The 57,671-nt window shown below is 36.5% G+C and carries 58 protein-coding genes (2 of these 58 running past the window's edge); 37 read left to right on the plus strand and 21 right to left on the minus strand.

Annotation, left to right across the window (positions count from 1 at the left end; translation table 11 throughout):
- From NDQ75_RS09785 to NDQ75_RS09810, 6 genes are all read left to right on the plus strand, one after another.
- Positions 1-642 carry the 3' portion of a methyltransferase domain-containing protein gene (locus NDQ75_RS09785; RefSeq protein ID WP_202027296.1) on the plus strand. 78 nt of this gene lie to the left of the window's left edge, so 642 of the gene's 720 nt are visible here — the last part of the coding sequence; its start codon lies off the left edge, out of view; it ends in the stop codon at positions 640-642.
- 4 nt (positions 643-646) lie between these two features.
- Positions 647-1,702, plus strand: coding sequence for a type III polyketide synthase (locus NDQ75_RS09790; protein ID WP_202027297.1), 1,056 nt, complete (start codon positions 647-649; stop codon positions 1,700-1,702).
- Between the two features lie 2 nt (positions 1,703-1,704).
- Positions 1,705-2,499, plus strand: coding sequence for an SDR family oxidoreductase (locus NDQ75_RS09795; RefSeq protein WP_202027298.1), 795 nt, complete (start codon positions 1,705-1,707; stop codon positions 2,497-2,499).
- An 11-nt stretch (positions 2,500-2,510) separates the two neighbouring features.
- Positions 2,511-2,972 carry a 3-hydroxyacyl-ACP dehydratase FabZ family protein gene (locus NDQ75_RS09800; RefSeq protein WP_202027299.1) on the plus strand — a complete coding sequence of 154 codons (462 nt, stop codon included), beginning with the start codon at positions 2,511-2,513 and terminating at the stop codon, positions 2,970-2,972.
- Positions 2,962-4,236: a beta-ketoacyl-[acyl-carrier-protein] synthase family protein gene (locus NDQ75_RS09805; RefSeq protein ID WP_202027726.1), complete on the plus strand. Its 1,275-nt coding sequence runs from the start codon at positions 2,962-2,964 to the stop codon at positions 4,234-4,236. Before NDQ75_RS09800 ends, NDQ75_RS09805 begins: the two co-directional genes overlap by 11 nt.
- Before the next feature lie 93 nt (positions 4,237-4,329).
- Positions 4,330-4,587: a phosphopantetheine-binding protein gene (locus NDQ75_RS09810; RefSeq protein WP_202027300.1), complete on the plus strand. Its 258-nt coding sequence runs from the start codon at positions 4,330-4,332 to the stop codon at positions 4,585-4,587.
- A gap of 384 nt (positions 4,588-4,971) precedes the next feature.
- On the opposite strand, the gene NDQ75_RS09815 is transcribed toward NDQ75_RS09810, so the two are convergent.
- Together NDQ75_RS09815 and NDQ75_RS09820 are read right to left on the minus strand one after the other, a co-directional pair.
- Positions 4,972-5,733, minus strand: coding sequence for a glycosyltransferase family 2 protein (locus NDQ75_RS09815; RefSeq protein ID WP_202027301.1), 762 nt, complete (start codon positions 5,731-5,733; stop codon positions 4,972-4,974).
- A 198-nt stretch (positions 5,734-5,931) separates the two neighbouring features.
- Positions 5,932-6,747 (minus strand): 2,3,4,5-tetrahydropyridine-2,6-dicarboxylate N-succinyltransferase, encoded by an 816-nt coding sequence (locus NDQ75_RS09820; protein WP_202027302.1) that lies wholly within the window; start codon positions 6,745-6,747, stop codon positions 5,932-5,934.
- Positions 6,748-6,907: 160 nt separating this feature from the next.
- On the opposite strand from NDQ75_RS09820, the gene ruvX reads away from it, so the two are divergent.
- The 9 genes from ruvX to NDQ75_RS09865 all read left to right on the plus strand — a co-directional run bounded on the left by ruvX (position 6,908) and on the right by NDQ75_RS09865 (position 13,175).
- Entirely contained in the window at positions 6,908-7,321 is a 414-nt protein-coding gene (gene ruvX / locus NDQ75_RS09825; RefSeq protein WP_202027303.1) for a Holliday junction resolvase RuvX, read from the plus strand.
- Between the two features lie 166 nt (positions 7,322-7,487).
- Positions 7,488-7,904, plus strand: coding sequence for a T9SS type A sorting domain-containing protein (locus tag NDQ75_RS09830; protein WP_202027304.1), 417 nt, complete (start codon positions 7,488-7,490; stop codon positions 7,902-7,904).
- A gap of 98 nt (positions 7,905-8,002) precedes the next feature.
- A complete protein-coding gene (gene def / locus NDQ75_RS09835; RefSeq protein WP_202027305.1) occupies positions 8,003-8,593 on the plus strand; it encodes a peptide deformylase in 591 nt (196 codons plus the stop codon).
- Between the two features lie 58 nt (positions 8,594-8,651).
- Positions 8,652-9,086: a DUF5606 family protein gene (locus tag NDQ75_RS09840; protein WP_202027306.1), complete on the plus strand. Its 435-nt coding sequence runs from the start codon at positions 8,652-8,654 to the stop codon at positions 9,084-9,086.
- 173 nt (positions 9,087-9,259) lie between these two features.
- The gene (locus NDQ75_RS09845; RefSeq protein WP_202027307.1) at positions 9,260-9,769 is read left to right on the plus strand and encodes a DinB family protein; all 510 of its coding nucleotides are present in this window, start codon (positions 9,260-9,262) and stop codon (positions 9,767-9,769) included.
- On the plus strand, positions 9,757-10,446 hold the full coding sequence (locus tag NDQ75_RS09850; protein ID WP_202027308.1) for an NRDE family protein: 690 nt from the start codon (positions 9,757-9,759) through the stop codon (positions 10,444-10,446). The genes NDQ75_RS09845 and NDQ75_RS09850 overlap by 13 nt, the downstream gene beginning before the upstream one ends.
- Before the next feature lie 100 nt (positions 10,447-10,546).
- Positions 10,547-11,581, plus strand: coding sequence for an ATP-grasp domain-containing protein (locus NDQ75_RS09855; RefSeq protein ID WP_202027309.1), 1,035 nt, complete (start codon positions 10,547-10,549; stop codon positions 11,579-11,581).
- A 40-nt stretch (positions 11,582-11,621) separates the two neighbouring features.
- On the plus strand, positions 11,622-12,398 hold the full coding sequence (mazG, locus tag NDQ75_RS09860; protein ID WP_202027310.1) for a nucleoside triphosphate pyrophosphohydrolase: 777 nt from the start codon (positions 11,622-11,624) through the stop codon (positions 12,396-12,398).
- Positions 12,399-12,593: 195 nt separating this feature from the next.
- Entirely contained in the window at positions 12,594-13,175 is a 582-nt protein-coding gene (locus NDQ75_RS09865) for an RNA polymerase sigma factor (protein ID WP_202027311.1), read from the plus strand.
- Positions 13,176-13,401: 226 nt separating this feature from the next.
- On the opposite strand, the gene NDQ75_RS09870 is transcribed toward NDQ75_RS09865, so the two are convergent.
- On the minus strand, positions 13,402-14,070 hold the full coding sequence (locus tag NDQ75_RS09870; RefSeq protein ID WP_202027312.1) for an endonuclease III domain-containing protein: 669 nt from the start codon (positions 14,068-14,070) through the stop codon (positions 13,402-13,404).
- A gap of 56 nt (positions 14,071-14,126) precedes the next feature.
- Between NDQ75_RS09870 and bcp the strand changes: the two genes are divergently transcribed.
- Both bcp and NDQ75_RS09880 read left to right on the plus strand, forming a co-directional pair.
- Positions 14,127-14,582, plus strand: a complete 456-nt coding sequence (gene bcp, locus NDQ75_RS09875; protein WP_202027313.1) for a thioredoxin-dependent thiol peroxidase — start codon at positions 14,127-14,129, stop codon at positions 14,580-14,582.
- A gap of 144 nt (positions 14,583-14,726) precedes the next feature.
- Positions 14,727-15,257: a hypothetical protein gene (locus tag NDQ75_RS09880; protein ID WP_202027314.1), complete on the plus strand. Its 531-nt coding sequence runs from the start codon at positions 14,727-14,729 to the stop codon at positions 15,255-15,257.
- 167 nt (positions 15,258-15,424) lie between these two features.
- Here the strand turns inward: NDQ75_RS09880 and rbsK are convergent, their stop codons facing one another.
- Genes rbsK through NDQ75_RS09900 form a run of 4 tightly spaced genes read right to left on the minus strand, consistent with a single transcriptional unit; the run spans position 15,425 to position 19,946 of the window.
- Complete coding sequence (gene rbsK, locus NDQ75_RS09885) at positions 15,425-16,345, minus strand: ribokinase (protein WP_202027315.1); 921 nt, start codon at positions 16,343-16,345, stop codon at positions 15,425-15,427.
- Between the two features lie 2 nt (positions 16,346-16,347).
- Positions 16,348-17,352 carry a GRP family sugar transporter gene (locus NDQ75_RS09890; RefSeq protein WP_242513613.1) on the minus strand — a complete coding sequence of 335 codons (1,005 nt, stop codon included), beginning with the start codon at positions 17,350-17,352 and terminating at the stop codon, positions 16,348-16,350.
- Between the two features lie 27 nt (positions 17,353-17,379).
- Positions 17,380-18,087 carry a deoxyribose-phosphate aldolase gene (gene deoC, locus NDQ75_RS09895; RefSeq protein ID WP_202027316.1) on the minus strand — a complete coding sequence of 236 codons (708 nt, stop codon included), beginning with the start codon at positions 18,085-18,087 and terminating at the stop codon, positions 17,380-17,382.
- A 17-nt stretch (positions 18,088-18,104) separates the two neighbouring features.
- Positions 18,105-19,946 carry a hypothetical protein gene (locus NDQ75_RS09900; RefSeq protein ID WP_202027317.1) on the minus strand — a complete coding sequence of 614 codons (1,842 nt, stop codon included), beginning with the start codon at positions 19,944-19,946 and terminating at the stop codon, positions 18,105-18,107.
- Positions 19,947-20,062: 116 nt separating this feature from the next.
- Here NDQ75_RS09900 and NDQ75_RS09905 point away from each other — a divergent pair, with 116 nt between their 5' ends.
- On the plus strand, positions 20,063-22,216 hold the full coding sequence (locus tag NDQ75_RS09905) for a glycoside hydrolase family 36 protein (protein ID WP_202027318.1): 2,154 nt from the start codon (positions 20,063-20,065) through the stop codon (positions 22,214-22,216).
- A 74-nt stretch (positions 22,217-22,290) separates the two neighbouring features.
- Here the strand turns inward: NDQ75_RS09905 and NDQ75_RS09910 are convergent, their stop codons facing one another.
- On the minus strand, positions 22,291-24,216 hold the full coding sequence (locus NDQ75_RS09910; RefSeq protein ID WP_202027319.1) for a glycoside hydrolase family 97 protein: 1,926 nt from the start codon (positions 24,214-24,216) through the stop codon (positions 22,291-22,293).
- A gap of 401 nt (positions 24,217-24,617) precedes the next feature.
- On the opposite strand from NDQ75_RS09910, the gene NDQ75_RS09915 reads away from it, so the two are divergent.
- The gene (locus NDQ75_RS09915) at positions 24,618-25,400 is read left to right on the plus strand and encodes a GntR family transcriptional regulator (RefSeq protein WP_202027320.1); all 783 of its coding nucleotides are present in this window, start codon (positions 24,618-24,620) and stop codon (positions 25,398-25,400) included.
- A 16-nt stretch (positions 25,401-25,416) separates the two neighbouring features.
- Here NDQ75_RS09915 and NDQ75_RS09920 read toward each other — a convergent pair whose 3' ends face one another.
- Positions 25,417-26,883, minus strand: a complete 1,467-nt coding sequence (locus NDQ75_RS09920) for a TonB-dependent receptor (RefSeq protein WP_202027321.1) — start codon at positions 26,881-26,883, stop codon at positions 25,417-25,419.
- 86 nt (positions 26,884-26,969) lie between these two features.
- Here NDQ75_RS09920 and NDQ75_RS09925 point away from each other — a divergent pair, with 86 nt between their 5' ends.
- The 5 genes from NDQ75_RS09925 (at position 26,970) to NDQ75_RS09945 (ending at position 32,765) form a co-directional block, all read left to right on the plus strand.
- A complete protein-coding gene (locus tag NDQ75_RS09925) occupies positions 26,970-27,734 on the plus strand; it encodes an MBL fold metallo-hydrolase (protein ID WP_202027322.1) in 765 nt (254 codons plus the stop codon).
- Positions 27,735-27,746: 12 nt separating this feature from the next.
- A complete protein-coding gene (locus NDQ75_RS09930) occupies positions 27,747-28,241 on the plus strand; it encodes a hydrolase (protein ID WP_202027323.1) in 495 nt (164 codons plus the stop codon).
- 4 nt (positions 28,242-28,245) lie between these two features.
- Positions 28,246-29,202 carry a TerC family protein gene (locus tag NDQ75_RS09935; RefSeq protein ID WP_202027324.1) on the plus strand — a complete coding sequence of 319 codons (957 nt, stop codon included), beginning with the start codon at positions 28,246-28,248 and terminating at the stop codon, positions 29,200-29,202.
- A 268-nt stretch (positions 29,203-29,470) separates the two neighbouring features.
- Positions 29,471-30,793 carry a tRNA lysidine(34) synthetase TilS gene (gene tilS, locus NDQ75_RS09940; RefSeq protein ID WP_202027325.1) on the plus strand — a complete coding sequence of 441 codons (1,323 nt, stop codon included), beginning with the start codon at positions 29,471-29,473 and terminating at the stop codon, positions 30,791-30,793.
- On the plus strand, positions 30,786-32,765 hold the full coding sequence (locus NDQ75_RS09945) for a protein-disulfide reductase DsbD family protein (protein ID WP_202027326.1): 1,980 nt from the start codon (positions 30,786-30,788) through the stop codon (positions 32,763-32,765). The genes tilS and NDQ75_RS09945 overlap by 8 nt, the downstream gene beginning before the upstream one ends.
- 253 nt (positions 32,766-33,018) lie before the next feature.
- Here NDQ75_RS09945 and NDQ75_RS09950 read toward each other — a convergent pair whose 3' ends face one another.
- Genes NDQ75_RS09950 through NDQ75_RS09960 form a run of 3 tightly spaced genes read right to left on the minus strand, consistent with a single transcriptional unit; the run spans position 33,019 to position 36,422 of the window.
- Entirely contained in the window at positions 33,019-33,537 is a 519-nt protein-coding gene (locus NDQ75_RS09950) for a DUF7935 family protein (protein ID WP_202027327.1), read from the minus strand.
- 10 nt (positions 33,538-33,547) lie between these two features.
- Positions 33,548-35,143: an FMN-binding glutamate synthase family protein gene (locus NDQ75_RS09955; RefSeq protein WP_202027328.1), complete on the minus strand. Its 1,596-nt coding sequence runs from the start codon at positions 35,141-35,143 to the stop codon at positions 33,548-33,550.
- A gap of 7 nt (positions 35,144-35,150) precedes the next feature.
- Complete coding sequence (locus NDQ75_RS09960; RefSeq protein ID WP_202027329.1) at positions 35,151-36,422, minus strand: amidohydrolase; 1,272 nt, start codon at positions 36,420-36,422, stop codon at positions 35,151-35,153.
- A gap of 397 nt (positions 36,423-36,819) precedes the next feature.
- Between NDQ75_RS09960 and NDQ75_RS09965 the strand changes: the two genes are divergently transcribed.
- The 4 genes from NDQ75_RS09965 (at position 36,820) to NDQ75_RS09980 (ending at position 42,527) form a co-directional block, all read left to right on the plus strand.
- On the plus strand, positions 36,820-37,920 hold the full coding sequence (locus NDQ75_RS09965; protein WP_202027330.1) for an alginate lyase family protein: 1,101 nt from the start codon (positions 36,820-36,822) through the stop codon (positions 37,918-37,920).
- Between the two features lie 176 nt (positions 37,921-38,096).
- On the plus strand, positions 38,097-40,427 hold the full coding sequence (locus NDQ75_RS09970; protein WP_202027331.1) for an ATP-dependent helicase: 2,331 nt from the start codon (positions 38,097-38,099) through the stop codon (positions 40,425-40,427).
- 235 nt (positions 40,428-40,662) lie between these two features.
- Positions 40,663-41,286 carry an L-threonylcarbamoyladenylate synthase gene (locus NDQ75_RS09975; protein WP_202027332.1) on the plus strand — a complete coding sequence of 208 codons (624 nt, stop codon included), beginning with the start codon at positions 40,663-40,665 and terminating at the stop codon, positions 41,284-41,286.
- An 8-nt stretch (positions 41,287-41,294) separates the two neighbouring features.
- The gene (locus NDQ75_RS09980; protein ID WP_202027333.1) at positions 41,295-42,527 is read left to right on the plus strand and encodes a glycosyltransferase family 4 protein; all 1,233 of its coding nucleotides are present in this window, start codon (positions 41,295-41,297) and stop codon (positions 42,525-42,527) included.
- Between the two features lie 141 nt (positions 42,528-42,668).
- Here NDQ75_RS09980 and NDQ75_RS09985 read toward each other — a convergent pair whose 3' ends face one another.
- On the minus strand, positions 42,669-43,559 hold the full coding sequence (locus NDQ75_RS09985; protein WP_202027334.1) for an alpha/beta hydrolase family protein: 891 nt from the start codon (positions 43,557-43,559) through the stop codon (positions 42,669-42,671).
- 363 nt (positions 43,560-43,922) lie between these two features.
- Between NDQ75_RS09985 and NDQ75_RS09990 the strand changes: the two genes are divergently transcribed.
- Positions 43,923-44,711 (plus strand): sensor histidine kinase, encoded by a 789-nt coding sequence (locus tag NDQ75_RS09990; RefSeq protein ID WP_202027335.1) that lies wholly within the window; start codon positions 43,923-43,925, stop codon positions 44,709-44,711.
- A complete protein-coding gene (locus tag NDQ75_RS09995) occupies positions 44,708-45,352 on the plus strand; it encodes a response regulator (protein WP_202027336.1) in 645 nt (214 codons plus the stop codon). Before NDQ75_RS09990 ends, NDQ75_RS09995 begins: the two co-directional genes overlap by 4 nt.
- Positions 45,353-45,553: 201 nt before the next feature.
- On the opposite strand, the gene NDQ75_RS10000 is transcribed toward NDQ75_RS09995, so the two are convergent.
- From NDQ75_RS10000 to NDQ75_RS10020, 5 genes are all read right to left on the minus strand, one after another.
- The gene (locus NDQ75_RS10000; RefSeq protein WP_202027337.1) at positions 45,554-45,955 is read right to left on the minus strand and encodes an arsenate reductase family protein; all 402 of its coding nucleotides are present in this window, start codon (positions 45,953-45,955) and stop codon (positions 45,554-45,556) included.
- 83 nt (positions 45,956-46,038) lie between these two features.
- Positions 46,039-46,344, minus strand: a complete 306-nt coding sequence (hpf, locus tag NDQ75_RS10005) for a ribosome hibernation-promoting factor, HPF/YfiA family (RefSeq protein WP_202027338.1) — start codon at positions 46,342-46,344, stop codon at positions 46,039-46,041.
- A 177-nt stretch (positions 46,345-46,521) separates the two neighbouring features.
- On the minus strand, positions 46,522-46,821 hold the full coding sequence (gene trxA, locus NDQ75_RS10010) for a thioredoxin (RefSeq protein WP_202027339.1): 300 nt from the start codon (positions 46,819-46,821) through the stop codon (positions 46,522-46,524).
- A gap of 51 nt (positions 46,822-46,872) precedes the next feature.
- A complete protein-coding gene (locus NDQ75_RS10015) occupies positions 46,873-47,157 on the minus strand; it encodes a DUF3817 domain-containing protein (RefSeq protein WP_202027340.1) in 285 nt (94 codons plus the stop codon).
- 121 nt (positions 47,158-47,278) lie between these two features.
- Complete coding sequence (locus NDQ75_RS10020; protein ID WP_202027341.1) at positions 47,279-48,616, minus strand: dipeptidase; 1,338 nt, start codon at positions 48,614-48,616, stop codon at positions 47,279-47,281.
- A gap of 151 nt (positions 48,617-48,767) precedes the next feature.
- Between NDQ75_RS10020 and NDQ75_RS10025 the strand changes: the two genes are divergently transcribed.
- Genes NDQ75_RS10025 through NDQ75_RS10035 form a run of 3 tightly spaced genes read left to right on the plus strand, consistent with a single transcriptional unit; the run spans position 48,768 to position 50,222 of the window.
- Positions 48,768-48,911 (plus strand): YqaE/Pmp3 family membrane protein, encoded by a 144-nt coding sequence (locus tag NDQ75_RS10025; RefSeq protein ID WP_202027342.1) that lies wholly within the window; start codon positions 48,768-48,770, stop codon positions 48,909-48,911.
- 2 nt (positions 48,912-48,913) lie between these two features.
- Positions 48,914-49,714, plus strand: coding sequence for a DUF1206 domain-containing protein (locus tag NDQ75_RS10030; RefSeq protein ID WP_202027343.1), 801 nt, complete (start codon positions 48,914-48,916; stop codon positions 49,712-49,714).
- 1 nt (position 49,715) lies between these two features.
- The gene (locus tag NDQ75_RS10035; protein ID WP_202027344.1) at positions 49,716-50,222 is read left to right on the plus strand and encodes a peroxiredoxin-like family protein; all 507 of its coding nucleotides are present in this window, start codon (positions 49,716-49,718) and stop codon (positions 50,220-50,222) included.
- A gap of 4 nt (positions 50,223-50,226) precedes the next feature.
- Here the strand turns inward: NDQ75_RS10035 and NDQ75_RS10040 are convergent, their stop codons facing one another.
- Positions 50,227-52,053, minus strand: a complete 1,827-nt coding sequence (locus tag NDQ75_RS10040; RefSeq protein WP_202027345.1) for an SLC13 family permease — start codon at positions 52,051-52,053, stop codon at positions 50,227-50,229.
- A gap of 127 nt (positions 52,054-52,180) precedes the next feature.
- On the opposite strand from NDQ75_RS10040, the gene NDQ75_RS10045 reads away from it, so the two are divergent.
- The 4 genes from NDQ75_RS10045 to NDQ75_RS10060 all read left to right on the plus strand — a co-directional run bounded on the left by NDQ75_RS10045 (position 52,181) and on the right by NDQ75_RS10060 (position 55,287).
- The gene (locus tag NDQ75_RS10045; protein WP_202027346.1) at positions 52,181-53,023 is read left to right on the plus strand and encodes a formate/nitrite transporter family protein; all 843 of its coding nucleotides are present in this window, start codon (positions 52,181-52,183) and stop codon (positions 53,021-53,023) included.
- A gap of 302 nt (positions 53,024-53,325) precedes the next feature.
- Positions 53,326-53,583: a hypothetical protein gene (locus tag NDQ75_RS10050; protein WP_202027347.1), complete on the plus strand. Its 258-nt coding sequence runs from the start codon at positions 53,326-53,328 to the stop codon at positions 53,581-53,583.
- The gene (locus tag NDQ75_RS10055; protein WP_202027348.1) at positions 53,583-54,395 is read left to right on the plus strand and encodes a hypothetical protein; all 813 of its coding nucleotides are present in this window, start codon (positions 53,583-53,585) and stop codon (positions 54,393-54,395) included. The genes NDQ75_RS10050 and NDQ75_RS10055 overlap by 1 nt, the downstream gene beginning before the upstream one ends.
- A gap of 409 nt (positions 54,396-54,804) precedes the next feature.
- Entirely contained in the window at positions 54,805-55,287 is a 483-nt protein-coding gene (locus NDQ75_RS10060) for a hypothetical protein (protein ID WP_202027349.1), read from the plus strand.
- 577 nt (positions 55,288-55,864) lie between these two features.
- Here NDQ75_RS10060 and NDQ75_RS10065 read toward each other — a convergent pair.
- On the minus strand, positions 55,865-56,485 hold the full coding sequence (locus NDQ75_RS10065; RefSeq protein WP_202027350.1) for a fasciclin domain-containing protein: 621 nt from the start codon (positions 56,483-56,485) through the stop codon (positions 55,865-55,867).
- A gap of 215 nt (positions 56,486-56,700) precedes the next feature.
- Positions 56,701-57,671 carry the 3' portion of an MFS transporter gene (locus tag NDQ75_RS10070; protein ID WP_202027351.1) on the minus strand. The gene runs 295 nt beyond the window's last position, so only the last 971 of its 1,266 coding nucleotides appear in the window; its start codon lies beyond the right edge, outside the window; the stop codon is at positions 56,701-56,703.

Raw genomic sequence — 57,671 nt, forward strand, 5'->3', positions numbered from 1 at the left:
GAAGTCCTTAAAGATCTCGCAACAGTTAACAAGCTTTTAAATGGAAATAAAATTACCATAAAAGCCATTGAAAAAATTATCAGAGATAATCCAAATGAGCATTTTACGATTTTAGACATGGGCTGTGGAGACGGACAGTTACTTCGAGACATTTCTGTGTATTTCAGAAAAAAGCGAAGAAATTTTGCTTTAGTTGGCATTGATATAAGCGAAAAAGGCATTGAGATAGCTAAAGAGCGCTCTAAAGAATATCCTGAAATCAGTTTTCATTGTCAAGATATTTTAAATCTAACAACGAATGCTTTAGAATGCGATATTTTAGTGTGTTCGCTAACCATGCATCATTTTAAAGACCATGAAATACCTCTTTTCCTTGAGAAATTTGTTCATCTAGCTAAAATTGCGGTAATCATTAACGATTTAGAAAGAAGTAAGCTCGCATATTATCTTTTTAAATTCTTTAGTGCTATTTTTATAAAAACGAAAATTGCTAAAGAAGATGGTTTGGTATCCATAAAAAGTGGATTCACAAAAGACGATTTACACCATTTTTCTAATAATTTACCTCAAATATCACATTCCATTCAATGGAAATGGGCTTTTCGCTATTTGTGGGTACTGCAAAAAGCCAAATCAAAATAAGTTTATGAGTGAAGTAAGAATTACTGCCGTTGCCAAAGAATTACCGCCTTTTGAACGCAAAACGGAAGATATTATTCCTTTTGTGGAGCTTTGGTTAGGTAATCAAGATGAACGGTTTAGACGAAAAGTCATTAAAATTTTTGAAGGGGCCGCTGTGGATAAACGTTACGGAATTATGGATGTTGAAGAAGTGTTTACGGCTACTTCCTTTGAAGAAAAAAACAACATTTATATCCGTGAGGTGAAAAAATTGGGCACCAATGTGTTACAAAAAGCACTTGATAATGCTAACTGGGCTCCAGATTCGGTCGATTTTATAATTACTGTGAGTTGTACCGGAATTATGATTCCTTCGCTTGATGCGTATCTCATAAACGCCTTAGAAATGCGTCAGGACATCGTAAGACTTCCCGTTACCGAAATGGGCTGTGCTGCAGGTGTAAGCGGACTTATTTACGCGGCTAACTTTTTAAAATCTAATCCAGGAAAACGTGCCGCCGTGGTTGCAGTGGAGAGTCCAACAGCTACTTTTCAGCTCGATGATTTTTCCATGGCGAATATGGTTAGTGCGGCTATTTTTGGAGATGGAGCTTCCTGTGTGTTACTTTCTTCGGAAGAAAATACTGAAGGTCCAAAAATAATAGGAGAGGAGATGTACCATTTCAAAGATGCTACTCGCATGATGGGTTTTGATCTCACCAATGGCGGACTTAAAATGATATTAGACCCAGCGGTTCCCGCCACCATTGCCGAGCATTTTCCTAAAATTATTCACCCATTCTTGGAGAAACATAATTCTTCCATAGAAAAGGTTAATCACCTAATTTTTCATCCTGGAGGGAAAAAGATTGTTCAAACCGTAGAGGAACTGTTTGGAGAATTGGGCAAAAACATTGATGATACAAGAGAAGTTTTACGTCTTTACGGAAATATGAGCAGCGCAACCGTTTTGTATGTTTTGGAGCGCTTTATGGGCAAAGAAATTGGCAAAGGGGAGCAAGGACTTATTCTCAGTTTTGGCCCGGGGTTCTCTGCACAACGTGTTTTACTAGAATGGTAATTATGGATTCACAACAAAAAAACACGAAATATTGGGCGCTTATTTTAGGAGGAAGTAGTGGTTTGGGTTTGGCTTCTGCTAAAAAACTGGCGCTAGACGGTTATAATTTGCTAATAATTCATCGCGATAGGAGAACTGATATTTCCACGATTGAAGCGGAATTCGAAGCGATAAGAAACCTAAATGTTCAGCTAAAAACGTTCAATCTGGATGCAACGAATGCAGAAAAAAGAAATGAATTACTGAAAGATTTGAAGGATTTTGTTCAGAGAAAATCGATAAAGGTAGTTTTGAATAGCATCGCCAAAGGAAATTTAAAACCGATGCTTTCTGATAAAGAGAAATCACTGGGAAATCAAGATTTTCATCTAACCATTGATGCCATGGCGATTTGTATTTACGATTGGACTAAAGGTTTACTAGAAGCAGATTTACTTGCTGAAGATACCCGTGTGCTTTCTTTTACCAGTGAAGGCAATACCAAAGCTTGGAAAAATTACGGAGCTGTTTCTGCAGCTAAGGCAGCTTTAGAGGCTATTCATAGAAATATGGCTTTGGAATTCGCTGAAAAAGGAATTAAGTCCAATTGTATTCAAGCAGGCGTTACCGAAACCAATAGCTTCAAAATGATTCCTGGTAGCGATATTTTAAAGAAGAATGCTATTTCCAGAAATCCGAATGGCCGGTTAACGACTCCAGAAGATATTGCCAATGTAGTTTCGTTGCTGTGTAGAGATGAGGCAAAATGGATTACAGGAACTATTATAAAAGCCGATGGCGGTGAAAGTCTTCAATAAAAATTGGCGTTATGAATACTACTGAAAAAATCTTACAAAACCTGCCCTACGAAGAGCCATTTCTCTTTGTGGATGGTTTGCAGGAAGTTTCAGAAGAAAGAGTAGAAGGATTTTATACCTTTAAATCTGACTCCTATTTTTATAAAGGACATTTTAAAGGGAATCCAGTTACCCCCGGTGTAATATTAACAGAGTGTTGCGCTCAAATAGGATTGGTTTGTATGGGTTTATACACTTTTACTTTAAGTGACACTTTAATTAACAAAAATCAGATTGGTATAGGTTTGAGCAGCTCAGAAATGGAATTTTATACACCTGTTTATCCTGATGAAAAAGTTCGTGTGGTTTCTGAAAAAATATATTACCGGTTTCATAAATTAAAATGTAATGTAAAAATGTACAACAGTAAAAATGAGTTGGTTTGCAAAGGTACGATTGCTGGAATGATAAAGTCGTTGGATGATGGAAGATAGAGTTGTTATTACAGGTTTGGGAGTTTGCGCACCAAATGGTACCGGATTGAAGGAATTCACGGAATCTTTGGAAAAAGGTATCAGTGGTATTTCTTTTCAGCCAGATTTAGCCGATTTAAATTTTGGTTGTCAAATTGCGGGAAAACCCACCGTAGATAATGACTTACTAAAAAACTATTTTTCAGATTTACAGTTAAAAGACCTAAAAGCTAGTGGTTTGGTTTATGGTGTTATCGCAGGAATGGATGCTTGGAATGATGCCGGCCTAACCCGTGCTGAAAGGGAACAACCTGAATGGGACAATGGCGTTATGTTTGGTACTGGTGTATCGGGTGTGGATAAATTTAGGGATTCTGTTTATTTAATTGATGATAAAAACGTTCGCAGACTGGGTAGCACAACGGTTATTCAAACCATGGCGAGCGGAATTAGTGCTTATTTAGGTGGAATTTTAGGCGCTGGAAATCAGGTTACCACAAATTCTTCGGCATGTACAACCGGAACGGAAAGTATTTTGATGGCTTTTGAGCGTATTAAATATGGGAAAGCTAAACGTATATTGGCTGGAAGCACCTCCGATAGCGGTCCGTACGTTTGGGGCGGATTTGACGCTATGCGCATTTTGCCAAGAAAATATAACGACAATCCAACACAAGCTAGCAGACCAATGAGTGCTACTGCCGCAGGATTTGTACCAGGAAGTGGAGCAGGGGCGCTGGTGCTGGAATCCCTCGACAGTGCCCTGAAGCGTAATGCGCACATCTATGCAGAAGTTTTGGGCGGACATATAAATAGTGGCGGACAAACAGGCGAAGGAAGTATGACGGCGCCCAACAGTGAAGCCGTACAACGCTGCATAAAGCAGGCAATGAAAGATGCCAATGTGCAACCAACAGCAATCGATTCCATAAACGGCCACTTAACAGCCACCACAAAAGATTCCTTGGAAATTGAAAATTGGAGTAAAGCTTTGGAGCGGAAAGGTGTTGATTTTCCTTACGTAAACTCATTTAAAAGTTTGTTTGGGCATTGTTTATCGGCCGCTGGGAGTATTGAATGTATTGGCGCTGTATTACAATTTCAGGAAAACAAAATCTTTGGAAATATAAATTGTGAAGATATACATCCGTCCATTGCAAGCCTCATCGCTCAAAACAAAATACCTCAAAAGACGATTGATTTTGCCCCAGAAATCACAGCAAAAGCCAGTTTTGGATTTGGTGATGTTAATGCTTGTGTTATCTTTAAAAGATATAAAAAGTAAGCTATGAAATGCTATTAGCACATTTCAATTCACCCCTTGATTTAGTCAGTAGGGTATTCCATCTGACCAATAAGAACAATTAAACATGAACAGATGAATAAAGAACATTACGACAAACTAAAAGAAATAGTTAAAGTGTATTTGCCAGAAGACGTTTCGGTGGAAGCGATTACTGAAGAAAGTAATTTCACCCAAGAACTAAATATCAATTCTGCTAATTTGGTCGATATTATTTTAGATGTGGAAGATGAATTTGATATTATGCTTGAAAATGACGACATGAACGAAATGCAAACGGTAAAAGATGCCTTGAAAATCATCGAACAGAAACTTCAAGAAAAGGAAAATTGATTGTTTTTAGAAGACGGATGCTAGAGGTTTGCAATTTCTGGTTTTGTGTAATTAAGCGAATAACTAACAATGAAAACGTTGCCCTAAGCTCTATGCTCTATGCTGCATAGTGCATATGGCCTATAGCTTATAGCTGGTTTTTCTTCGACCAACATTGATAGATTAAAAAATTTAAGAATACAGGAACACGGAAGTGCTAAATTTCTAGTTCAATATTTCCTATAGCGTATAGTTTATTGCAGTTGAAAAATAAAGATTTACGATAGTTGCCCTAAGCCTTAAGCTCCACGCTTAGAAAGTTTCCGAACCCCGCTTAATGCATATGGCCTATAGCTTATGGCTGGTTTTTCATCGACCAACTTTGAACCTTTGAACCTCTGCCACTTAAAGCTTTTCCAGTCTTTTTTGCTCTCGAAAACGTTCAAAAACCCCAAGTGCATTTAGGTAGCAGATGATGATACCCTTTTTCCCATCGAGAATACCGAAACGGATGATGTAATGATTGAAAAACTTCCATGCCGGTCGGAAGTACTGTTTAAAAACATTCCATTTCTTTCCCTTCAGATAGGCCTCTTTTGCTTTTAACCGACCGTATCGAAGCATTTTACCTTTGTAGTCCTCATAATTTTTATAGCAGAAATGCAGTAGCTTTTCTTTTAATTTCCCTTCAGAACCATTTACTTGTAAAGTTTCATGTACTATCCGTTCATCTATAAACGCGCATTTACTTTTTCTGAATAAGCGGTAGACCTTGTCCGTTTGCCAACCGCTAAAATGCAGTCGTTCATTTTCAAACATAAAGGTTCGGTAATTCCAATAGGCGTCAAAAGCGTTCGGATTGTTAATGGTTTGTATAATTTCTTTCTGAAGGGCAGGCGTAACGCGTTCATCAGCATCGAAAAAATAGACCCAATCGTTCTTGGCAAGACTAAGCGCGTACGATTTCTGTTGGGTGAAGTTTTCAAACGGATGCTGAACAGCGCTTACATCAGGATGATTATTGAGAAACTCCCAAGTTCCATCGGTACTAAAAGAGTCCACTACAATAATTTCATCAGCAAAAAGGACACTTTTAATGCAATCTTCAATATAGTCAATTTCGTTATATGCAATAACAACGACCGATAATTTTTGGGATGTACTCAATGCTGAAAATTTAATGAATGCTTTCCAGTAAACACCTGTTTTCTTTTGAAACAGTTAAAAAGCATCAATTGAAACCGTAAAGATATTGCCTATCTTCAGAATAAAAAAGGAAAATTAAGGGAAGGAAAAAAGAATGTCATGCTAAATCTTCATAAAAGAATATTCAGCATGACATTAAAATATTAATAATTATTACAATTAAACGGCTACATCGTATTCACGAAGCGCATCGTTTAAAGACGTTTTTTTGTTGGTACTTTCTTTTCTTTTACCAATAATAAGCGCACAAGGCACATTATATTCACCCGCTGCAAATTTCTTGGTGTAGCTACCTGGAATCACAACCGATCTTGCAGGAACATATCCCTTCATTTCCACAGGTTCGTCTCCCGTAACATCGATAATTTTGGTAGAAGCCGTAAGCACAACATTAGCACCCAATACAGCCTCTTTTTCAACTCGCACACCTTCTACTACAATACATCTAGAACCGATAAATGCATTGTCCTCAATGATGACTGGAGCAGCTTGTAACGGCTCTAAAACACCACCAATACCAACGCCACCACTTAAATGCACGTTTTTACCAATTTGAGCACAACTTCCTACGGTTGCCCAAGTATCTACCATGGTCCCTTCGTCTACATAAGCACCAATATTTACATAACTAGGCATTAAAATAGTTCCTGAAGAAATATAAGCACCATGACGCGCAACAGCGTGAGGAACTACGCGTATACCTTTTGCAGCATAATCTCTTTTAAGCGGAATTTTATCATGAAACTCCAACGGACCAGCTTCAATGGTTTCCATTTTTTGAATCGGGAAATAGAGTACAACGGCCTTTTTAACCCATTCGTTTACTTGCCAACCGTTTTCAGTAGGTTCTGCAACACGTAATGTTCCTTCATCCAACATGGAAACAACTTCCCGAATGGTTTTAACAGTGTTTTCCTCTTTTAACAATTCCCTGTTTTCCCAGGCATTTTCTATGATTGTACGTACCTCGTTCATTTAAATAAAATTTTGTTACAAATATAAAACGGTTCCCCAAACTAACCTACCTTATTTACATCTATAACATTTTATAACATTTTGTTGGAATTATTTTCATGAATACGCGATTGGAACCGTGGAAACCATTCTAAAAAGCTATTTTTGTAAAAAAATTGGTATGGGAAGAATATTGGCTATAGATTTTGGCGGAAAGAGAACGGGAATTGCGGTAACCGATGAACTTCAAATAATCGCTTCGGGATTAACAACGGTCCCCACGGAAGAACTGATTTCTTTTCTGAAGGATTACACTACTAAAGAAAATGTAGAATTGATACTTGTAGGACAGCCAAAAAGATTGAACAATGAATTTTCTGATGTTGAGCAGGAAATACTCAAGTTTATAGGGGTTTTAGAAAAAGAAATTCCAAATATTCCCATTAAAAGGGTAGATGAGCGATTTACTTCTAAAATTGCTTTCCAAAGCATGATAGACAGCGGTGTTAAAAAGAAAAGGCGTAGAAGCAAGGAATTGTTGGACGAGGTGAGCGCCACTGTGATTTTGCAATCCTATTTATATAATCAGCAGTAATATTTCCCAATTAAAACACAATAGTTTAAGAAAATCTATAAACTGTTATTAAAATAGCAAAGAAAAATGAAAGCGTATCGATTTTTTTTTAACTTTGTGTTTGACAGTTAGTTTATTAGACCTAACAATCTTCTTATTTATTAACGTAAAATTTAAAGTGAATGAAATGAGAATTACCCTTATCTTATGCTTATTAATGCAATTTGTTTTCGCAAGAGCAGGAAACGAACAAAAGTTTATTGTGCCCCACACAGAATCTTTACACGCGAACCATTTCAATTCTAATTTAACTTCCTGGAGTCTGGAAAGCATGCTTATGCTTTATCCACAAAGCGGTCTTGAAGACGATTCTATTAAAGTTTATCCAAATCCGGTGAACCGAAAGGATATGCTTAATATTTCAATGACCGATCCTGGAAAAAAACGTTTAGCTTTTTACGACATTACCGGTAAAATGGTAAAAGTTATAGAAACAGAACGAACTTCTTTTTCGTTTAGTGTACAGGATTTAGGAACGGGTGTTTACATTTTAAATGTAAGTGCTGCAAAATTTCAAACAACTAAAAAGGTGATTGTTAAGTAAAACAGTCACCTTGGTTTTTCTGAATTATCAATATTTTCTTTTCGCTTTCTACTTTATTGGAATTACTTTGTACTTTTGCAACCTCAATTTTAATAATTATGATATTACCTATAGTTGCATACGGTGATCCCGTTTTAAGAAAGGTAGCCAAAGATATTCCAAAAGATTACCCTAAGCTGGACGAGCTTTTAGAAAACATGTTTGAGACCATGTACAATGCCTATGGGGTAGGTTTAGCTGCACCCCAAGTTGGTTTGCCCATTCGCTTATTTGTAATCGATGCTTCTGCCTTTGCAGATGATGAAGATTTATCTGAGGAAGAAAGAGAGATGCTAAAAAACTTTAAAAAGGTTTTTATCAATCCTACAATCATTGAGGAGACTGGTAAAGAATGGACCTTTAATGAAGGCTGTTTAAGCATACCCGATATCCGTGAAGATATTTCCAGGAATGAAACCATTAAAATTGAATACTTAGATGCCGATCTAAAACTACATACTGAAGAGTTCAGTGGATTGGCAGCAAGGGTTATTCAGCATGAATATGACCACATTGAAGGTGTTTTGTTTACAGACAAGCTTTCTAGTCTAAAGAAAAGATTGCTGAAAGGTAAACTGAGTAACATTTCAAAAGGAAAAATAAAAGTAGATTATAAAATGCGTTTTCCAGATGCTAAAAAAGCACGTTAAACGTTTTGAATATACAATCAAAGCAAAGATATTTGCGTTCTCAAAAAAATAATTGTTTATGGGCTTAGATAAAATATTGGCCATTTCGGGAAAACCGGGACTTTATGAATTAAAAGCACAAACCCGATCTGGTTTTGTGGCACAATCTTTAATCGATGGTAAAAAAATAAGCGTTGGTTTACGTAATAATGTAAGCTTGCTTTCAGAAATTGCTATTTATACCTTGTCGGAAGAAGTTCCGCTTCGTGAGGTTTTCAATAAAATAAAAGAGAAGGAAAACGGTGGAAAAACTTCAGTAGGTCATAAAGAACCTAAAATAAAACTGGAGGAGTATTTCTTTGAAGTACTACCAGATTATGATGAAGACAGAGTATATGCCAGCGACATTAAAAAAGTGATTCAATGGTACAACCTTTTGGTAGATAAAGGGATTACGGATTTCGACTCTGCAGAAAATAAAGAAGAGGGAGAGGCTGAAGAAGCTTCAGAATAGTCTTATTCACACTCCATGTTAATAAAAAAGGAAGCCTGTTTGTAAAAACAGGCTTCCTTTTTTAGTAAATTTAAATACTAAGAAGAGTAGGGCAAAACACCTAATTATATCCATAGGTTTGGAGACTTACGCTTTTTACCCTCTCAAAAGTCGATTTAAAAAACCGCATCCAAATGATTCGTTATACTGCCAAAAGTAATTTACTTGCGCTCAAAGAAATTATTTCTAAATTATCCCTTGAACAGTTTAAGGAACCCATTTTGGTGCTAAACCATTCCTCGATTGGGATGCATGTAAGGCATGTTTTGGAATTTTACCAATGCCTATTTAATGCGGTTTCAAAAGAAGTATTGAATTATGATGATAGATTACGCAACAAGCAAATAGAAACCGATTTGTCGTATTGTTTGACTATTTTGGACGAAATTCTTTTAAAGATTGATGGAGCGGACGAAAATTCGGTTTTTACACTTTTTGCAAATTATGCCATAGATGGGGAGAGAGCTCCAGAAGAAGTGCAAACAACCATGAAAAGGGAGCTTATTTATAACATTGAACACACCGTACACCATTTGGCAATTATAAAAATTGGGGTCAAGGCATTGGATCCTTCAATAGAATTTAATGAAAATATTGGGGTAGCAGCCTCCACCTTACGATTTAAAAAAGCATGTGCACAGTAAGTTTTATACCTAAAAATGATGGATTTTATCTGACTTCCAATAGGGATGAAGATCCGCTTCGCGAAACCTTACCACCTCAAAAGACTACTTTAAAGAATGGCGTTACATTAGAAGCTCCCATTGATAAAGAAAAAAGGGGAAGCTGGATTGCTACCGATAATCAAGGGAAGGTGGCCTGTATTTTAAACGGTGGCTTTGAATTGCACGAAAGGCAACTTCCATACGCAAAAAGTCGTGGAGCTTTTGTATTTGAAGCTTTTGAATATGATACTTTTCTAGATTTCATGGATGGGGTAAACTTAAACAACATTGAGCCCTTTACTTTAATTTTAGTGGACTCTTTTTTACAGGTATTGGTTTGGGATGGTAAAAAAAAGCATATTCAGCTATTGAGTAAAGAAATTCCACATTTATGGTCGTCATCAACGCTTTACAGTCCCGAGATTCATGAAAGAAAGCTTGAAATATTTGATGAGTTTCTTCAAAAGGGAAAAGTTACGGCTGAATCTATTTTAGCATTGCACGGAATTGATGGTGATGATGAATTTGTATTAAATCTTCCGTATGTAAAAACGGTAAGTACAACCCAAGTAATCGTGAATTCAGAAAAAGCAGAGCTTACTTATTTTGATAGAAACTTGGCCGAAATAGCATCCGATACAAGTAAACAACCTTGAAACGGGCACACGAGAAATTATAGATTAAAAAGAATATTTCGACGCTTGCCTGACGGCAGTCAGCTTATAAATCACACTTAGTAAGCAAAAGGAACTCTTGATGAAATGGAAACGTTGGCGCATAAAAATGACTTCTTGGGAATATTGGCCCATGTGGGTGTTATATGTTCCCGTGGTGTTTCAGCATTTCTACCTGGCTTTAAAGGCTAAAAGTCTCTTTTTTTTCCTAAAAGTAAATCCCGCCATAAAAGAAGGTTTTATTTTAAGTGATGAAAAATACACTTCTCTCAAATTGGTTCCTGAAGAAAACAGACCAAAAACGATTTTAATTGAAAAAGGAAAGTCGCTGAGTGATATTTCTGATGCTTTAAAAAAAAATGCAATAGAGTTTCCTATAATTGTGAAACCCAATATAGGTTTCCGCGGAGTTTTGGTAAAGCTTTGTGAAAAAGTGGATGATTTAAAGGGTATTGACTTCAACAAAACATCCTATATCATTCAAGAGTATATAGATTTTCCGGTGGAAGTTGGAGTTTTCTATTACCGTTTTCCAAATTCGCTGTCGGGTTTCATTCCTTCCATTACGCTAAAAGAATTTTTATCCATTACCGGTGACGGTATTTCTACTTTTTCTGAATTAATAGAGCAGAAGCCCCGAGCATTTCTTCAATATGATAAATTAAAAAATACATTTTTTGATACATGGGATAAAGTGATTCCTAAAGGAGAGATTATTAAACTGGAAAACATAGGAAATCACAATCGCGGTACTAAATTTATTAATGGGAATCATATAATTGACGAAGCACTACTCAAAGTATTTGATGAGCTTAGTTTTAAAATGAAAGGTTTTTATTTCGGCAGGTTTGATATAAGAACAAGCTCCATCGCTGATTTGAAAAAAGGAAAGAACTTTAAAATTCTGGAAGTGAACGGAGTGGGTGCTGAGGCAACACATATTTATGACCCCAATTATCGTCTTTTGGATGCATGGCGCGAAACTCTTTTTCTATGGCGGATAGCCTTTAACATAGCTATGGAAAACAAGCAAAAAGGAGAGCAATTTCCTGTTTTTTCTGATGCGAAAAAGCGTTATTTGCAATATAAAAATTACAAAAAAGTAGCCCTAAGCTAGAAATCCCTCAAATCGCTATACAAATTTAAAAATGACTGGAATGAATTCAAGACAAGAGCAACTTCAGGCAGTAGACAGGTTATTGACTATCATGGATGAATTGCGCGAACAATGTCCATGGGATAAAAAACAAACCTTACAAAGCCTTCGCCATCTTACTATTGAAGAAACGTACGAGTTGGGAGATGCTATTTTGGACAATGATTTGGAGGAGGTAAAAAAAGAATTGGGCGATTTGCTGTTGCACATTGTTTTCTATGCCAAAATAGGAAGCGAAACAAACGATTTTGATATCGCAGATGTAGCCAATGGAATTTGCGAAAAACTGATTTCAAGGCATCCACATATTTATAGCGATGTAAAGGTAGAAAATGAAGAGGACGTAAAGAGAAATTGGGAAAGCCTTAAGCTTAAAGAGGGCAAGAAAAGTGTTTTGGAAGGCGTGCCCAAAAGTTTACCAGCCTTAGTGAAGGCAAGCAGAATACAAGACAAAGTAGCCGGTGTTGGTTTTGATTGGGAAGAGCCACAACAGGTTTTTGAAAAATTACAGGAAGAATTGGGGGAGTTGCAAGAAGAAGTTAACAAAGATGATAAAGATAAAATTGAAGCCGAATTTGGTGATGTGCTATTTTCAATGATTAATTATGCTCGGTTTTTAAAAATCAATCCTGAGGATGCTTTGGAACGAACCAATAAAAAGTTCATAAAACGATTTCAATATTTGGAAAGCAAATCCAAAGAATTTGGGAAAAGCCTTGAGGATATGACACTTACCGAAATGGACGTTTTTTGGGAAGAAGCCAAGCGTATTTCATGAAACCGAATAAAAGGGTATTTTAACGAATATTAATGAATTTAGCTCGAAATTTGTTTTTTATTTAAGAAATGTTTTATATTTGGCACTGAACTAATTTAAAAAACGAACGCCTATACCATAAAATTACTTTTAAACTAATAATGAATTAACAATGAGTTGCCACTGGCAACCCTAATTTGTATTAAAAGTAATTGTATGGAGCAAACACTTCACGACGGTGCCCTTGTAGCACAGTATATAAAAGGCGACGAACAATCTCTCGAAATATTGATAAATAGGCATTCTCAGCGTATTTATAGCTTTATATTTTCAAAGGTTTACGACAAAGATGTTACGGAAGATATCTTTCAAGATACATTCATCAAAGTAATAAAAACTTTAAAAAGAGGTAATTACAACGAAGAAGGAAAGTTTTTACCTTGGGTAATGCGTATTTCCCATAACCTGGTCATAGATTATTTCAGAAAAAACTCAAGAATGCCAAAATTTGAAGGCAGCGACGATTTCAATATCTTTTCTGTTCTTGGCGATTCTGCTTTAAATGCTGAAAAACAAATCATTAAAGACCAAGTAGAAACCGACGTTAAAAGACTAATAGACGAATTACCGGAAGACCAAAGGGAAGTATTGGTAATGCGGCTTTATAAGGATATGAGTTTTAAGGAAATTGCAGAACAAACAAATGTGAGTATAAATACAGCTTTGGGTAGAATGCGTTACGCAATAATCAATTTAAGGAAGATGGTAGAAAAGAATAATATTGTTTTAACTAATTGATACAATATAAAGATGATAGCTCCGTTATTAAATTATTAATAATAAAATTTGGGGCATGCAAAAACTTTACTCTTTTCAGAAATCAAAATCCGATACGTTAAAACCCAAAGAATCAACTATTGAATTTTTACTTAGTTATTCTAAGGCTTTAAGTGTTATGAAGTACAAAAAGTTGGAATTTGACACCTTGTTAAACTAAACTTTTTCTAAAAAGACCTGTTGTTCATCAACGGGTCTTTTTTGTTTTAGCCGCGTTGTAATCTTTTATAACCGACTTCCTCCCGATAGTTTTGGTAATAATGTCCTTTTCAAGATTCCAGCCTCTTGCGGGCGAATACTCCCGTGCGTAATAAATTATTTGAAGATGGAGCTTGTTCCATAATTCTTTTTTGAACAAGCGTTTGGCATCTTTTTCTGTTTGGGTTACATTCTTACCGTTGGAAAGTCCCCAGCGGTACATCAATCGGTGAATATGTGTATCTACAGGAAAAGCAGGTATGCCAAAAGCTTGGGATATCACCACGCTAGCTGTTTTGTGACCAACACCGGGCAATGCTTCCAATGCTTCCATATCCGCAGGAACTTCACCGTTGTACTTTTCAATTAAAATTTGCGATAGTCCGTGGATGCCTTTGGATTTCATAGGTGATAAACCGACTGGCTTAATGATTTCCCGTATTTCTTCCACAGATAATTTCACCATTTGGTAGGGATTTATAGCCCTATCAAAAAGTAATGGAGTTATTTGATTAACTCTTGCGTCGGTACTTTGAGCGGACATTAAAACGGCTATTAAAAGGGTATAGGGATCGGTATGGTCAAGGGGAATGGGAACGGTTGGGTATAACTCTTCCAAAGTATTCACCACAAAATCAACCTTTTCTGCTTTGGTCATTTTTACGTAATTTTAAACAAAAATAACGGAACAAAGTTCAAATAAAAAATATGTTTATGAAGACATTGAAAGCAGGAGATAAAGTACCGGATTTTACAGTAAAAGATCAAGATGGAAACGATGTTTCCCTATCCGATTATAAAGGAAAGAAACTAGTGGTATTTTTCTATCCAAAGGCCAGTACACCGGGTTGTACCGCCGAAGCATGCAATTTAAGGGATAATTACAAAGCCCTTCAGGAAGAGGGTTACAGTTTGTTGGGCGTTAGTGCAGATTCTCAAAAAAGACAAACCAATTTTAAGAACAAGTATGAGTTTCCATTTCCTTTATTGGCAGATGAAGAAAAGGAAGTCATTAATGCTTTTGGCGTTTGGGGACCTAAGAAATTTATGGGTCGCGAATATGACGGGATTCACCGTATGACTTTTATTGTAAATGAAGAAGGGGTAGTGGAGCGCGTAATTGAAAAGGTAAAAACAAAAGATCACGCCGCCCAAATATTGGATGCGTAGATTTTGATAATAAGAAAAATGCGAGCATTCTTTTAAAGGAAGTTCGCATTTTTTGTGCTTTTAGAATCCCATGCTTTTATAAGTTAAATCGTTTATAGAGACGAAATAATAAATTCAATCGGCTAACTTAAAATGTCATAATAAATGAACTTGGTAAAATTTAGTAAAGATTTAGGAAACTTGAAGCCTAATAGAAAATTACTTTTAAGAAGAGGGTATAGTGATGAAATGATTGATAAATTATATATTCAAGAGTATCAAATAGAAGATAAAATTTTAAATTCAAAGGCCTTAAATCACTACAAATCTATAGAAGCACGAGATTTCATCGAACTATTTAATTTAGAAAGGTTTAGAATAAGGAACATAAGTTTTCCGAAGAAATTGGAATATGTAGAGAAGTATCTAAAAGTAGGGGAATTTGATGGCGGTTATTTGGGGTTAGATGAAATAACCGGAATGATTTACATAATATATTCTGATAACTTAAATTGTGTAAATGAAATCTTTTCCACAAAAGACTCAGAATATTTTGACATTTTATTGATAATCGCAGAATATTCTAAGAATGTTTCCGAAGGTAAAATCAATGCCTTTGATGAGAATGCTAAAAACAAATTTATTGAAAAATGTTATTCAGTTTGTCCATCAGGATCATATGAGATATTCTTATGATTTTCTTATTAAAAGTTTGAAATATATGGTATCCTCCAGCAAGTGATATCTTCCTATCTGCGCACAATCAAAATGAGTAAAACCAAAAACACACGAGACTTTTCAATAGTTCAAAATTAAAACTTATAAATACACTAGAAATCCCAAGCAGGAAGTTTCAATTCTTCCTAGGCATTTAAAAAATCATCAATAGCCTTTCGCATTGGAATAGAAGGTTGGGCACCGATTTTTTGAACGGAAAGGGCAGAGGCTGCTGTTGCAAAACGAATGGCATCTTCAATACGCTTGTTCTCGGTAAGGGCAACGGCAAAACTTCCGCAGAAAACGTCTCCAGCGGCAGTGGTGTCTTCTGCAATTACTTTAAAAGCCGGAATAAAATGGGTTTCATCGTTTAAATTATAAACAACTCCCTGCGCTCCAAGCGTTACAATAACTATTTTTGGTCCAAGCAAAGCTAATTCTTGGCAAGCCTTTTTAGCCGAGTCTATTGTGTTAACCTTTTTTCCTGTAATAAAGCTCGCTTCCGATTCATTGACCACGAAAAATTTAACCTTTTGTAAAATTGATGTATCAAACGGTTGGGCCGGCGCCATGTTCCACAGTATGGGAATATCTTTTTCTTCAGCAATAGAAAGAATGTATTCAATAGTTTTTAAAGGGATTTCGAATTGTAGCAGTATAATATCTGCAGAAGAAATGGCAGATAAGGATTTGTCTATTAAATCTGGGGTAAGCATGTAATTGGCACCAGGCGCTACGGATAAATAATTTTTGCCATCATCGCCAATCATCACTAGTGCGTGTCCGCTTGCGACGTTGTCACATTTATAAATAAAATTGGTGTTGATTCCATCTTCCTCAAAATTATTAATCATTTTAGGGTGATATGGGTCTATTTTTCCTACGCAATTTACAAAAGTAACCTTTCCCCCCGCACGGGCAGCAGCCACCGCTTGATTAGCACCTTTTCCTCCAAATACCTGTTGAAAAGTAGCATTTGTAATAGTTTCTCCTTCCGAAGGTAACGTATGCATCTTCATAATCATATCCACATTGGAACTTCCTATAACTACAATGTTTCCATCCATTTTTAAATAATTCTAGCTAAAATGATTAGTATTAGTCCGATTATAAAAAAACCGAACATTGCTGTTAGCCACGGAGCGGTTTTCTTCTTCGCCGTTGCAAATTCTTTCCAAATAAATACACCCCACGCCGCAGAAATCATGGTGGCTCCTTGACCGAGACCGTAGGAAATAGCATAACCCGCTTTTTCGGAAGCAATTAAACTAAATTCCATAGCGGTACACCAAATTAATCCACCTAAAATACCCATAATATGCGTTTTAAGGGAAGCGGTGGAGAAATATTGTTTATAGGAAACTGGTTCCCCCACAAGCGGCTTATACATAAACCAGCTATTAAATACAAAGTTGGAAATAAAGATACCCAATGTGAAAATGAACATGGCGGTGTACGGAGTTAACAAACCTATTTCTGGGGCTTTGAAATCGCTAATCATAGCATCTGCCACAAAGCGGTAGAAAAACCCCATTAAAATTCCGGACAGAATTGAAATGATAATACCTTTTTTCTTGTTGCCATGAGAGGTTTTGGGAAGTTTTGTATAGGCCTTTGCATTGAATAAAATAGCGAGCACTACAAGAAGCAATCCTAAAAATAAGAGATAAGGGTTTCCTAGGGGATCAGCCATGTAATTAACAACGACGCCAATAACCAAAGCTAAACCAACGGCTATTGGAAATGCCACGGCCATACCCGCTATGGCGGTAGCAGCCACGATTAATAGGTTGGATAAGTTAAAAATGACACCTCCCAGAAATGCCGCCAAAAGGGCTTCGGGGTTTGCAAGGGTTAAATCGGTAATAAAGTCCCTGCCATTCTCCCCGTTACTTCCCAAAGTAATGCCGAACAAAAGCGAAGTTATTACCAAACCAATGGAATAATCCCAATAATAAAGGGAAAAAGACCAATTTTTCGGTGTAAGTTTAAGTGTGTTTATCCAAGAACCCCAGCCAATCATTGTGATAATACAAAATAAAACGGCCGCGGAGTAAGAGTCTACAATATACATGGCAAGTATTTACGTTTTTGATAAGAATTAGTTCTTATATTTCTTTTCTGCTTCTTTCATAATGGTTTCCGTAGCTGTGGCTCCCACACGGTTGGCACCTGCTTCTTTGGCCTTTAACAATTGTTCCAAAGTACGTATACCGCCAGAAGCTTTAACTTTTACATTAGGACCGATGGCATTTTTCATCAACTGCAAATGGGGAATGGTGGCACCGATATAATTATAATTCCCATCGCTATTTTTGCTGAAACCAAATCCGGTAGAGGTTTTAACATAATCTACCTTAGCCTCGGTACAAATTTCACAGAGTTTTTTCAATGTTTTTTCTTCGGAAATATAATCGGTTTCGAAGATAACCTTAATAGTAGCGTTGTTTTTATGGCAAGCCTCGGTTATTGATGATATTTCCTTTTCTACATATGCCCAATCTCCTTCCAGTGCTTTGGCAATATTGATCACCATATCCACTTCTTCAGCTCCGTCCTTACATACATTTTCCGTTTCAAAAACTTTGGTTTCAATACTAGAGTTACCAGCGGGAAAACCAATAACACAACAAATTTTAACATCGGTATGTGCCAAGAGTTTTTTGGCATCTGCTACCATGTAGGACTTCACGCAAATGGAAGCAACGTTATATTTTTCTGCTACTTTACAACCTTCCTTTAAGTCGGTAAAGGTGTGGGTAGGGTGGAGGATAGAATGATCTATCATTTTTGCAATTTCCTGTATCATTTGTATATTTTTTAAGATTATAATTTTGAAAGTTCCATAAGTCCGGTTAGAAATGCTGCGGAATGAGGAATCCAATCTTCATCAGTAAATGAAAACGGACCGTCGTTCTCTTTTTTAGGCGAAACATCCATTTTAAATTGTTCACCGGTTGAAAAGCCATTGCAAACAACGCCTCGCGTGTTAAACCACGTCCCTGCGGTTTTATTTCCAACCGCATTCATCATACTACGCGGAACGGCTTGGTCTTTTAAAATGTCTTCAGAATAAATTACGCTTCCTTTAAGGCTGTCTGCGGTAACACCCGCATTTAAACCAGCAATCCATTGTAAATTACCGATTGCAATTTCCTTCAGTTTTGAATCTTTAAAAAGTGCACTTAACTTAGAAGCGATGGCTGCAGTATATCCATAAATGGCATTGGTACCGTGAAAAAAGCCAGCAAACCAAATAGGACCTTCATTCCCGAAAATTCCGTTGGGAACAAGAAGAAACGGGTTTTCCGAACACGTTGGAATTAAAACTCCGTATGCATATTTTTTTAAACATTCTTTCCATTCGGGCGCTTTTCCATGGTCGGGCCAAAGCGATAGCATTTCAAAAAAAGGAATTAAATAATTGGGAAATAATCCGCCAGCATCAGCGCCATATTCTTTGTGTTTTATAGCGTGCACCCATAAATTCTCACTATGTGGAAGGCTGGAAAACTCTTTGAAATGCCCGTAATATCCATGCTCTGTCTGACTTTCGGTAAACTGCCTTTGCATAATTTCGTCAGCATAACCAATAGCCAATTCCTTGGCGTCTGTATTGCCTAGTTTGAAGCTTTCCAAACAACACCAGCATAAAAATATAAGATCCCTCGTGAGCCATTCATCTTTAGGAATTTCTGTATTTTCTGGCAATCCTCTTTGAAATTTGGAGTATCCATAGTCGCCTAATGGTTTGGCCTCGTTTAGGAGCCAATCCAAGGAAAGGTCTGCTGCATTTCTATAAGTTTTTATTTTTTCAGAATAGTCGTTCGGTAGGCAGTCGGCTGCTTTATAAAGCGCAACCACCGCTTTTGAAACATCATTGGGGAGAACAAAATCTTCATGACCGAGAAGATCGTGACTCATAGCTCCTTTTTTATACCCCAATTCAGTTGCTTTTTCCTGTGTCATTACCAAATAATCAGCGCCAACAATAATTTGCTCATAAACACGGTTTAAATAATCCTTGTCAATGGCTTCATGTTGATGTTTGCCAATATCTGCTAAGCACATAATCATGGCGCTTTGTGCGGGACTTTCAGCCCAAAGGGCCCCAGCATCCTGCCAGCCGGCGCCAACGCCTGTAAAATGCTTTCGGCGTTCAAGCATATCTACAGATGCCCAAACATGGGAGGCATTCCAAAGTATATCTTTTTTAACGGCAAAACCTTCTTGTTGGAAGTAAACCTCCTCTTCATTTTGCACAATAATTTTCCATACACCTTCTTCAGAAATATCCTTAAAAGTAGCTATCCACCAATGACTTTTCCAAGTTTCGCCCCAATAGATAAAGTTACTTTGGTATTCTTTTTCTGAATTTTCTGGAATAAGTTTACAAACCGCAGGTTGTTTTATCAATTCCTTTTCGGGCATACGAAGGATAATTCTGGCCGGCTCATTTAAAGGATAACCAATTTGAGAAAATAGAAGTCCGGAAACTTTGGTATTCTTGGTTTGAAGTGATTCGGGAATTTTATAATGATAATTTTTCCAGGGCCTTTCTGATTTGTCTTCGGTGGTACAAGCAAAAACGCTTTGCGTTAAAATACCACCACCGAAAAACGCTGAATTTTTTAAAAACTTCCTTCTGGTCGGTTCTTTATCTTTCATAATGGTTGGAAGGTTAATTTAGTGTTTTCCAAATGTAATCAATAAAACTTGTACGTACAAGTTTTATTGACTACATTAGTTATATTATTTATTGAAAAACCTAACTTAATTAACCAATGAACTTTAAATTTATTTACTTTTCCATACTCATCTGCAGTAGTTTATCTTTTTCTCAAAATAACAAGAATCAAAAAAATAGCATATTTGAAATAGCCAATGCATCTGTAAGCAGAAGTTTCAACAACCGCCAAAACAATTGGCAAACAGCCTTTATTCATTTAAAGGATAGTAAAGATACTTTGGTAGGAAAGAGCAAGGACTTTTCTTTTTTATGGAATGGTAAAAGATATTCAGGTTTATCTGATTGGACGTTAGTCAAAACCACCAATTTTAAGGATGAAGATGGCGGCAAGGGATTAAGCGTTACTTTAAAGGAAAAAGTTGTAAACCCTTCTGTAGAAATAACCATTTTTTATGTGGTTTATTCTGATATTCCTGTAATCAGAAAATGGATTCAGTTTAAAAATTTAGCGTCTAAAGAAAGTAATTTAGAAGATCTTACTGTGGAAGATCTTTCTACAAACCTTAATAAAATTGATTCCTGGGTATACCATAATTATGCCCGTATGAAACATTTGATGAAATATGAAGGTGACTGGGACGATCCTTTGGTGGTGGTGCATGATCATAGCAAAAGAGCTGGGATAGCTTTGGGTAACGAAGCGGTTGGGGTTTTAAAGCGAACGGCCTTTCATACCACAGAGAATAATGTGGAAATAGGACTTACAAAACCTTCTTCTACATATCCTTTCCGAAAATGGCTGGCACCCAACGAAACTTGGGAAAGTTATAAAACCTTTATTTGTTTATACTCCAATAGAAATGATGGCTTCGATGTAGTAAATAATGAAGTAAATACCTTTACTACCCAATATATGAAGCCGCAAGTATTAAAACTGAATGAGAAACCCACTTTTGTGTACAATACTTGGTATCCCTTCCGAACGCACATTAACGATTCATTGATTCGGTCGGTTGCAAAGTCGGCAGCAGCGTGTGGAATTGAAGAATTTGTCATAGACGATGGTTGGCAAGTAAATGCACACGGGAAGTCTTCCATAAGAGGCTGGGGTGAAAATTATGGGGATTGGCACGTAGATAAAACTAAATTTCCCAATGGATTAAAACCAGTTTTTGATTATATTAAATCGCTTGGAATGAAGCCCGGTTTATGGATTTCTATTGCATCCGCTACCAAAGATTCCAAGGTGTATAAAGAACATCCAGAATGGTTTGTAAAAGATGAGGAAGGGAAGATAGGAAACCTGCATTTTAATAGTGAACAGGATCAAGGCTTTTATACCGCTTCGTTTGGTACTGAATGGAAAGACTATATAAAAGACGTTATTGTTAGATTGGTAAAAGATTACGGTTTAGCGTATGCTAAGCTGGATTTAGCGGTTGTAAGCAGTCCCTATGTTAATAACGATTCTATCGCGGGTTCATATGCCAAAGGCCACCTTTATAAAGATCATTCGGAATCTTTTCTGGTTTTATACGACCGATTATTACAATTCTTTGACGAACTACATGAAGAGGTACCTGAGTTATTTATTGATTGTACTTTTGAAACAGCGGGAAAGCTACACATGATGGATTACGCCTTTGCGAAACACGCTGAAGGGAATTGGCTGTCTAATTTTGAAGAAGCTTCGCCTGTAGGCCCTCTTCGGGTAAGGCAAATGGCTTGGTGGAGAAGTCCGGTAATGCCGGCAGCTTCCTTGGTTATTGGGAATTTACCTATGGATGATCCGAATTTTATGTTTGGATTTAAATCGCTGGTGGGTACGTTGCCCATTGTATTGGGGGATCCGCGAAAACTTTCCGAAGAAAAGAAAAATCTTATTCATTCTTGGGCAACTTGGTTAAAAGATAAGCAAAAAAAGTACGATTATATGGCGTATCGTAAAGATCTGCCAGGATTTGGTGAACCTCAAGAGGGAATGTGGGATGGGTGGCAACGTATTAACTTTGAAACCAAAAAAGGCGGATTGGTAGGTGTATTTAAGCAAGGAGCAAAGGAACCAGAGCGGACCGTTTTTATTAATGATTTATTTTCTGATAAAATATACGATTTACGCAAAGCACCCAATGGAGAATTAGTATGCCAGAAAACTGGAAAAGACTTGATGGAAAACGGCTTTCCTGTGATTATTACGGAATCGTACGGCGGTGAAATATTTGAAATTGAATTATTGGATAGTAAATAATATTGTTCCTCTAAAAATCACAAAGTCGCTGAAAGGATATTTCTTTCAGCGACTTTACATTTTTTAAGCTATTTTTAGTTGGTTTTAGCAACAAAACCACCGAAAGGCAACACCTTAATGGTGAGGGTTTTAGTTGATTCTGTATATTTGAATTCCCTTGCTTCTTCGCCATCCATGATTAATTCAAAGTCAGTATTCCCATTAATAAAAGAGGTGTCAATTGTCCATTCTTTTTCGGAATCTTCTCCATTAATCCCAGCGATATACCATGCATTTTCTTTTCGTCTCGCTAAAACAACATCTTTTCCTGGTGAACCTTGTAAATATTTCACTTCATCCCAAGCTACAGGAACTTCCCGTAAAAAATTCTTAGCAAATTCGGGGATGGACTCATAACCTTTTTTAGAGCCTCCAAAATGTTGAATACCAGATTCAAATAAAACTGATAAGGCTAATTCATGTGTGTAGGTGGTTATGTGTGGTAAAATGTTATCATAAAATAAAACAGGCGTATAGTCCATAGAACCAATAACATTTCTGGTGAAAGGCAAGATGGTATTGTAGGCGGGTGCTCTTTCCGTAAAGGTTTTGTCAAAAGAGTAACACTCAGCTCCCTTTACACTTTCCATGGTTAAAAGATTAGGATACGTACGTGCCCAACCGCGCGGAATACTAGCCCCATGAAAGTTAACAAGTATTTCAAAATCGCTGGCATCTTTTAAAATTTCAGGATAAAGGTCCAAGATGGTTTGTTTATCACTTTGAAAAAAATCGATTTTAACCCCTTTTATGCCCCAATCCTGTAATTTTTTAAATTCGGCTCTTCTCGTTTCCTTTATATGCATTCTATCGCGAGGTTCTTCAGTTACCACATTATGCGGCCCACCAGAGTTGTACCAAGCCAGCAACCCAATATTTTTGGAATTGGCATAAGAAACCAATTCCTGAAGTGTTCCTCCATTCATTTTGTTCCAATTGGCATCTACCAAAGAATATTCCCAATTCATTTCCGCGGCAAGGTCAACATAATCCTTTAGCTTGTCAAAATCCTGCGGACTATCATGATCGGCTAGCCAGCTCCAAGAAGCACGTCCGGGAAGAATCCAGGAAGTATCTTCTAACTGACTTTCTTCACTAACATTCTTTACGAGATTAGAAGTTACGATATCATTTAAATCGTTGGAAATGGTCATGGTCATCCAACTCGTTTTCCACGGTAATGTGTGAGAGGGGTTAGATTCGTACAATCCTTCTGCCTCTGCTTTATTCGGAAAAAGAAAAGTATATTCCTTGTTTTGAGGATCAGCTTTAAAATGAATACCAGCATAACTGTTATCGAAACCAGCGTCACTTAGGAGCGCATAGGTTTTTCCCAATTGAAACAAGGCAGGAAAACACCATCCTTCCCCAGTAGGTGATTTTTCATACAGCGATGGTACTTCCTCATGATATTTCTCGTATGCAGGACTCCATTTTGTAGGCTCCGCTTGGGGCATAAGCCATGCTTTTCCTTCTTTTGCAAACTTAATTGTGCTTGCGTCCTCTTTAATTGTAACTTCTTTGTTTTCATTTTCAGGAAAAACATAGCGATAAGCATAGCCATCATCATAAACTTGAAACTCTACAACGAAAGGAATTCCATTTTCATTGAATACGGTTATTTCTTTTTGAATACCATTTTGGTTTACACGAGATTGTTTTCCTGATTTTAAGGTATAACCTTGTGTAAACGCACTGTCATTGGAAACTTCTTGTATGCTTAGATTTTTAGAAAAATCGGAATCGTTTCGCACAATGCCCACACGCGATGCCTTTAGAATAGTATCTTTCTCTAAAATAACATCATAAAATAATTTCCCTTCCTGTAAGTATAATTGAATTTCTATATTTTTCTTAGGGGAAGAAATGCTTACGTTTTGAATTTTTTCTTTGGAGCATCCTATTGCAATACAGATAATAAAAAGACTGAAAACGGTTTTTGTTAAAAATGATTGCTTCATTTAAGTAAAAATTGATTGGTTAGTTAGGTGAGGTGTATGTCATGTTTTATTATGAACCTGTAACCTCACATAAGCTCCGTTGTGTCCTAACTGTAAATGGAAGGTTGATATCGGAGCAGTGGTTATAAAAGTAAGAAATACCTTAATTCGTTTATTACCAGTTAATAATTTTTTTGTAAAGTTGAAAGAATAGTGTAATATTTTGATAATAATTGATACAAAGGCTAACTATTCAAATTATCGTTTAAAATAGATTTACAACATTTTTTTCATGAAATACAATTAACTAGAACGAAAAAATAAGCAGTTTTTTTAAGTCAAGCATAAATCATTTAATTTTTTTTGCTTCGGTCAATAGTCGTAGTGAGGTATTCTTAGAGAATCGTTAGAAAGAGGATTGTATGAAGACTTTAAATTGGTTGTATATTTGTTTTCAGTATTGTAGAAATAGAAAACACCAAATGGGAGCTCAAAAACAATCCATTCCTAAATATCAAGTAGTCTGTAATCATTTTAAAAAGCGAATTCAAAAAGGATATTTTCTTCCTGGGGACTATTTGCCATCGGAACATGCTATTTGTGCGCAATTTAATGTCACGAGAACTACTACTCGAAGAGCGTTGGATGCACTTTTGAATGAAGGATTTATTACAAAAGAAAGAGGTAAGGGGAGTAGAGTAGTGGAACGGAAAAACGCTTTGGGACTTCTAACCGTGAAAGGTTTTTCTGAAGTTTCAGGAGAAAAGGCGGAAACGCTGGTTGTAGAGGATACCGCACTAGATAGTTGGAATGATATACCATATTTTGCTCCTTCTTCCAAGGAAAAAGATTCAGAATGTGTTTCCTTTAGTCGATTAAGAAATATGGAAGGAAATGCGGTTATGGTAGATAAAACTTGGTATTCTTTAGACTATCTGCCATTAATTTCAGCAAAAGACTTTGTAGCGGATTCCTTCTTTAAAACTCTTAGTAAACAGTATTTGATTGAAATTCTGGGCTCAGATCAAGAGTTAAGGTCAGAACCAGCGACGGCTTCTTTGGCGGAACAGTTAAATATAAAAACCGGTGACCCAATACTGCACATCTCCATTAGGTTTACCACCACTAAATCAGGTTTTTACATTTACAGTGAGGTATATTGTAACACCAAAAAATACCCGATAAGTAACAGCTATTTTATCTAAAAGAAATAGCGAATCTTTATTCCTGCTTCTCCTTCGCCTTAAGTTCTTTCTTTGGCTTATAATCGAAAAGACCTTTTTCTTTAATCAATTCAGCAATCCCTTTTGGAAGCATTTTTTCCCATCCATCTTCGCCTTCAGCAATCATTTTTAATACTTCTCTAGAGAAAATGTCCAAAATCTGATCATCATAGTCAAAAATATCAACCACTTTACCGTTGTATTTGAAGAACTTATAAAGCTCTTTCATACGCGGATGAACCTTTAAGTTGTTGCTGGTTGTAGTTAAGCCAGTTTCCTGATCGATCATAGGGTAGAGGTACACTTTTAAATCCTTGTAGAATAGTTTTCCGAAGGCTTCCAAGATTCCTCCACTTAAATGGCGATAATATTTTTCATCAAAAATATCCACTAAATTGTTAACACCCATGGTAAGCGCCATACGCTCTTTAGAATATTCAGAGAAGTATTCAACGAGTTTATAATATTCCTGGAAATTGGAAATCATTACCGTTTGGCCGAGTGAACAAAGCAGTTTTGCACGGTCCATGAAGTCTTCTTCGTCAATTTCCCCTTCTGCACGAAGGTTGGAAAGGGTAATTTCAAAAACAACCACTGTATTATCAACATCTACTTTGTTTTCCCGAATAAATATGTCGTACGATTTTTTGTACATGTCCATATTCACCATGGTTACCGGTCTAAAACTACCTCTAAGAGCCAAGATGTTCTTTTTGTAAAGAATCGCTGCCGGAAGGATGTTATTGCCATCTGGACCAAACATTACGGCGTCTGTCATTCCGTTCTTAACAAGCTGTAAGCTCATTAATCGGTTGTCAACCTCTTCAAAACGTGGACCAGAGAAATTAATGGTATCAATTTCAATAGTATCGTTATCGATATGGTCGTATAAGTATTTTAAAAGTTTTTTCGGTTTGTGGTGCTTGTAAAATGCTCCATAAATAAGATTTACCCCAACAATCCCCAACGTTTCTTGTTGCAAGCGGGCTTCCGTTTGTTTAAAACGAATATGCAGAATAATCTCGTTGTAATCTTCATTTGGATCCAGTTGAAAACGAATTCCCAGCCAACCGTGACCTTTAAACTTCTTAGCAAAATCAATCGTAGCTACGGTATTTGCGTAAGAAAAGAAAATTTTATTCGGATTTTCATCACGAGGGATGCGCTCTTCCATTAAACGCATTTCGTGTGATAACATTTTTTTTAATCGGGCTTCCGTTACATATCGTCCATCGTCTTCCACTCCGTAAATGGCGTCGCTAAAACTTTTGTCGTAAGCACTCATGGCTTTTGCGATGGTCCCTGAAGCTCCACCAGACCTAAAAAAGTGTCTAACGGTTTCTTGACCTGCGCCTATTTCTGCAAATGTTCCATAGATATCTTCATTCAAATTTATTCGTAACGCTTTGGATTTAAGCGAAGGAACATTCTCAAAGTTCTTATCCCCTTTTAAAACTAATGTCATTGCAGCTTTTAATTTAGTACAAAGTTAAAAAGTTTCATGAAGCTATTCGGAATAATAATGATAAATTTGATAAAAAATTTAGCAGTTTGAAGGTAACATTTCTCGGTACAGGTACTTCTCAAGGAATTCCTATAATTGGAAGCAACGATCCAGTTTCCAAAAGCAGTGATTCTAAAGACAAGCGTTTACGGGTTTCTGTAATGGTAGAATGGGACGGTTTTAGGTACATTATAGATTGTGGCCCCGATTTTAGACAGCAAATGCTTACGCATGATGTAAAAAAAATAGATGGTATTTTATTTACGCACGAACATGCAGATCACATCATGGGATTAGACGATATTCGTCCTTTTTTCTTCCGTCAAGGGGATATTCCCATTTACGGTCATAAAAGAGTGCTGGAATCTTTAAAGATAAAGTTCGACTATATTTTTGCGACAAAAGATCGTTACCCCGGGGCGCCAGCCGTTCAAGAAAATATAATTGAAAATAATGTGCCGATTTCACTAGGAAATTTGGAAGTGGTCCCAATAAATGCATTTCACAACAGGTTGCAGGTATTTGGGTTTCGATTTGATAAGTTTGTGTACCTCACAGATGTAAAAAAAATTGCTCTTGAAGAAATTGAAAAACTAAAGGGGACAGAGATTTTGGTGGTGAATGCCTTGCGGAAAGAACCACATCATTCCCATTTTAATGTGGAAGAGGCATTGGCTTTTATTGAAGAAGTGGCTCCTAAAAAAGCCTTTCTAACACATATTAGTCCGATGATGGGTTTTCATGAAGAAGCCCAAAAAGAATTACCGGCAAATGTTTATATTGCTTATGATAATTTAATTGTTGAAATTTAAAATGCCCTCATTATGAAGAGAAACATTTTCATGTACCTATTTTTCTTTGCTGTATTGTACATTATATATCAATATGTAAGCTCGAAAAAATATTTTGAAAAAGAAACTGTAAAAATTGAGAATTTAGAAGCTGAAAATGAAAGATTAGGCGATTCCATTAAAACGTTGACCTTAGACAAATTAGACCTTCAATATTTTTCTTTGGAAAATAACGACGATGCCCTTGCGTATTATTACGATTATGAAATTAATAACCCTGCACGTTACATCGCCGATAAATTATTGGAAACCAACGAACATAAGGGTAATAACCCATTAGTTCCTTACGATGGCATGTCTGGGGCACCCATGAAAATAAATAAAATTAAGGTGCTTAATCACAAATGGATTATCGCCGATTTCTCTGATGGAAAGCATTGGGGAGAGATTTTTATAAAATACGAGCTTAAAGAAGATTTAAGTGTAGATTTCACGTTGTTAGATCATTTATTATATACCAGAAGTTAATTGTATGATAGTTTGGATATCTTTTATAACATTAATTGTTATTTTTTTAGCGATAGATTTAGGGATTTTCAATAAAAATCCACACGAGATAACCAATAAGGAAGCGAGTGTGTGGACAGCCATTTGGGTGAGTACAGCCTTGCTATTTTCCTTAGTAATCTTTTTCATTTTTAAGCATGGATGGGTTGATAATCCAGATGGTCTTACACCAACTAAAGCGCTACTGAAGTACATAACAGGTTATTTAATAGAACTTTCACTAAGTATCGATAACATTTTTGTGATTGCGGTTATTTTTACCTCTTTTAGAATTCCTAAAATGTATCAACACCGTGTTTTATTTTGGGGAATTATAGGAGCGATTGTTTTTAGGGCCTTGATGATACTATTTGGTGTTTTCCTTATTAAAAAGTTCGATTGGATTATTTACGTATTCGGGGCTTTCTTAATCTACACGGGTATTAAAATGGCTTTTGAAAAAGACGATGAAAACTACGATCCAAGAGATTCTTTTGTGTACAAAACCATTAGAAAATTCATCCCGATAACTCCTGTCATCAATAGCGAACATTTTTTTATAAAAAAGAAGCACTTAACAGTTGCTACGCCTTTATTTATTGCACTTATTATTATAGAATTCACCGATATTCTCTTTGCGTTAGATAGTATTCCGGCCATTCTAGCTATTACATCAGATCCTTTCCTAGTGTTCAGTTCGAACATTATGGCCATTTTGGGACTTCGATCCATGTATTTCTTTTTGGCCAACATGCTGGAGCGCTTTGGATACCTTAAATACAGTTTGGTGGTTATTCTTAGTTATGTAGGTGTAAAAATGATATTGTCGCACCATATTGAAATTCCGGAGTGGCTTTCGTTGTCGGTAATCGGACTTTCACTTGGGGCTGGGGTATTATTTTCACTTTACCAGGAAAAGAAAGAAGTGCTGGAGGAACAGTAATTTTTGGTAGTATAATCTGATTTAAAATAACATATATTAATAGTTTTTTTAAATTAGTTTATTGTTTAGGATGAAGAATGCTAATTTCAGACTGAGCTCCTGTGCTGAACGTTGCTTCAGTATGTCGAAGTCTACTATGGGACTTTAAATTGCTCTCATAAACTGCCTTGATTTCTTATACTTTCTGGATTCAGGAAAATAATTACTTGCTTTTACCATCTTTTTTTCAATCAAAATATAACTAAGAATTCCTCCTTATCTTTGCGGTATGCTGGAAAAGTTTAGAACACATATTGAGCGGAAGTTTCCATTTTTCTTCGAATCGAAAATAGCGATTGCTTCCAGTGGTGGAATTGATAGTATGGTGCTTACCCATTTATGCCAACAATTGGAGATAAATATTTGTGTGCTGCACTGCAATTTTCAGTTGAGGGGAGAAGAAAGCGACCGTGATAAACAATTTCTTCAGCAGTATCTTGAAAAAGAAAAAATACCTTTTTATGCTACGGATTTCGATACGAACACCTACGCTGAAAAGAACAAGGTTTCAACACAAATTGCTGCGAGGGAGCTACGTTATAAATGGTTTGAAGAACAAAAGAAGTTGTTGCAATTTGATTACTTATTAACCGGTCATCACGCAGACGATAACTTAGAAACTTTTTTAATCAACCTTACAAGAGGAACGGGAATAGATGGGTTAACAGGAATACCTACCATGAATAATTACATTGTTAGGCCAATGCTTCCTTTCTCACGGGACGAAATTTTTCAGTATGCCCTCCAAAAAGATATTGCTTGGCGCGAAGACGAAAGCAATGCCGAAACTAAGTATTTGCGAAACAAAATTAGGCACGATGTTATTCCGAAGTTAAAAGAAATCAATCCAGAGGTATTGCAGAACTTCCGTAAAACCGTACAGAACCTAAAAGGTGCTTCAGAAATTTTAAAAAACCACGTGGAAGAAGTAAGAGCTTCTATCTTCAAGTACCAGCAAGAAGAAATTCATATTCCAATCGAAGAACTCCAAAAATTATACCCATTGGAATCCTTTCTGTTTTACTTATTTAGTCCGTACGGTTTTGCAGATACTAACGACCTCATTTTAGTTTTAGATGCACAAAGTGGTAAACAACTGTTCTCCAAAACGCATCGGTTGCTAAAGGACCGAAACAAATTACTGTTAGCGTCATTGGTAGCTGAACAAAAGTCAACAACATCAGTTTTTTTTATTTCTGAAGATGAAAAGGAATTGTCTTCGCCAATCCGTTTGTCGATAGAGTTAATAGACAAAATTGAAGACGAAAGCCGACAAATAACTTACCTTGATAAAGAAAAGTTAAAGTTTCCCTTAAAGCTGAGGAAATGGCAAAATGGTGACTATTTTTACCCTTTCGGAATGCAAGGAAAGAAAAAATTGAGCAAGTTTTTTAAAGATGAAAAATTCTCATTGCTTTCCAAGGAAAATCAATGGTTACTTTGCAATGCTGATGATGTAATTATTTGGATTGTAGGCAAGCGGCCAGACAATCGTTTTAAAGTAACCGATAAAACAAAGCAAATTTTAAAAATTGAATGCCTTGATGCGTAAATTTCTACCGGTTCTTTTATTACTAGTAACTTTTTTCTCCCAAGCCCAAGATGCGGTACAATGGAAAACTTCCGTGGAAAAAGTCTCGGAAACGGAATATAAACTTTTGATTCATGCCAGTATTATTGAAAATTGGCATTTGTATGCGCAAAATCAGCCACTTGGCGAAGAGGCTTCTATAATTCCGACCGTTTTCACCTTTAAGGGCGATGGATTTCAATTACTTGGGAATACGGTAGAGGAAACACCGATAACGGAACTTGATCCCATTTTCGAGGAAGAATTGTCTTATTTTGATGGTGATGTAACGTTTACCCAGCTCGTAAAAGTAACCGATCCCAATCGGAAATCTATCATAGGATTTGTAGAATATCAAGCATGTGATGACGAACGCTGCATCTTTGCGGATAACGATTTAGGTTTTTCCCTCGACGGAAGTGAAGTCGTATTTGGTGATAAAAAAGTAGATCAAAAAAGTGTAAATCTAGCAAAAGAACTTGCTTTACCTCTTAAAAATAAAGAATTATTGAAAGAGGTTCAAGGGAGTGAGGTTAGCAAAGAACGTGATCTTTTTAGCTTATTTATCCTTGGCTTTTTGGGAGGCTTAATTGCCCTTTTAACGCCTTGTGTTTTTCCTATGATTCCACTCACGGTTTCATTTTTCACGAAACAGTCCAGTAATAAAAAGAAAGGTGTCTCCAATGCCATTCTTTACGGAGTATTTATCATCGGAATTTATATGGCGTTGAGTGTGCCTTTTCACTTTTTGGATTCCATTGCTCCCGAAATCCTTAATAATATTTCTACCAATGTTTGGTTAAATGTGATTTTCTTTTTGATTTTCGTCTTTTTTGCTTTTTCGTTTTTTGGATATTATGAGCTTACCCTTCCGGCATCTTGGGGTAATAAAATGGATGCAGCTTCAGGTTCTGGCGGACTCATAGGAATCTTTTTTATGGCGTTAACGCTAGCTATAGTTTCTTTTTCCTGTACAGGACCAATTCTTGGATCCCTTTTGGCAGGATCACTCTCTAATGATGGTGGTGCTATGCAGTTAACTGTGGGAATGACAGGTTTTGGTGTGGCACTTGCTCTGCCATTTGCGTTGTTTGCCTTATTCCCAAACATGTTGAAATCACTACCAAAATCTGGTGGGTGGATGAATACGACCAAAGTAATTTTAGGTTTCCTTGAGTTAGCATTGGCATTTAAATTCTTATCCAATGCCGATTTGGTAGAGCATTGGGGAATCTTAAAAAGAGAAATTTTTATAGGTATTTGGATTGTGATTGGCGTGCTTATGGCGCTGTATGTGTTTGGAATCATTCGTTTTCCACATGACGGTCCCAAGAAAAAAATAAGCTTTTATCGCGCTATTTTTGGCGTAGCTATCATCGGATTTGTAATTTATTTAATTCCGGGCTTACAGAAATCAAAAGAATCTAATTTGAAACTCTTGAGCGGATTTCCACCGCCTGTGTTTTATAGTGTTTATCCACAGGAAAGTGATTGTCCGTTGGGACTAACTTGCTTTAAGGATTTTGAGGAAGGACTTGCCTATGCTAAGAAAAATGATAAGCCTATTTTATTGGATTTTACAGGTTGGGCCTGCGTTAACTGTAGGAAAATGGAAGAAAACGTATGGAGCGAACCCGAAATTTTTTCTTTGCTGAACGACGAATATGTCCTTATTTCGCTGTACGTTGATGATAGAAAAGATTTGCCCAAAGAAAATCAATTTAATTATAAATTACCTAACGGAAGGATAAAGTCTATTAAAACCATCGGTGATAAATGGGCAACCTTTCAAACCATTAATTTTGAAACAGCCTCTCAGCCTTATTATATTTTAATGTCTCCTGAGTTGGAAATTCTTAATAAACCACAGCAATATACTGAAGCTATTGCTTATTACAATTGGTTAAAAGAAGGTTTGGAAAACTATAAAAAATATAACTTTAGCTTTCAGTAAGTTAAAGGTTAATTTTAAATAGCTAAATTGTAAATAGATAATTTTATTATTGCTTACAGATGAAACTTACCAAAATACAGTTTATTACCATTATTTGCTTTGCTGCCTATATTATTTGGGAAATATTAGTGCAAAGGTGGGCACTAAATCAATCTGGAGCGATAATTCGCGTAGATTTGATTATCATACTTCCCATTTTACTAGTACTTTTTATAATCTCATTATTTCAATTTATAAAACGTAGAAATAAGGATTAACTAAACAAATCTCGAATCTCTTTCTTTATGTATCCCAAAGCGGCATAGGAGGGAGGTTGCTTTTCTAAAAAATTATTCAGCACTTCTTCTCTAAGTTTTCCTGCGTCTTCAGCATTCATGCTTGCTTTTCTTATAATTTGTATAGTAGCGTTTTTGGCAGCTTTAATAACGTTCCAACATTCATCGGATATATAAATCTGCTGCGCTAAATTATGGTCAAACTCACTTTCAATGGTAGCTATCAACTGTGCTTCATACAAGTCTTTATCGGCATTTTCAGGAGCAATTCTTATTAATAATTTGGATGGATTGATGCGTTCCAAGAAGAGTGCCATTCTTTCGTAGGCTTGTAATCGAATAGGAACGGTATTCTTGTCCATTTCCTTATGAAGTAAAAAACGTCTACGTCCTTCTTCATTCTTGGTATGCAAATTGAAAAAATAATAAGCAATAGCTCCCGTAATTACTGCTGGGAGAATAAAAAACAGTAACTCAATAATGTTAAATTGGTCCATTAGGTTTTAGTTAATAGCGTATTTGTTTGTGTTTAAATTTGTCTATGGCACCTTTCGTGGTGTAATGTCCACCAAGGTGAGGGCAATTTAATAAACTTTCTGTTCCGTTAAAAGGAACTTCCACTTTATTATATCCATACACATTTGCCAAGGGTTGGGTTAAACTTTTATCACCTAAATTAATATCTACATCTTCCATGGTTAATTGAGAAGGATGTTCGTAACCGCAAGCATGGGTTATTTCGATAAGTTCTTTTTTGAAATTTTTAAAATAATAACTTACCCGTTCAGCTTTATCCTCAATATTTATTCCGGCTTGTAACCATTTATTTTGAGTAGCCACTCCACTCGGACAGGTATTATTGTGACATACTTTTGCCTGAATACAACCAATACTAAGCATCGCTTCACGAGCAACATTAACCAAATCCGCGCCCATAGCAAATGCCATGGCAGCTTTAGATGGAAAACCTAATTTCCCGCTTCCAATAAATACAATTCTATCTGTAATTTCAGCATCTTTAAATACGCGGTATAAATCGCTGAAAGAGTACACCCAAGGCAAAGAAACATGATCTGCGAAACTCGGTGGAGCCGCACCGGTACCACCTTCACCACCATCTACAGTAATGAAATCAGGGCCTTTGTTTGTTCTCTTCATAATTGCAGCCAATTCTTTCCATTGATCCAATTTACCGATGGCTGCCTTAATGCCTACTGGAAGTCCGGTTTCTTTGGCAATATCTTCAATAAATGCCACCATTTCTGTAACGTTCGAGAACGCAGAGTGATTGGGAGGAGAAAGTACATCTTTTCCCATAGGAACATGGCGAATTTCAGAAATCTCTTTGGTGATTTTAGAAGCAGGCAATACACCACCTTTTCCTGGCTTTGCTCCTTGGGAGAGTTTTATTTCAATAGCTCTAATTTGTGGATATTCAGCAACAAGCTCTTTCAATTTTTGCATGGAAAAGTTACCATTATCATCGCGTACACCAAAATAACCAGTTCCGATATGGAATACCACATCCGCGCCTTTTTTATGATAAGGAGAAAGTCCGCCTTCTCCAGTATTATGATAGGCATGGGATAAATAACATCCTTTATTCATAGATTCCACAGCCCTTGCTGAAAGCGAACCGAAACTCATGGCAGATACGTTTATAATAGAGGCCGGACGATAAGGTCTTTTCCGCTTGTTGTAACCGCCGATAAGTTTAGCACAGGGTAAAAAATAGGGATCACTTGCATTTGGATGATCCATTTTTACTTTGTAGGGCATCATCGCATTGTTGATAAAAACGTAATGGGATTCATGGATATCTCTATCCGTTCCAAAACCTTCGTAATTGTTTTCGTTCTTGGCAGAAGCATAAATCCATCCCCTTTCAATGCGATTAAAAGGTAATTCTTCTCGATTGTTGGCAACGATGTATTGTCGAAGCTCTGGACCGATACTTTCCAATAAGTACCGAATGTGTCCAACTACTGGAAAGTTATGCGTGATAATATGTTTTTTGTTGAAAAAAACATCTCTAATGGCAATTGCTACAAGAATGATAAGTATCCATACCCACCAATCGATATTCAATAAAAAATCTATCATATAAAAATTATTGTCCTAAATAATCATAAACTATTTGTGTAAACGCTTTTACTCCCAATAACATCCCGCTTTCATCGATGTAAAAATCTGGGGTATGGTGCGGTGCAGGCTCTTTGGAGTTTTTAGGCATTCCACCCAGAAAAAAATAAAATCCAGGCACTTTCTCCTGAAAAAAGGAGAAATCTTCACCTCCCGTAGTAGCTTTCACTAACTCAACCTGTTCTTTTCCTGCTACCTTTTCAAGAGATGGGAGCATTTGCGCCACCAGTTCCTCATCGTTATAAGTAATGGCTGTAAAATTTTCAATTTCTATCGTTGCCTCTCCGCCATACGCTTTTGCGATGGTTGGAACCATTTCTTTCATTCTATTTAGAATTAACTCACGCATTTGTGGATCCAATGTTCTAACCGTTCCAGTCATTTGCGCGCTTTCAGGAATAATATTAAAGCGAACACCACTAGTTATTTTTCCTACAGTTATCACCGCAGCTTCATCTACCAAAGGTGCTTCCCGACTGATGATGGTTTGAAGTCCATCAATGATTTTAGCAGAAATAAGAACTGGATCTACACCGCTCCATGGTGCAGAACCATGCGTTTGTTTGCCTTTTACGTCAATAACAAATCGTTCTACAGCAGCCATGGTACCGCCTGGCTTATAACGAATCGTACCTACCGGAGTGGAGGAGTTTATGTGCAACCCAAAAATGGCATCTACTTTTGGATTTTCCAAGACGCCTTCTTTTATCATAAGTTTAGCGCCGCCTTCTTCTCCAGGTGGCGGACCTTCCTCAGCGGGTTGGAAAATGAATTTAACCGTTCCTGCAAAATCGTTATTCTTACTTAAAACTTCTGCAACGCCCATTAAAATTGCAGTGTGTGTATCGTGGCCACAAGCGTGCATAACACCCGTTTCCTCTCCAAGAAATGTGGTTGTAACTTCCGATTTAAAGGGGAGATCGTTTCTTTCGGTAACTGGTAGTGCATCAATATCGGCACGTAATGCAATTACTTTTCCCGGCTTTTTTCCTTTTAGAATGCCAATTACGCCTGTTTTGGCAACTCCCGTTGTAACTTCAAGTCCGAGTTTATTTAAATGCTTTGCGATTTTTTCTGAAGTTTTAAACTCCCGATTGGATAACTCTGGATATTGGTGAAAATCCCTTCTCCATTCAATCACGTCGTCTTCAATAGCCGCAATATCCTTTTCAACGCTATTCTGAGCGTAAATTTCAGTAGCTATACAAACTAAAAATGCTAATAAGTAAAGTCTATTCATTTCAATATATTTAACGGTGGATATGTTAACAGTAAGGTTTTTCACTCTTTAGTAAATATATTGATTTTCTTGCTTTTCGGATAATAGGAAACTATTAAACATTGAATAACAATGATGTTTATTTACGACAAATAGTTTTGTTGTAATTTCATTTTTTGTTATTTGTAAATCTGAAAACACTCTTTGAAACAATCTTAAATCATGATTCAGACATGAATAGGTTAACTTTTCCTACACAATATTACAAAATTATTATCATTTAAATATAAATTATAATCTATTTTTAAAGTATCGTGTTTTATCTAGAAGTAATATAGTTGCTAAATATGTAATTTCATTTTTCATATTATCGGTATTAGTTTAGTAAATTGGTCGCACCAACCTAAATTACATTTTTGTGAAATCACCTAAGATCAAAAGCTTTATAGCTGTACTATTTATTAGTATTTGTAGTCAAGCACAAATTAACACTGGAGTAGTGGTATTGGATGAAGTCGAGCAGAGCCGCTATCAAAGCCTTATCAAAAAAAACCGAGAAGTTGCTTTTATTCATGATAGTTTGCAGACTTTGGCGGACACTCATTTGAAAATAGCTCCAAAACCTTTGTCTATTATTACTTACGAAGGATTATTGGAAACCGATCCCGACAGGATAAAATCTATTGAAAGTTTGCTGGATGCCAACAAAACGGTTGATTTAATTTATGCCGAGTATGGTTCTAACAAAACAGTTTATTCCGATAAAATTAAAGAAATTGTGTTGGCTTGGGCAAATACTTACAAAGCCAGTGGCAATCCTATTAACGAGAATAAGTTAACACCTTTATTTTGGGGATACGCCTTGCATAAATCAAAGTTTTCTTCCGAAGAAAAAGCAATTGTAACCACCTGGATGCAATCCATTGCCAAGAAACAAGTGAATAGAAAGAGCACACCCAACAACAATTGGCAATCCAAACGTTTAAAAATTATCGGAATTATTGGCTGCGTAATAAACGATGAATCCTTAAAATTGTTCGCTCTCGAGGGCATTAAAGAATATATTTCTTCCGCTTATTTTCCTGACGGAACCAGCAACGATTTAAAAACTCGGGATGCCATGCATTATCATAGCAGCGGAATTGAGCCATTGCTGGATATGTTTATCAATCTTCAAAAATTTGATCAGCGATTTAATCAGTATTCATATGAAGATGAAGAAGGCACATCTATTGAAAAGGCGATCAACTTTATGAAGCCTTACCTGGCTGGAGAGAGAAAACATCGTGAATGGGTGAATACCACTGTTGAGTTGGATAAACAGAAAGCCAAAGCGGGATTGGAAGAATATAAAACGGGAAAACTGTACGATCCAAAAGATGCCATTCCTATGCTGAATTGGGCCGTGTATTATCAACCAGAGCTTTTTAAATATATCTGTGGGTGTGGCACCTGTTACATTTGTAATGTAGAGGCCTTTTTTAATAGTCCGCTTATTCGTTCCGGGCTATCGGAGTAAAAAAGCAAACTTCATTCAGGTAGATGAATGACTGTTTATAAAAACTGGTTTCTTCAGTTTAAAAACTATGCTTTTATAACTAACTTGCACGCTAAAATAAATTGCACTATTTTACTTGGTAACAAGCAATAGCTCATCGAGTCATTGCTTAATTGAAAAGAAAAACAGGATTTACTTTGGAAAATTATTTAGCGGAATTAAATGAAGCACAGCGCGCACCTGTGTTGCATAAGGATGGGGCATTAATGGTAATCGCTGGAGCAGGTTCGGGAAAAACCCGTGTATTAACCTACAGGATTGCCTATTTGATGAACCAAGGGGTAGATGCGTTTAATATTTTGGCACTTACGTTTACCAACAAGGCCGCGAGGGAAATGAAGAAACGTATCGCCAGTATCGTTGGGAACAGCGAAGCCAAAAACCTTTGGATGGGTACTTTTCACTCCGTTTTTGCTAAAATTCTTAGGATTGAATCCGACAAACTGGGCTATCCCAACAATTTTACCATTTACGATACGCAAGATTCACAACGGCTTATTAATTCCATTATCAAAGAAATGGGGTTAGATAAAGACGTTTATAAATACAAGCAAGTACAAAACAGAATCTCTTCCTATAAAAATAGCTTAATTACGGTTAAGGCGTATTTCAATAATCCAGAACTTATGGAAGCCGATGCCATGGCAAAACGGCCGAGGCTAGGGGAGATTTACAATGCATATTGTGAGCGCTGTTTTAAAGCAGGCGCTATGGATTTTGATGATTTATTGCTGAAAACAAATGAGCTTCTTACCCGCTTCCCCGATGTTTTAGCGAAATACCAAGACCGCTTTCGTTATATTTTGGTAGATGAGTATCAAGATACAAACCATTCCCAATACTTAATCGTAAAAGCACTTTCAGACCGTTTTCAAAATATTTGTGTGGTAGGGGACGATGCGCAAAGTATATATGCTTTCCGTGGGGCGAATATCAATAACATTATGAACTTCCAAAAGGATTATGATAATGTGCAAATGTACCGCTTGGAACAAAATTATCGTTCCACTAGAAACATTGTAAATGCTGCCAATTCGGTTATTGAAAAAAATAAAACCCGCCTCGATAAAGTGGTTTGGACCGATAACGACGATGGAAATTTCATAAAAGTACACCGCTCGGTTACCGATGCTGAAGAGGGACGTTTTGTGGCATCTACCATTTTTGAAACTAAAATGCAGGAGCAGGTTCCCGACGGTCAATTTGCGGTGTTGTACCGTACCAATTCCCAATCGCGTTCCATTGAAGATGCATTACGAAGAAAGGATATTCCGTACCGTATTTATGGCGGATTATCATTTTATCAAAGAAAAGAAATTAAAGATGTTTTGGCGTATTTGCGCCTAATTCTTAATCCGAAAGATGAAGAAGCATTAGTAAGGGTTATAAATTATCCTGCAAGGGGAATAGGACAAACAACGATTCAGAAATTAACCGTGGCCGCAAATCATTTTAAGCGTTCCATTTTTGAAGTCATGGAAAACCTAGATAGAATCGACCTTAAGATTAATTCGGGTACCAAAAGGAAACTGGAGGATTTTGTTACCATGATTAAAAGTTTTCAGGTGACCAATCAAACTGCTGATGCTTTTGTACTGGCAGAGCATGTTACCAAGAAAACTGGATTGTTGATGGAGTTCAAAAAGGATGGAACACCAGAAGGAATCGCTCGCATGGAAAATGTGGAAGAACTGTTGAACGGTATTCAGGATTTTGTTGAAGGGCAAAAGGAAGTAGCAGATGCGAAAGGGGATTTGGCAGAATTTATGGAAGACATCGCGCTGGTAACCGACTTGGACAAAGATACCGGTGATGATGACCGTGTGGCGCTAATGACCATCCACTTGGCAAAAGGATTAGAATTCCCTTATGTTTTTATTGTGGGTATGGAAGAAGACCTTTTTCCATCGGCTATGAGTATGAATACACGTAGCGAGCTGGAAGAGGAAAGAAGATTGTTTTATGTAGCGCTTACCCGTGCAGAAAAACAGGCGTACCTAACTTACACACAAAGTCGTTACCGATGGGGAAAATTGATAGATGCTGAGCCAAGCCGTTTTATTGAAGAAATCGACGATAAATATTTAGAGTATTTAACGCCACCGTTGGATAGTGATTATCGCTACAAACCGATGATTGATGCCGATATTTTCGGGGAGGTGGACAAAAGTAAGTTCCGTCTACGCAAGCCTACGCCAGGTACACCGCCAACTTCGCATAAACCTTCCGAAGAAAAACTAAGGAAACTTAGAAAAATCAAACCCGATTTAGGGGAAACGACTACCAACAATCAAAATTTGGATGCAGATTTGGTGATTGGCAGTAAAGTTTCGCATACAAGGTTTGGAAATGGTGAAATTGTAAGCTTGGAAGGTGTCGGAAACGATAAAAAAGCTGAAATCCGTTTCGATACCGGAGGGATAAAAAAACTATTGCTACGCTTTGCAAAACTTGAGGTTATTGGTTAGTTTTAGTTGATAGTTGGGTTAATTAGTTCTTATTTTTTTATAAATCCTTCTGTCAGGCTGAGCTTGTCGAAGCCCGTCATAGAAACTTTATGTTGCTCCTAATTAATAAGAGACAGAAGACGGAGGACAGAAGCTGGAAGCTCGAGCCCCAAGATTCAGTAGAAAAGAGAAAAAAATGTAATTTAAAACCAAAAAACCCTACACCAAATACCCAACACCTAAAAACCAGAAAGAAATGGCAGAATTAATTCGTATTTACAATGAGAATCCGAACCCGAAAGAAATAAAAAGGGTAGTGGATGTGTTGCGCGACGGTGGTTTGGTTATTTATCCAACAGATACCGTTTATGGTTTGGGCTGCGATATTACCAACTCGAAAGCGTTGGAGAAAATTGCAAGAATCAAGGAGGTGAAACTGGATAAAGCTAATTTTTCCTTTATATGTGCCGACCTCAGTAATTTATCGGATTACATACGCCAAATTGATACAGCTACCTTTAAAATTTTAAAACGCACCTTGCCAGGACCTTATACTTATATTCTTCCTGGAAATAATAGCCTACCAAAGGATTTCAAAAAGAAAAAAACCGTCGGGATTCGTATTCCAGACAATAATATTGCCCGTACTTTGGTGAGGGAGTTGGGGAATCCTATCGTATCTACTTCCATTCGTGATGAAGACGAGGTGATTGAATATACGACCGACCCAGAATTGATTCTAGAGAAGTGGGATAAATTGGTAGATATTGTAGTTGATGGCGGTTATGGAGATAATGTAGCTTCCACGGTAATCGACCTTTCGGGCAGCGAACCTGTAATTATTCGTGAAGGAAAAGGGGATATAGATGAAGTTCTTTAGTTCGCCCAATGTATAAAAAAACAGCTCTTTTTATCGGCTATGTTTGGCCAGAACCCAATTCTTCCGCTGCTGGCAGTAGAATGCTTCAGTTGCTACGCTTTTTTAAGGAGCAGGATTATGAAGTGGTGTTTTCTTCTCCCGCAAAAAAGGGCACCCACATGTTTGATATAGAATCAGAGGGCATTCAGCAGAAAGAGATAATGCTTAACAATAATTCCTTTGACGAATTTGTAAAAGAATTGAATCCGGCCGTTGTAATTTTTGATCGATATATGATGGAGGAGCAATTTGGTTGGCGCGTGGCCGAAAATTGTCCAGAAACCATTCGAATATTGGATACAGAAGACCTTCATTTTCTTCGGAAGGAACGGCAGAAAGCATTAAAAGGGAAGTCCGCTGTAGATGAAACCTCGCTTCTAAAAAGTGAATTGGCACAACGGGAACTTGCGAGTATTTATCGTTGTGATGTTTCATTGATTATTTCTGAAGTGGAAATGGATTTGTTAAAATCCACATTTAAGGTTCCGGATGAGCTGTTGCACTATCTCCCTTTTATGATTGATAAAAGCAATTCTTCAAATATTTTGTTTGAAGACAAAGAAGATTTTATCTTTATCGGCAATTTTCTGCACGAACCCAATTGGGATGCCGCTTTAGCGCTTAAAGAAACGGTTTGGCCGTTGATAAAAAAACAATTGCCAAAAGCGAAACTCAATATTTATGGGGCGTATGCGACTGAAAAAGTATACAATCTCCATAATGAAAAAGAAGGTTTTTTAGTACATGGATGGGCAGAAAATGCGGAGAAAGAGCTTAGCAAATCAAGAATATTACTGGCACCATTACGATTTGGGGCAGGCTTAAAAGGTAAATTGATAGAAGCCATGCAAGTGGGAACACCAAGTGTAACCACCGATGTTGGGGCCGAGGGAATTAATGGTGAGTTTAATTGGAGCGGATTTATTTTTAACAATCCGATAGATTTTGCCAATGCTGCCGTGGCTTTATATACTGCGGAAGAAGAATTTCGTCAAGCCGTAAAAAATGGAAATAGAATCCTAGAGATGCGTTTTGACGCTGCCGTTCACAAACAATTCTTCAAAACTAAATTAAAAGAACTTCAAAATAATTTAGCACAACATCGAACCGAAAATTTCATTGGGAGCATGTTACAACAACAAACCACACAGGCCAGCAAATACCTATCTAAGTGGATTGAAGCGAAGAACAAGAATAGCTAGTTTTGATGCAGGAAGTAGGAGGCTGAATGTTTCGTTTCTAGTTTCTTTATTTTTTATTTGACATCAACATTTAATTTACTTCCAACGTTGAGAGAAGTCGCATCACATTGACTGTTTCGCTCTTGATTCCCGTTTATGGTCTTAATTTTTCACAGCTACTTTTTGCTTTATCCATTCTAAAGCTATTTCAACTGGCGTGGTGTTTTCAGAAAAAGCAGTGTTGTGGCCTAAACTTGGAAAAAGAGAATATTCAAATGGTTTCCCGTTAGCTTTAAATGCATTGAGCTGTTCTATACATAACTTTACAGGAATTTGTATATCCTTTTCACCAAATAGCCAAAGTCCGGGTATGGAAAGCCTATTGAGTAAAATTTTTGGATCAGTAGCTGTAAACTGATATTTATCGGGGTCGTTTTTAATATGTTCCCGTGCATCCTCTTCGGTGTGGGTCTTCCAAAAATCAGTTCTTCCATCGGTATAAAATTGAAAGCGAAGTTGTTCCAGGGTAGTGATGGTAGGACAGCTAAATAAAATCATGAATTCTATTAAAGGATTTTTACTTGCAGCTATTGAGATTATCCAACCGGCTTGACTAAAACCGAGTAAACCAATAGGTGTATTTTTGTTCCGACGTTGAAGTAGTTTAACAGCCGCATTGGCATCGTTTGCCAGTAAATTAAGGTTATTAGAATCTATATTATTTGTACCAACTTCGGGACCTGCATATATTCCTCCAGATTTTCCAACCCCACGCTTATCATACGTTAGTACACAGATTCCATTACTGGCTAAAAGTTTGGCAAATTCGTCCATTCGTGGTTCTTGACCAGAACCATGAACGATAACTAAAGACGAATGTGGTTTTTTTGGACTGTAAATTGTTCCTGCAAGCGTAACTCCTTCACTCACAAACGTAATTTCTTCAGATTTAATGGGATCAAAAGATTGAGCATTTCCTTGATAAAATTGAGTAACAAATAAGAAAACTATTAGAATGCTCTTAGCTATTTTGGTGAATTTAATTTGAATCATTGTGGTGTTTGAATGTTAGTTCAGTCTACTAATTAAATTGAGCTAGTAAAGTTTTATAAAACTACCTATAATTTACTTAGAATACAACCATCACTTACCCCTTAACAGCACTCTGTCTAGGTGCTAAAACCAACTTTTTAGGTACGATTATACCCCGTTTGGGCTTTAAAACGTGCTCGAAAAGCTACCAACTTTACGACTCAACAAGTTAACAGTAGTCCACAAAAAGGGAAAAATACCCTTTTAAAATTTCTTTGTTCACTCTAATTTGTAGTAAATCTTAAAATAGTCTATTAACCTGCTATGTTTTTACATGGCATTAAAAAATTTTACAGTAAATTTCGGATGATTTATTCCTATTTCATGGAGAACGAAAAAGAGGTTATTAGTCTTATCATTTACGTAAGTGTGCTTATTGTAATACTTATCGTGTTTGTAGTAACCTTCTTTCTAGCCTATCAGCGTAGAAAAACAGAACTCCTCATAGAAAAAGCAGATCAGCTGCGAAAGTTCGAACTTGAACTTTCCAAAGCGCAAACAGAGATTCAAGAACAAACTTTTAAGAATATAAGTTGGGAGTTGCACGATAATATTGGTCAGCTGCTATCAGTGGCTAAAATGCAGCTAAATATGCTTCAATATGATCTTCCGGAGGAAAAACGAAAAGGTTTTGAAGAGGCTTCCAATGTTTTGGGTCAGGGACTAAAAGAACTGCGCCAACTTTCCCATACATTGAATACTGATTTTGTTTCTAAAATAGGACTACAAGAGTCCATTGAGAATGAAATAAATCGTTTTAAAAGGCTTAATTTTTTGAATATCGAATACGAAGTAGAGGGGGAGCCTTATAACATTGATAAAAAGGATGAAATCATCATTTTTAGAATTTACCAAGAGTGTTTTTCCAATGTGGTTAAATACTCAAAAGCTTCCGTGTTGAAAATTTTGCTAAAGTATTCAGATTCAGAATTATTCGTAAGCGCAACCGATAATGGTGTGGGTTTCGACGCTGCTTCGGAAAATGAAGGCACCGGACTTATGAACATGCGAAAAAGGGCCGAACTAATAGGAGCAGATTTTTCTATTAAAACCCAAAAAGATGAAGGAGTTTCAGTAACTTTACGGTATCCAACCAAGCGTAAGAAAACATGAAGAAGTATTCAATAGCCATTGTAGACGACCACTCCCTTTTTGCTAAATCTTTAATCTCTTTAGTTGACTCTTTTGATAATTACAAAGTAATTTTTAATGCCACCAATGGTAAGAATTTTATTGAAGAACTAGAGAAACATTCGTTACCAGATATTGTCCTAATGGATATAAATATGCCGTTGATGAATGGTATTGAAACCATGGAGTGGCTGAAGGAAAATCATCCGCAACAAAAGGTAATCGCCCTTTCCATGGACGATAGCGAGGAAACCATTATAAAAATGCTTCGGATGGGGGCGAAAGGATATTTACTGAAAGATATTCACCCCGAGATTTTTCAGAATGCACTGGACGACGTTATTCATAAAGGTTTTTATTATTCCGACAGAATTACTAATAAACTGCTGGATAATATCGATAAAAAAGAAACTGATCCAAACGAAGTTAAATTGAAAGAGCGCGAGGTAGAGTTTCTAAAATTGGCCTGTACAGAAATGACTTACAAGGAAATTGCTGCCGAAATGTGTCTTTCCCCAAAAACAATCGACGGTTACCGTGAAAGTCTTTTCGATAAACTGGAAGTACGCAGCAGAATCGGACTCGTGCTTTACGGAATTAAAAATAAAATGGTTGAAATGTGATTTTTGCTTTAAGCTAGAAGACAGAGGCTGGATGTTAGAAGTTTGAAAAGTTTCTGGTTTTTGGCAGAAGAAAACCCAATTAACAAACACGTCCTATTGCGTAAAGCTTACTGCTCACAATAAACAAACAACAGGTATTAAATATAGAAAAACTTTGCCTCTCTGTCCCTTTGCAGCTTTGCCACTCAACAATCGAACAAATCAAGGGATTTTTACGTCCGATGAGTCGGGTTTTATCAGTTTTAGAATGTCTGAAAAAGAATGTGCCATCACTGCTTTTTCACCTCGAATGGCAATTGGATAAACCAAAGTCTCCGGATTTTTGTTAAGGACCTTTAGAGCATCGTCGTCATCCAATTTTACATTTTCCCCATAAGTATTGGTAAATGCTGGATGATCGGTTGGAATTAGTTCTGGTACTGTTCTTCCAAGCCTCTCCGCAATTTCTACCCATTCAGTATCTGCAATTTTGGTTTTAGTAAGATCGATGGCCAAAATTTTGGCATCAGAGGAGGCTACGTATGCTTGGCATTCTCTTCCTAGTTTCGTACTAGGATTGAATATAAAAGTTATTTGTCTATCGTTTGTTGCTAAAATACTCATTTCTTCCACGGCTATAATTATTTTTAAAGCACTACCTTTAAAATGTAAGTATCTTAAAGATAGTGCTTTGTTTTATATAAAGACTATTGTTTCGCCTTCATTTTTTCCTTTTTCTTTCTCAACTGTTTATCCAAATCGTTATACGCTTCAGCTATAGACATTTCAAATTTCTCGTGAGAAGCTTCGGCGAAAAGTCTTGGTCCTGGAACGCTTAAACGGATGTTGCAAATTCTCCCGGTATCTTTGGAAGAGGTATTTTCAGTTTTAAAAAATACATCAGCCCGCACGATAAAGTCATATTTATCAACCAATTTATTAATTCTCTTGGTCGCCATTTCTTCTAAACGGCTACTGGCCGCAACATTGTCATATTCAAAATTTATCTGCATAGTTAATTAGTTTTATATCACTTACTGCGGTTAATCATTCAGTGATAGGTTCCTTTTAAAATTACTAAAATTAACAATGCTGATAAAGCAAATTTATTGGTTTAATAAGAATTTATGATTGCTTGTTGGTAAATAGTTAATTTGGTGTGTGTTGGAAACGAATAAAACCGACCAGAATTACAGATATTCTGTTAATTTTTTAACGAGGTCATTTTTAGGAATTACCCCAGACTGGCGCCATAACGAAGCTCCATTTTTGAAAATCATAAAAGTGGGAACCCCGCGAACTTGAAACCTTCCGGCCAGTTCTTGATTCTTATCTACGTTAACTTTTATGATATTAATTTTATCACCCATGCTTTGTTTTACTTCATCAAGAATTGGCATCATGGTTTGGCAAGGACCGCACCAGTCTGCATAAAAATCAATTAACACAGGTTTATTCACGTCTACTATATCTTTAAAACTACTTTTCATTTCTAAAATTTATTTAAGGGTACAATTGGTCGTATATTTCGTAAAAATCTTTCAGTTTATTGGCTGAAGGTATTTTCGTTCCATCCAAAATGTACCGAATGGAATTATAGAACACAACAATACAATAAATAAGGTTTTTAAAGACCAATTTAATCGTTTGTAAAACACGAAAGCCATGATTACATAAGCGATAAACAGGATTCCGTGAAGCATTCCTACAATTTTATTCGGACCATGAAAATCCATCAAATACTTTAATGGCATGGTAACACCAAACAATAATAAATACGAAATACCTTCTAATATACTGATGAGTCTAAAATTCTTAAGCGTCATTCTCTACGTTTTCCCACAAAAATAAAGCACCGAAGACAGTTTCGGCGCTTTCAATTGTTAAAGGTTATTTAATTTTCATGCACTAAGCACTTACCGTAAATCACAATTTATTTCTGAATACCTATTCTGTTGTCGTAGCTTGTTCTTCTTTCAACTGAATTTGTTTTGCGATGGCTTGTACTTCATCCATTACGCGTAATAAATTTCCGCTCCATAGCTTTTCAATTTCATTTTGTGAATAGCCTCTACGCACCAATTCTTTGGTGACATTCAGCGTTTCAGAGGCATCATTCCAACCATAAATACCACCGCCTCCATCAAAATCGGAGCTTATCCCAACTTGGTCAATGCCAAGTTTTTCAACTAAATAATCTATATGGTCTACAAAATCAGCAACGTTTACTGGATCTTTAACTTTCGAAATAGAGTCCAATTTTGGAGTCACAGCATTTCTGATTGTTCGGTACTCCTTGTAATACGTGTCCCTTTCATCTTCCGAAATACTTCTAATAGCTTCACGCTCCAATATTTTAAAGTCATGCTTTTTGGCTTCCGCCTGAAGCACTTTATCCACTTCTAAGTCGAATAGGCTATCTTTTTCAATATTTACATAGGGCGCAAATGCAACCGCTTGTACCACGCCGCCATTATCTTTAACCCATTGTAACTGCTCGTCATCCAAATTCCTGTTGTGGTTACTCAATGCTCGGGCAGAGGAGTGGGAAGCAATTACAGGTGCTTCACTCAAGGCTATCATCTGTTTAATGGCTTCTTTGGAAGGATGTGAAATGTCTATCATCATTCCGTAGCGGTTCATTTCCTTTATAACTTGTTTGCCCAATTCGCTTAAACCATTGTGCAACCAAACACTATCTTTTTCACCCGTATTGGAATCGGATAACTGACTGTGTCCTTGATGTGCCAAGGACATGTAACGACCGCCCATGTCATAAAACTTCTTCACATTGGCAACTTCTTTTCCTATAGGATAGCCGTTTTCAATACCAATCATGATTACCTTTTTGCCTTTTGCATGAATGGCTCTAACATCTTCAGAATTTAAAGCCAATTCCACTTCAGCAGGAGCAATATCTTCACAAAGCTTGCGAATCGCTTCAAACTTTGAAACGGCATTTTCATAGGCCTTGGCATAACCCTCTTCATTCAATGAGTCTTGTCCTGTGTACACCACCAACCAAGCGACGTCCAGTCCACCTTCTTTCATTTTCGGCAAGGTAATTTGGGTTTCTAGATTTTGCGTATAGTTAATGGAATCTGTAAAATTAGCCACATTGATATCACAATGTGTGTCCAACGTTATAATATTCTTTTGAATCTGAATAGCCTTTGCGTGTATTTCATCTTCCGTTAAGGCATGTTCTGCCGGTTGTTGTTCTGTTTTTTCTTTGCAGGAAGCAAGAATTACAAGTAATGCAATAACAAATATGGTGTTCTTCATAATAGTGTAATTAAACAATTTCAATAAGCATTAAAATCTATTTTCAATATTTTAAGACTTACATACAAATATCTGTTAAACCGATCAATTTAAATGATTTTCTTCCCATAATCTAGTAAGTTAGGGTTATAACCATTTAAAAATCAATATTATGCTTACAGTTATTTTAAATATTTTATTACCCCCATTATCCGTGTATTTAAACCACGGATTCGGACAAACATTTCTAATTAGTTTACTGTTAACCTTAATAGGTTGGTTGCCAGGAGTTATTCATGCTTTTATTGTAAACTAATTATGGACGATAAGAAAAAAGAAAATATTGCAAGGTTGGGTATTGCTACCAAAGGAGTTGTTTATTCCTTAATTGGTGGTATTACCGCCCTTTCTGTAGTTGGAGTTACTGGACAAAAAGCAGGTAGCTCTGGCGTATTGGATTATGTAGCAAAGCAACCTTTTGGTAGGGTGGTTCTTGGAATTTTAGCATTAGGACTAATTTGTTTTGTGCTTTGGCGGTGCTATCAGGCAATCATGGATCCTGAAAATCACGGAAAAGATTTAAAGGGTATCGTAAACCGACTGGCATATCTGTCCAGTGGCGCTTTTTATGCTGTTTTGGCTTATGCCGCCGTTAAAAGAATTATTTCGGGATTATCTTCCGGTAGTGGAGGTGGAGGAAAAGAATCAATGCTTCAATTTTTATTGGATAAACCTTTAGGTCAAATATTGGTAACCATTGTGGGATGTTGCTTTTTAGGAAAAGCAATTTACCAATTGTATAAAGCCTATTCTGGAAAATATAGGGACGAAATTGAACACGCCGGATTGGATAGCAAAGCGCAAAAAGTAATTTTAAATGCTGGAAAAGTTGGCTATACCGCAAGGGGAATCGTAATTATAATAGTTTCTTACCTAATTTTTAAAGCTGCTTGGTACAACAATTCCAATCAGGCAGGAGGGAAGGAAGAGGCTTTTCAAGTGTTGCAGTCCAACTTTGGAAGTTTGATTATGGCCTTGGTAGCTATTGGATTGTTAGCCTACGGAATATTCATGTTTGTAAAGGCAAAATACAGACCTATTAACATTAAAAATAATTAATATGAAACCATTAGATAAAGTACCTAATCTTTCAGTAGATTTAATAAATGACACCAAATGGGAATTGTCTTCCCAAAAGCCGGAAAGCTTTACCATGCTCGTCTTTTACCGGGGCTTGCATTGTCCTGTTTGTAAAATCTATTTGGAAGAGTTAACATCTAAACTAGACGATTTTGAAGAAAGAGGCGTGAACGTTATTGCCATTAGTGCTAACACAAAAGAATTGGCGCAAAAAACCGCGGATGAGTGGGATATTTCAACACTCCCGCTTGGTTATGGACTAAGTAAAGAGGAAGCCCGAAAATGGGGACTTTATATTTCTTCTGCTATAGCAGATAAAGAGCCCGAAACGTTCTTTGAACCTGGGTTGTTTTTAGTAAAACCAGACCAAACGTTGTATGCATGTTCCGTGCAATCCATGCCTTTCGCGAGACCAGATTTTGATGACATTTTAGACGCTATCGACTTCGTGAAAAAGAAAGATTATCCGCCAAGAGGTGTTGAATAGTTCTTTACGTTTTCGGAAGCATTTGACCAAGCAGGAGGGAAGCGGTAATCCATAAAATAATGGACAACATCCCACCTATAATTAAAAAATGTTTGAATTTATAGATTCCCAATCCGTAAATGAGCGTATTGGTTTGATAACCTAGGGGTGTGAAAAAACTAAAATTAGCCGAAAACAAGACGGCCAGAATAAAAGGTTTTAAGGGCAAATTACTCGCAGAAGCTATGGAAATAGCAATGGGAGTCATAATAATCGCGGTAGCATTATTAGAAACAATACCACTCATAACCATTGTAAACAAAAATATAATACCGATGGTTATGGTTGGCTGTTTACCAGACATTAATTCCAGTAATTGCGAAGAAACCCAAACGTCGGCGCCACTATTGTGCATGGCCACCCCCAAGGGAATCATTCCTGCTAACAGAAATATAATCTCCCAGTTAATGTTTTGATATACTTTACTAAGTTCAATACAGTTAAACATTAATAACAGCAAAACTCCTGTTAGGGAACTTGCTAAAATAGATAACATACCAGACGCCGCGAGCCCAATTACAGCCAGTAAAATTACAAAAGTGAGGGTCTTTTTTACGGGTGACACCAAGGAAAGAGAGGTGTGTTCCTTAAGTACCGCCATATTTTCTATGGTAGAGAACTCATCTATTTTATCCTTGGGAACTTCAACTAACAAGCGGTCGCCCACTTTTAATTTAATTTTGTCTATGCTGGTATGTAGCAGCTTATCTTTTACATTTTTGATATTTCGACGCCTTTTAACAGCCAGTGGCAATGCCCCATTGATTCTTTTATCTTTCAGTTCGTCAATAGAGCGTTTTAGCAATGGCGCTCCTGGAAGCATCAAAAGCTCTACAATGGTATTTTTTTCAGCATCAAATTCATTTATTTCTTCTTCAGATTCATCTACACGATTGTCATCAACATGGTAATTGTTAAGAATAACCCCTTTCATTTCTTTTATCCGAACCAAACTTTCCATATCGCAATAGAGTAGGAGCTTATCTCCTTTTTTAAGCGTTATGTATTTTCCAGGCGACTTATTGGAAATCCCATCCCTGGTAAGTTTCAACAAGGTAATGCCAGTGTCTTGATATAAAGGCGTTTCCATTATTTTTTTTCCGATAAACTCAGATTCGTCCGTAAATTCAATACTCGTTAAGTACTGATCCAATTCATACTCCTTATCCAAATTATTATTGGTATCCCATGGGAGTAAAAAGGAAGTTAGCGTTATAAATACAATCCCAATACCAAGAAAAATAAGTCCGTACAGGGAGAATTCGAAAAACGTAAAACGTTCAGCACCAAATTCATTTGCTACAGAGTTCACAATCAAGTTTGTAGATGTTCCCATAAGTGTACAACTACCACCAAGAATCCCAGCAAAAGAAATGGGTAACAGTAGTTTAGAACGGGGAATATTGAATTTTATGGATAGTTCCGTGAGGATTTTAATAAAAACAATCACCACTGCAGTAGTGCTAATAAATGCTGAAATAGTCCCCGAAATAAGCATAAAAGCCGGAATAAGCAGGAGTATAGGGAGTATTTTCAACTTTTTGAGTCCGTTAGCCAATAAATTGATAATGCCATTCTGTTCCAAAGCAATGGCTATAATCATGAGGCAGAGTACCGTAATGGTAGCCGTATTAGAGAAACCGCTAATGGCTTCTTCGGGAGAAACTACCCCAAATAACAACAAGCTTACAATAATGAAAAAGGCAATTTTATCTACCGGGAATACTTCAAAAGCAAAAAATATAATCACCAAAGCGAGTACAGCAAACACATATATAATTTCTACCGACATAAAGGTTGTTTGTTATTTTAATTAAAGATATTTGAAATACCAATTGGTTGTATACAACAAAATTGTAAATTATTGGATAGGATTAAATTAATCGCTTAATTTGGTACGCTTCGTTTAAAAACAATATATGGATAAAGAGGAGAAAAAACTACAAGATATTGATAAAGAACTGGATAAGTCCCAAAAATCCAATGAAACCGCTGCCAAGAGTCACGGGGAAATTTTAAAAGAACAGATTTGTGAAGGAAACGAGGTTTACAAACGAAGCACCAGCAGTATATTACTGAGTTCTTTAACGGCGGGCTTGGAAATAGGATTTAGCTATTTAATGATTTGCTCGGTATTTTTTTATTTTGAAGGAAAAGTAGCCGAAGACACCTTGTTTAAACTCATGGCATTGGTATATCCATTGGGGTTTATTATGGTGGTTTTAGGACAATCCATCTTGTTTACAGAGCAAACCTCTTTATTGACTTTGCCCGTGCTGAACAAAAAACATTCCGTAGGTAGTTTATTACGTCTTTGGGGACTGGTAATTCTAGGAAATTTACTAGGAGGGTGGCTTATAGCGTTGGTTTTACGATGGATAGGCCCCGAATTGGGGATTTTCACCGAACAAACAATCACAAAAATTGCCGAACACGTAACACATTTTAGTCCGCTGGTTATTGTAGTAAGTGCAGTATTGGCCGGTTGGTTAATGGGGTTGCTGTCATGGTTAATAACATCATCTAAAGATACGGTAAGCCGAATTGTTATTATTTATATGATTACCGCATTAATGGCATTTACGGGATTGCACCATAGTATTATTGGAAATATAGAAGTATTTGCAGGCATGTTAAGTTCGCCAACTATTATGCTAACGGATTATCTAACATTTCAAAGTCTGGCATTAACCGGAAACGCCATGGGTGGAGCAATCTTTGTAGCCTTGCTAAAGTATAGAGCATTTGTATTCAATGTATAGCCGAGCAAATAGGCTGATACATAATACAACATATTGGACTTTTTATAGAAAGAGGGAGGTTTTGAAATATTCTATTTTACATAATGTAAATTATGAGTCAAATACAACTTGTTTTTAACGTGTAGTAAATTATATAAATAATTAATTAAGCGTTATGGTGATGTTAGATGCATGAAAGTAACTGACTATCTGGTTAATAAGTTTGTTTATAATGTTAATAACCATTAAAAATTTTATTAACATTACTTATTTACAATTTATATTTTTGTAATTATAAATAAACTATAAACTATTGGTAAAAAATGATTAAAGATAACTATAACAGAAAAATTAAACTGCAATGCGTTTCATGTTCAGGAACTGAATTTGACTTTAGTGAAGATAAAACGTGGGTTAAATGTCTAAATTGCGAAATAGAATACAATGGAGGGTACAATGAACTGCTGGAGCTTAATAAACCAAACGTTGACTCTGCAATGGAACAACTACAAAGGCAAGTTTTAGACGATACTAAAAAGCAACTAAATAATGCTTTCAAGAAAATGAAATTCAAATTGTAATGGCATATATTCCTAGTGAAGATGAGATTTTAAAAGCAGTAAAGGATTCAGGATATTTATTTGAACAAGAAATAGCAACTATTTTTGAAAACAATGGTTTTCATATTCGAACTAATTCGGCTTTTCAAGACTTAGATAATCAAGTTTCCAGAGAAATGGATTTTATTGGATATAAATCATATAATAATGAAAGTCAAAATAATTTATGTATACATGTAAGAGTTTTAGCAGAATGTAAAAATAATAAGAATCCATATGTTTTTATTGAAAGAAAGAAAGGTAAAGTTGATAGTCAATATATTCCTCCAAACTTTATTTTTCCCAATTCTTACAAGGAAAATTTGGAAGGTAATAGATATAGAATGTTGAATGGGTTTGATTATCTAGATATAAGATCAATATACCCCTATACTGTTCAACTTAATAAAGCTGTTCAATTTTGTAAAATTGTAGGCAACGGAAGTAGTAATCTTCAGGCAGACCATAAAGGAATATATGATAGCCTCCTATATCCTATTATAAAATGCTTAGAGTTTCAAAAAGAAGCTGATAGAAAAATCGCAGTAAAACATTATTATATATATTTCCCTATCATTGTTTTACTCTCGAGATTGTATAAAATTCATGCTAATAGTCCTCAGCATGAATTAATTAAAACTAAACATGTTGCATTTACTAGGCAAATAAACTCAAAAAAATATAGTGATAATTATTTAATTGATTTTTTATCAAAGGATGGCATACAAGACTTTATAAACAATAACATCGATAATTTCGTTTCTAATTTTATTGATAAAATATCTAATAAATAATTATATCAAACATTTAAATTGTCTAGTTAGAATAAAAAACATGAGTATTAAGTTATTAATTGGAGTTTTAGTATTTCTATGATGCTTACCGTTTTAAGAACTACATGAAGATTTATCTGTAACCTTCCATCTGTTCCCTCATCATTCTACGCATTACAGCCCTGCTTATAGTATTGCCCTTCTCCAATTATACTCGGGCTTGCTCTAGACTCTCTATTCATTCTTTTTTATAATCATTTTCGGTGTTCTTCATACCAATACATTTAAAAATCTGTAACAAACACACCCAAAAACCCAACCACCCTCACTCCCCTCTTACAAATATCTTTTCTTTTATAGAATGATGATTAACAGCGTCTTGGGAATTAATCTTTTCTTTCTTGTACACTCAAACTAAAACATTGTAGACATGAAAAATTTAATTAGTAGTTTATTTTCCGATGAAGACAAGCAAGCCATTGCTGAAAGTATTAAACAAATTGAAGCGCTGATAAAAAATAAAGTGGTTGCGCTTAATGAAAAGGAACGCCAAAAGTATGGTTCCATCAACGAGAGTAATAAGCTTTTTGTAAACAAAGTTCATGCTTTCAGATTGGAAAACCCAGAACTAAGCGCTCCAGAAGTGGATTGGATGGAATTTGATAAAGACTACACCATGCGGACATTTTTGGAAAATCAAATTGAGTCCTTGGAAAGGATTTTATATCAGTTTAAAAGCACTAAGACGTTGCATGACTTTGATAATTTTCAGGACTCTTTAATTGATTATAGCTATGCGCAGTACAAAAGAAATGCTAAAGAAAGCGGATTTAATAAAAAGGTCTCAGAATTAAAACAGTTTTTTACTCGGTCCAAAAACGATACAACAGGACAAGAGCCTGTTGGTAACTAAATAATGTTCCTTCACCTAAAAAGCCCCATAATATTATGGGGCTTTTTGGTTCTAAAGACTACCAATTACCTTAAAGAATGCAAATTCTAGGTTCTATAAGTGGTCGCTTAACGTCTTTTAATCATATTTTTAGGTTGTAAGACCTATCGAACGGATTATTTTAATGAAGTTTTTAGGTTACTAAACCTAAATCTCGATCTAATTTACCTCAATTTCGCCCTTTTAAACCTCAAGATTGGATTCTTTAACCTAAAAATATAGGTTGTAGGACGTGTCGATTTCTATAATTAACCTCAAAAAATAGGTTAAAGACGTGAAAAGAACATTAATTTAATGCGATGGATACGTTAGTGAACGTGTCCGTTGGGGTTGTACACGTATCGAGATATGTGTTATAACCTATCGGGGTGGTTGTTTTGGATTGCTTTATTGAGAATATTGCATAAATGCTGAAGCTGGATGCTAGAAGGTGGAAACTTAGGGAATTTCTTGTTTGAAGTTTCTAGTTTTTCGAATGTTGATACAATAAAAAAAGCTGCGGGAACGCAGCTTTTTTAGTATTCTATTATTTTTCTCTTTACGGCATTACCACAGCATCGATGGCATGGATAATTCCGTTGGATGCTTTTACATCGGCTTGTACCACAGTGGCCATATTGCCCTTGGCATCTTCTAATTTTACTTGTCCGTCAGCCAACGTAGCAGTTAATTTTCCACCTTGTACCGTTTCTACCATATACTTACCGTTATTACTGGTAATGGCTTCGGTAAGGGTCTCAGCGTCTACTTTTCCTGGAACTACGTGATAGGTCAAAATTTTGGATAAGTCGGCTTTCTTGTTAGGTGCCAACAATCCTTCAACCGTTCCTTTGGGTAGTTTTTCAAAAGCAGCGTTTGTGGGTGCAAAAACCGTAAAGGGTCCTTCTCCATTCAAGGTTTCTACCAAACCAGCTGCTTTTACAGCAGTTACCAATGTGGAAAAATTCTCATCGGTACCGGCAACGCCAACAATGGTAGCGGTTTGATCGATGTCTTTTTCCATACTTTCCATTTTAGTGGTTTCATTGGAATCTGACATGGCTGTAATGGAATCTTCAGCTTTCGCATTGGATTCTTTTTCTTTTTTCTTTCCGTCTGCGCATGAAGCTAGTATAAGTGCTCCGGCTACGCATGCAATTGTTATTTTTCTGATTTTCATAGCTTTATGTTTTTTTCAAATGTAGTTGTTATTAGTCATAACTTAATCACAATTTTGTTTAATGTTTTTATAATTTATGTTAAACAATATAATAACTAACAAATGGAATGAATTTCTTTCAATAAAAAGAAACGAATAGTAATCTTTTGGTTTTCAGAGTAATAAAGTATAAGTAGAGAGAATTTATAAAAGAAGTGTCAACTTTTAGCAGTCTCCTACTCCTTCTCGTGCTCCTCTATATCCTTCCGAAGGTCTAGTTTTCTAAACGCTGGGGAGATAATACCTGTGGTAACGACTGTTATAAGCGTCATGGTACCGCCAAAGACAACCGCTGTTACAGTACCCATTAATCGGGCTGTGAGTCCGCTTTCAAAAGCACCCAGCTCGTTAGAAGAGCCTACAAACATAGAATTAACGGATGCCACACGTCCTCTCATTTCGTCTGGGGTTCGTAATTGAAGAATGGTTTGGCGGATAATCATGGAAATACCATCAAACACGCCGCTAAAGAACAAGGCTAGCACCGAAAGCCAAAAGAATTTTGAGAGTCCGAATACAATAATACACACCCCGAATCCGAAAATGGCGGCCAATAACTTCATTCCGGCGCTTTTATTCAAAGGAAAATAAGCCGATGTAAACATGGTAATCAATGCGCCAACTGCCGGTGCGGCCCGTAAAATACCAAATCCCTGGGAGCCAACGTGCAGAATATCCTGAGCGAAAACTGGGAGTAGTGCCACTGCCCCACCAAAAAGTACAGCAATCATATCCAATGTAAGTGCTCCTAAAATTATCTTGGTACTGAAAACAAATTTTACCCCCTCACGTAGGCTTTTAAAAACATTTTCCCCGATTTTCGGATTCAAAATAGGTTTCACGGGGATTTGCAATAAGTTGATAAATGCTATTAAAGAAAAACCGAAAATAAGGCACATAGACCAGTGTACGCCAATCCAATTTATACTAAAACCCGCCAATGCCGGCCCAAGTACTGCACCCATTTGCCAAACCGAACTGCTCCAAGTAGCCGCGTTGGGGTACACTTTTTTAGGAACGATTAAGGAGAAAAGGGAAAATATAGTAGGCCCTAAAAACGCACGGACAATCCCACCCAAAAAGACCAAGAAGTAAATACAATATAATACTACATTGGTGGACCAATTCGCAATTATTTTGGGCCAAG

This window comes from Galbibacter mesophilus (assembly GCF_023721415.1).
GTDB classification, from domain to species: Bacteria; Bacteroidota; Bacteroidia; order Flavobacteriales; family Flavobacteriaceae; genus Galbibacter; species Galbibacter mesophilus.

What these genes read in the sequence shown, in the direction of transcription:
- NDQ75_RS10000 (WP_202027337.1), bottom strand. Translation starts at nt 45,955, where the DNA reads ATGAGTATTTTAGCAACAAACGATAGACAAATAACTTTTATATTCAAT.
- NDQ75_RS09810 (WP_202027300.1), top strand. Translation starts at nt 4,330, where the DNA reads ATGAATAAAGAACATTACGACAAACTAAAAGAAATAGTTAAAGTGTAT.
- NDQ75_RS09935 (WP_202027324.1), top strand. Translation starts at nt 28,246, where the DNA reads ATGATAGTTTGGATATCTTTTATAACATTAATTGTTATTTTTTTAGCG.
- NDQ75_RS09975 (WP_202027332.1), top strand. Translation starts at nt 40,663, where the DNA reads ATGGCAGAATTAATTCGTATTTACAATGAGAATCCGAACCCGAAAGAA.
- NDQ75_RS09880 (WP_202027314.1), top strand. Translation starts at nt 14,727, where the DNA reads ATGAACTTGGTAAAATTTAGTAAAGATTTAGGAAACTTGAAGCCTAAT.
- NDQ75_RS10040 (WP_202027345.1), bottom strand. Translation starts at nt 52,053, where the DNA reads ATGTCGGTAGAAATTATATATGTGTTTGCTGTACTCGCTTTGGTGATT.
- NDQ75_RS10045 (WP_202027346.1), top strand. Translation starts at nt 52,181, where the DNA reads ATGGATAAAGAGGAGAAAAAACTACAAGATATTGATAAAGAACTGGAT.
- NDQ75_RS09990 (WP_202027335.1), top strand. Translation starts at nt 43,923, where the DNA reads ATGGAGAACGAAAAAGAGGTTATTAGTCTTATCATTTACGTAAGTGTG.
- NDQ75_RS09905 (WP_202027318.1), top strand. Translation starts at nt 20,063, where the DNA reads ATGAACTTTAAATTTATTTACTTTTCCATACTCATCTGCAGTAGTTTA.
- bcp (WP_202027313.1), top strand. Translation starts at nt 14,127, where the DNA reads ATGAAGACATTGAAAGCAGGAGATAAAGTACCGGATTTTACAGTAAAA.
- NDQ75_RS09845 (WP_202027307.1), top strand. Translation starts at nt 9,260, where the DNA reads ATGATTCGTTATACTGCCAAAAGTAATTTACTTGCGCTCAAAGAAATT.
- NDQ75_RS09865 (WP_202027311.1), top strand. Translation starts at nt 12,594, where the DNA reads ATGGAGCAAACACTTCACGACGGTGCCCTTGTAGCACAGTATATAAAA.
- NDQ75_RS09830 (WP_202027304.1), top strand. Translation starts at nt 7,488, where the DNA reads ATGAGAATTACCCTTATCTTATGCTTATTAATGCAATTTGTTTTCGCA.
- NDQ75_RS09805 (WP_202027726.1), top strand. Translation starts at nt 2,962, where the DNA reads ATGGAAGATAGAGTTGTTATTACAGGTTTGGGAGTTTGCGCACCAAAT.
- NDQ75_RS09890 (WP_242513613.1), bottom strand. Translation starts at nt 17,352, where the DNA reads ATGTATATTGTAGACTCTTACTCCGCGGCCGTTTTATTTTGTATTATC.
- NDQ75_RS10020 (WP_202027341.1), bottom strand. Translation starts at nt 48,616, where the DNA reads ATGAAGAACACCATATTTGTTATTGCATTACTTGTAATTCTTGCTTCC.
- def (WP_202027305.1), top strand. Translation starts at nt 8,003, where the DNA reads ATGATATTACCTATAGTTGCATACGGTGATCCCGTTTTAAGAAAGGTA.
- deoC (WP_202027316.1), bottom strand. Translation starts at nt 18,087, where the DNA reads ATGATACAGGAAATTGCAAAAATGATAGATCATTCTATCCTCCACCCT.
- NDQ75_RS09995 (WP_202027336.1), top strand. Translation starts at nt 44,708, where the DNA reads ATGAAGAAGTATTCAATAGCCATTGTAGACGACCACTCCCTTTTTGCT.
- NDQ75_RS10050 (WP_202027347.1), top strand. Translation starts at nt 53,326, where the DNA reads ATGATTAAAGATAACTATAACAGAAAAATTAAACTGCAATGCGTTTCA.
- hpf (WP_202027338.1), bottom strand. Translation starts at nt 46,344, where the DNA reads ATGCAGATAAATTTTGAATATGACAATGTTGCGGCCAGTAGCCGTTTA.
- NDQ75_RS09945 (WP_202027326.1), top strand. Translation starts at nt 30,786, where the DNA reads ATGCGTAAATTTCTACCGGTTCTTTTATTACTAGTAACTTTTTTCTCC.
- mazG (WP_202027310.1), top strand. Translation starts at nt 11,622, where the DNA reads ATGAATTCAAGACAAGAGCAACTTCAGGCAGTAGACAGGTTATTGACT.
- ruvX (WP_202027303.1), top strand. Translation starts at nt 6,908, where the DNA reads ATGGGAAGAATATTGGCTATAGATTTTGGCGGAAAGAGAACGGGAATT.
- NDQ75_RS09985 (WP_202027334.1), bottom strand. Translation starts at nt 43,559, where the DNA reads ATGATTCAAATTAAATTCACCAAAATAGCTAAGAGCATTCTAATAGTT.
- NDQ75_RS10055 (WP_202027348.1), top strand. Translation starts at nt 53,583, where the DNA reads ATGGCATATATTCCTAGTGAAGATGAGATTTTAAAAGCAGTAAAGGAT.
- NDQ75_RS09850 (WP_202027308.1), top strand. Translation starts at nt 9,757, where the DNA reads ATGTGCACAGTAAGTTTTATACCTAAAAATGATGGATTTTATCTGACT.
- NDQ75_RS09980 (WP_202027333.1), top strand. Translation starts at nt 41,295, where the DNA reads ATGTATAAAAAAACAGCTCTTTTTATCGGCTATGTTTGGCCAGAACCC.
- NDQ75_RS09870 (WP_202027312.1), bottom strand. Translation starts at nt 14,070, where the DNA reads ATGACCAAAGCAGAAAAGGTTGATTTTGTGGTGAATACTTTGGAAGAG.
- NDQ75_RS10015 (WP_202027340.1), bottom strand. Translation starts at nt 47,157, where the DNA reads ATGACGCTTAAGAATTTTAGACTCATCAGTATATTAGAAGGTATTTCG.
- NDQ75_RS09800 (WP_202027299.1), top strand. Translation starts at nt 2,511, where the DNA reads ATGAATACTACTGAAAAAATCTTACAAAACCTGCCCTACGAAGAGCCA.
- NDQ75_RS09960 (WP_202027329.1), bottom strand. Translation starts at nt 36,422, where the DNA reads ATGAATAGACTTTACTTATTAGCATTTTTAGTTTGTATAGCTACTGAA.
- NDQ75_RS09910 (WP_202027319.1), bottom strand. Translation starts at nt 24,216, where the DNA reads ATGAAGCAATCATTTTTAACAAAAACCGTTTTCAGTCTTTTTATTATC.
- NDQ75_RS09790 (WP_202027297.1), top strand. Translation starts at nt 647, where the DNA reads ATGAGTGAAGTAAGAATTACTGCCGTTGCCAAAGAATTACCGCCTTTT.
- NDQ75_RS09955 (WP_202027328.1), bottom strand. Translation starts at nt 35,143, where the DNA reads ATGATAGATTTTTTATTGAATATCGATTGGTGGGTATGGATACTTATC.
- NDQ75_RS09915 (WP_202027320.1), top strand. Translation starts at nt 24,618, where the DNA reads ATGAAGACTTTAAATTGGTTGTATATTTGTTTTCAGTATTGTAGAAAT.
- rbsK (WP_202027315.1), bottom strand. Translation starts at nt 16,345, where the DNA reads ATGGATGGAAACATTGTAGTTATAGGAAGTTCCAATGTGGATATGATT.
- trxA (WP_202027339.1), bottom strand. Translation starts at nt 46,821, where the DNA reads ATGAAAAGTAGTTTTAAAGATATAGTAGACGTGAATAAACCTGTGTTA.
- NDQ75_RS10025 (WP_202027342.1), top strand. Translation starts at nt 48,768, where the DNA reads ATGCTTACAGTTATTTTAAATATTTTATTACCCCCATTATCCGTGTAT.
- NDQ75_RS10060 (WP_202027349.1), top strand. Translation starts at nt 54,805, where the DNA reads ATGAAAAATTTAATTAGTAGTTTATTTTCCGATGAAGACAAGCAAGCC.
- NDQ75_RS09920 (WP_202027321.1), bottom strand. Translation starts at nt 26,883, where the DNA reads ATGACATTAGTTTTAAAAGGGGATAAGAACTTTGAGAATGTTCCTTCG.
- NDQ75_RS09820 (WP_202027302.1), bottom strand. Translation starts at nt 6,747, where the DNA reads ATGAACGAGGTACGTACAATCATAGAAAATGCCTGGGAAAACAGGGAA.
- NDQ75_RS10030 (WP_202027343.1), top strand. Translation starts at nt 48,914, where the DNA reads ATGGACGATAAGAAAAAAGAAAATATTGCAAGGTTGGGTATTGCTACC.
- NDQ75_RS10035 (WP_202027344.1), top strand. Translation starts at nt 49,716, where the DNA reads ATGAAACCATTAGATAAAGTACCTAATCTTTCAGTAGATTTAATAAAT.
- tilS (WP_202027325.1), top strand. Translation starts at nt 29,471, where the DNA reads ATGCTGGAAAAGTTTAGAACACATATTGAGCGGAAGTTTCCATTTTTC.
- NDQ75_RS10065 (WP_202027350.1), bottom strand. Translation starts at nt 56,485, where the DNA reads ATGAAAATCAGAAAAATAACAATTGCATGCGTAGCCGGAGCACTTATA.
- NDQ75_RS09855 (WP_202027309.1), top strand. Translation starts at nt 10,547, where the DNA reads ATGAAATGGAAACGTTGGCGCATAAAAATGACTTCTTGGGAATATTGG.
- NDQ75_RS09900 (WP_202027317.1), bottom strand. Translation starts at nt 19,946, where the DNA reads ATGAAAGATAAAGAACCGACCAGAAGGAAGTTTTTAAAAAATTCAGCG.
- NDQ75_RS09795 (WP_202027298.1), top strand. Translation starts at nt 1,705, where the DNA reads ATGGATTCACAACAAAAAAACACGAAATATTGGGCGCTTATTTTAGGA.
- NDQ75_RS09950 (WP_202027327.1), bottom strand. Translation starts at nt 33,537, where the DNA reads ATGGACCAATTTAACATTATTGAGTTACTGTTTTTTATTCTCCCAGCA.
- NDQ75_RS09840 (WP_202027306.1), top strand. Translation starts at nt 8,652, where the DNA reads ATGGGCTTAGATAAAATATTGGCCATTTCGGGAAAACCGGGACTTTAT.
- NDQ75_RS09930 (WP_202027323.1), top strand. Translation starts at nt 27,747, where the DNA reads ATGAAGAGAAACATTTTCATGTACCTATTTTTCTTTGCTGTATTGTAC.